The organism is Streptococcus sp. AM28-20 (genome assembly GCF_003603595.1).
Lineage (GTDB): Bacteria > Bacillota > Bacilli > Lactobacillales > Streptococcaceae > Streptococcus > Streptococcus ilei.
Genome location: NZ_QTNK01000002.1, coordinates 344890 through 402560, shown reverse-complemented (window position 1 = coordinate 402560; position 57671 = coordinate 344890). Strand labels below are relative to the sequence as shown.

At 42.9% G+C, this 57671-nt stretch carries 37 protein-coding genes (2 of these 37 only partly in view); all 37 read left to right on the top strand.

Annotated features, from left to right (window positions below):
- Positions 1 to 427: the 3' portion of a histidine phosphatase family protein gene (locus DW738_RS07020; RefSeq protein WP_123160675.1), read on the top strand. Its footprint begins 113 nt before the window's first position; 427 of the gene's 540 nt are visible here — the last part of the coding sequence; its start codon lies off the left edge, out of view; its stop codon occupies positions 425 to 427.
- A gap of 13 nt (positions 428 to 440) precedes the next feature.
- Positions 441 to 1802 (top strand): DNA repair protein RadA, encoded by a 1362-nt coding sequence (gene radA / locus DW738_RS07015; RefSeq protein WP_120701523.1) that lies wholly within the window; start codon positions 441 to 443, stop codon positions 1800 to 1802.
- Positions 1803 to 1884: 82 nt separating this feature from the next.
- A complete protein-coding gene (locus DW738_RS07010) occupies positions 1885 to 2580 on the top strand; it encodes a TIGR00266 family protein (RefSeq protein ID WP_023024583.1) in 696 nt (231 codons plus the stop codon).
- 288 nt (positions 2581 to 2868) lie between these two features.
- Complete coding sequence (locus DW738_RS07000; protein ID WP_023024580.1) at positions 2869 to 3366, top strand: carbonic anhydrase; 498 nt, start codon at positions 2869 to 2871, stop codon at positions 3364 to 3366.
- 176 nt (positions 3367 to 3542) lie between these two features.
- The gene (locus DW738_RS06995) at positions 3543 to 5558 is read left to right on the top strand and encodes a DUF2079 domain-containing protein (RefSeq protein WP_243634253.1); all 2016 of its coding nucleotides are present in this window, start codon (positions 3543 to 3545) and stop codon (positions 5556 to 5558) included.
- Between the two features lie 528 nt (positions 5559 to 6086).
- The gene (locus DW738_RS06985; RefSeq protein WP_123160674.1) at positions 6087 to 7553 is read left to right on the top strand and encodes an LPXTG cell wall anchor domain-containing protein; all 1467 of its coding nucleotides are present in this window, start codon (positions 6087 to 6089) and stop codon (positions 7551 to 7553) included.
- A 73-nt stretch (positions 7554 to 7626) separates the two neighbouring features.
- Positions 7627 to 8586, top strand: coding sequence for a glycosyltransferase family 2 protein (locus tag DW738_RS06980; protein ID WP_123160673.1), 960 nt, complete (start codon positions 7627 to 7629; stop codon positions 8584 to 8586).
- A 20-nt stretch (positions 8587 to 8606) separates the two neighbouring features.
- The gene (locus DW738_RS06975; RefSeq protein ID WP_123160672.1) at positions 8607 to 11531 is read left to right on the top strand and encodes a YfhO family protein; all 2925 of its coding nucleotides are present in this window, start codon (positions 8607 to 8609) and stop codon (positions 11529 to 11531) included.
- A 285-nt stretch (positions 11532 to 11816) separates the two neighbouring features.
- Positions 11817 to 21671: an SspB-related isopeptide-forming adhesin gene (locus DW738_RS06970; protein ID WP_123160671.1), complete on the top strand. Its 9855-nt coding sequence runs from the start codon at positions 11817 to 11819 to the stop codon at positions 21669 to 21671.
- 168 nt (positions 21672 to 21839) lie between these two features.
- A complete protein-coding gene (locus DW738_RS06965) occupies positions 21840 to 22706 on the top strand; it encodes an ABC transporter permease (protein WP_023024568.1) in 867 nt (288 codons plus the stop codon).
- On the top strand, positions 22703 to 23461 hold the full coding sequence (locus tag DW738_RS06960; protein ID WP_123160670.1) for an ABC transporter ATP-binding protein: 759 nt from the start codon (positions 22703 to 22705) through the stop codon (positions 23459 to 23461). Before DW738_RS06965 ends, DW738_RS06960 begins: the two co-directional genes overlap by 4 nt.
- 568 nt (positions 23462 to 24029) lie before the next feature.
- Positions 24030 to 24518, top strand: a complete 489-nt coding sequence (locus DW738_RS06955) for a hypothetical protein (protein ID WP_123160669.1) — start codon at positions 24030 to 24032, stop codon at positions 24516 to 24518.
- Positions 24519 to 24731: 213 nt separating this feature from the next.
- On the top strand, positions 24732 to 26393 hold the full coding sequence (locus tag DW738_RS06950; protein ID WP_023024562.1) for a ribonuclease J: 1662 nt from the start codon (positions 24732 to 24734) through the stop codon (positions 26391 to 26393).
- Positions 26394 to 26466: 73 nt separating this feature from the next.
- Complete coding sequence (locus DW738_RS06945; RefSeq protein WP_123160668.1) at positions 26467 to 27249, top strand: alpha/beta hydrolase family protein; 783 nt, start codon at positions 26467 to 26469, stop codon at positions 27247 to 27249.
- 98 nt (positions 27250 to 27347) lie between these two features.
- Entirely contained in the window at positions 27348 to 28808 is a 1461-nt protein-coding gene (gene gltX, locus DW738_RS06940) for a glutamate--tRNA ligase (RefSeq protein ID WP_120701531.1), read from the top strand.
- Between the two features lie 187 nt (positions 28809 to 28995).
- Complete coding sequence (locus tag DW738_RS06935) at positions 28996 to 32727, top strand: LPXTG cell wall anchor domain-containing protein (RefSeq protein WP_279387286.1); 3732 nt, start codon at positions 28996 to 28998, stop codon at positions 32725 to 32727.
- A gap of 239 nt (positions 32728 to 32966) precedes the next feature.
- Positions 32967 to 39158, top strand: coding sequence for an accessory Sec-dependent serine-rich glycoprotein adhesin (locus tag DW738_RS10320; protein WP_165852129.1), 6192 nt, complete (start codon positions 32967 to 32969; stop codon positions 39156 to 39158).
- A 304-nt stretch (positions 39159 to 39462) separates the two neighbouring features.
- A complete protein-coding gene (secY2, locus tag DW738_RS06890; protein ID WP_123160660.1) occupies positions 39463 to 40677 on the top strand; it encodes an accessory Sec system protein translocase subunit SecY2 in 1215 nt (404 codons plus the stop codon).
- 8 nt (positions 40678 to 40685) lie between these two features.
- A complete protein-coding gene (gene asp1, locus DW738_RS06885) occupies positions 40686 to 42263 on the top strand; it encodes an accessory Sec system protein Asp1 (protein WP_123160659.1) in 1578 nt (525 codons plus the stop codon).
- A gap of 1 nt (position 42264) precedes the next feature.
- Positions 42265 to 43809, top strand: a complete 1545-nt coding sequence (gene asp2, locus DW738_RS06880) for an accessory Sec system protein Asp2 (protein WP_123160658.1) — start codon at positions 42265 to 42267, stop codon at positions 43807 to 43809.
- A gap of 5 nt (positions 43810 to 43814) precedes the next feature.
- Positions 43815 to 44285 carry an accessory Sec system protein Asp3 gene (gene asp3, locus DW738_RS06875; RefSeq protein ID WP_243634251.1) on the top strand — a complete coding sequence of 157 codons (471 nt, stop codon included), beginning with the start codon at positions 43815 to 43817 and terminating at the stop codon, positions 44283 to 44285.
- Between the two features lie 21 nt (positions 44286 to 44306).
- The gene (gene secA2, locus DW738_RS06870) at positions 44307 to 46682 is read left to right on the top strand and encodes an accessory Sec system translocase SecA2 (RefSeq protein WP_123160656.1); all 2376 of its coding nucleotides are present in this window, start codon (positions 44307 to 44309) and stop codon (positions 46680 to 46682) included.
- Positions 46683 to 46692: 10 nt separating this feature from the next.
- Positions 46693 to 48198 (top strand): accessory Sec system glycosyltransferase GtfA, encoded by a 1506-nt coding sequence (gtfA, locus tag DW738_RS06865; protein WP_123160655.1) that lies wholly within the window; start codon positions 46693 to 46695, stop codon positions 48196 to 48198.
- Positions 48191 to 49546, top strand: coding sequence for an accessory Sec system glycosylation chaperone GtfB (gene gtfB, locus DW738_RS06860; protein ID WP_123160654.1), 1356 nt, complete (start codon positions 48191 to 48193; stop codon positions 49544 to 49546). The genes gtfA and gtfB overlap by 8 nt, the downstream gene beginning before the upstream one ends.
- A complete protein-coding gene (gene asp4, locus DW738_RS06855; protein ID WP_123160653.1) occupies positions 49539 to 49727 on the top strand; it encodes an accessory secretory system protein Asp4 in 189 nt (62 codons plus the stop codon). The genes gtfB and asp4 overlap by 8 nt, the downstream gene beginning before the upstream one ends.
- A gap of 1 nt (position 49728) precedes the next feature.
- Positions 49729 to 49953, top strand: a complete 225-nt coding sequence (locus DW738_RS06850; protein ID WP_023024536.1) for a preprotein translocase subunit SecG — start codon at positions 49729 to 49731, stop codon at positions 49951 to 49953.
- A gap of 196 nt (positions 49954 to 50149) precedes the next feature.
- Positions 50150 to 50698 carry a carboxymuconolactone decarboxylase family protein gene (locus DW738_RS06845; RefSeq protein ID WP_023024535.1) on the top strand — a complete coding sequence of 183 codons (549 nt, stop codon included), beginning with the start codon at positions 50150 to 50152 and terminating at the stop codon, positions 50696 to 50698.
- 144 nt (positions 50699 to 50842) lie between these two features.
- The gene (locus tag DW738_RS06840) at positions 50843 to 51736 is read left to right on the top strand and encodes a TDT family transporter (RefSeq protein WP_123160652.1); all 894 of its coding nucleotides are present in this window, start codon (positions 50843 to 50845) and stop codon (positions 51734 to 51736) included.
- 159 nt (positions 51737 to 51895) lie between these two features.
- Positions 51896 to 52591, top strand: coding sequence for a type II CAAX endopeptidase family protein (locus DW738_RS06835; protein ID WP_123160651.1), 696 nt, complete (start codon positions 51896 to 51898; stop codon positions 52589 to 52591).
- A 106-nt stretch (positions 52592 to 52697) separates the two neighbouring features.
- The gene (rnpA, locus tag DW738_RS06830) at positions 52698 to 53039 is read left to right on the top strand and encodes a ribonuclease P protein component (RefSeq protein WP_023024530.1); all 342 of its coding nucleotides are present in this window, start codon (positions 52698 to 52700) and stop codon (positions 53037 to 53039) included.
- Positions 53040 to 53043: 4 nt separating this feature from the next.
- A complete protein-coding gene (locus DW738_RS06825; protein WP_023027309.1) occupies positions 53044 to 53859 on the top strand; it encodes a YidC/Oxa1 family membrane protein insertase in 816 nt (271 codons plus the stop codon).
- A gap of 15 nt (positions 53860 to 53874) precedes the next feature.
- Complete coding sequence (gene jag / locus DW738_RS06820) at positions 53875 to 54819, top strand: RNA-binding cell elongation regulator Jag/EloR (protein ID WP_123159597.1); 945 nt, start codon at positions 53875 to 53877, stop codon at positions 54817 to 54819.
- 86 nt (positions 54820 to 54905) lie between these two features.
- Positions 54906 to 55550 (top strand): ribonuclease P, encoded by a 645-nt coding sequence (locus DW738_RS06815; RefSeq protein WP_123160650.1) that lies wholly within the window; start codon positions 54906 to 54908, stop codon positions 55548 to 55550.
- Between the two features lie 146 nt (positions 55551 to 55696).
- A complete protein-coding gene (gene rpmH, locus DW738_RS06810; RefSeq protein ID WP_003003086.1) occupies positions 55697 to 55831 on the top strand; it encodes a 50S ribosomal protein L34 in 135 nt (44 codons plus the stop codon).
- A 121-nt stretch (positions 55832 to 55952) separates the two neighbouring features.
- Positions 55953 to 56723, top strand: coding sequence for a TatD family hydrolase (locus tag DW738_RS06805; RefSeq protein WP_123160649.1), 771 nt, complete (start codon positions 55953 to 55955; stop codon positions 56721 to 56723).
- A complete protein-coding gene (gene rnmV, locus DW738_RS06800; RefSeq protein ID WP_207802007.1) occupies positions 56695 to 57285 on the top strand; it encodes a ribonuclease M5 in 591 nt (196 codons plus the stop codon). The genes DW738_RS06805 and rnmV overlap by 29 nt, the downstream gene beginning before the upstream one ends.
- A 15-nt stretch (positions 57286 to 57300) precedes the next feature.
- Positions 57301 to 57671, top strand: the 5' portion of a protein-coding gene (locus DW738_RS06795) for a DUF2185 domain-containing protein (protein ID WP_023024518.1). Its footprint extends 256 nt past the window's final position; 371 of the gene's 627 nt are visible here — the first part of the coding sequence; the start codon lies at positions 57301 to 57303; its stop codon lies beyond the right edge, outside the window.

The following is a 57671-nucleotide window of genomic DNA, read 5'->3' as shown; positions in this document are numbered from 1 at the left end:
AGGTCGCTGTCTGGCAAAAGAAGTTGCTAAAACTTCATGTTTTGGAAAGGCAGAGATTATTATTTCATCGTCTGTGACGAGGGCTTTAGAAACAGCACATTATATAGCAGTTGAAACAGGATTGGACTTATTTGTGGAGCCGTTTTTTCATGAGTGGCGTCCAGACTTAGATGGCACTAACTCTGATTTAACTAGTGTATTGGTAGCTCATGAATATTATCTAAAACATCAAGGAGGTTTACCTGAAGATTCACCTTGTCGCTATGAAACTGCTCTGGAGATGCGTCGTCGTTTTTTAAGAACTTTGGAAAAATATAAAAATTATAAAACTATTATCATTGTAACTCACGGAATGCTGATGCGCCAATTTGTGCTAAATGAGAAGATTGATTTTTGCCAAGTGATTGAGTGTGAGATAGAGATTTAGAAAGAGGTATCGTATCGCTAAGAAAAAAACGACATTTATTTGTCAAAATTGTGCTTATAACTCACCCAAGTATCTAGGGCGCTGTCCCAACTGTGGCTCTTGGTCTTCTTTTGTCGAGGAGGTCGAGGTCGCAGAGGTCAAGAATGCACGAGTGTCCTTGACGGGTGAAAAGACTAAACCCATGAAACTAGCGGATGTGACCTCCATCAATGTCCATCGGACTAAGACGGAGATGGAAGAATTCAACCGCGTCCTTGGAGGCGGTGTCGTCCCAGGAAGTCTGGTCCTCATCGGTGGAGATCCTGGAATTGGTAAATCGACTCTCCTCTTACAAGTATCGACCCAACTATCTCAAGTGGGAACGGTCCTCTACGTAAGTGGCGAGGAGTCAGCCCAGCAAATCAAACTTCGAGCAGAGCGCTTGGGGGATATTGACAGTGAGTTTTATCTCTATGCGGAGACCAATATGCAAAGCGTGCGAGCAGAAGTGGAGCGCCTCCAGCCTAACTTCCTTATCATTGACTCTATCCAGACTATTATGTCTCCTGAGATTTCAGGGGTGCAGGGATCAGTTTCTCAGGTGCGGGAAGTGACGGCAGAGCTCATGCAGCTGGCTAAGACCAATAATATCGCCATCTTCATCGTTGGCCATGTGACCAAGGAAGGAACCTTGGCAGGTCCTCGGATGTTGGAGCACATGGTGGATACAGTGCTCTACTTTGAAGGGGAGCGCCACCATACCTTCCGGATCCTGAGAGCGGTCAAGAACCGGTTTGGATCCACCAATGAAATTGGGATTTTCGAGATGCAATCAGGTGGGTTGGTCGAAGTCCTCAATCCTAGTCAGGTCTTTCTGGAAGAGCGTTTGGACGGGGCTACTGGTTCTGCCATTGTCGTTACCATGGAAGGAAGTAGACCAATCTTGGCGGAGGTCCAGGCCTTGGTGACCCCAACTGTTTTTGGAAATGCCAAGCGGACGACGACAGGTCTTGACTTTAATCGGGTCAGCCTCATCATGGCTGTTTTAGAGAAACGTTGCGGACTTCTTCTTCAAAATCAGGATGCCTATCTCAAGTCAGCTGGTGGTGTCAAACTGGACGAACCAGCCATTGACCTAGCCGTAGCGGTGGCCATTGCTTCCAGCTACAAGGAGCTTCCAACCAATCCTCAAGAGGCCTTTATCGGTGAGATTGGCTTGACTGGGGAGATTCGTCGAGTGACTCGGATTGAGCAACGGATCAACGAAGCGGCTAAACTTGGTTTCACTAAGATTTATGCGCCAAAAAATTCTCTCCAAGGCATCACAATCCCAGATGGTATTCAAGTGATAGCAGTCTCCACTGTAGGGGAAGTTTTGAAAAAAGTTTTTTCTTAACCAGAGTTTGAAATCGTTTGCGAAAAGATTTTTCCTGTGCTATACTTTGTCTATACTTACTTAAGGATAGGGGTTAATTATCATGCAATTTTTTACAGACAACAATGTGCAATTCCCATTGGTCGAGTTATCTCTCAATCAAGGTGAGACTGTCTATATTCAGCGGGGGAGTATGGTCTACCATACACCTAATGTGACCCTCAACACCAAATTAAATGCAAGTGGCTCTGGTGTGGGACGCTTTGTAAAAGCAGTTGGACGGTCAATGGTTTCGGGTGAAAGTACTTTTATCACCCAGGTTTTTGCCCAGTCTAATAATGCTTACCTAGCATTGGCACCTGACTCACCAGGTCAGGTTGTACCACTGTATTTGGGTGAAAAGCAGTATCGATTGAACGATGGTGCTTTTCTAGCCCTTGATGGCACGGCCTTCTATACAATGGAGTTCCAATCAATCGGTAAGGCTCTTTTTGGTGGTCAGGGAGGATTCTTCGTCATGACGACCCAAGGACAAGGGACTCTCTTGGTGAATGCATACGGCTCTATTAAAAAAATTGAGCTGAACAATCAAGAAATCACCATCGATAATGCCCATGTCGTTGCTTGGAGCCAGTCTTTGGATTATCGTATTCATTTGGAAAATGGTTTCTGGCAATCAATCGGAACAGGTGAGGGAGTAGTCAATACATTTAGAGGGACTGGTGAGATCTATGTTCAAAGTCTCAACCTTCAGACCTTTGCTGGCTTGCTGAATCGCTATTTACCAAGACGATCATAATGCATAAAAGAGGCTGGGACAAAAGTCCTAGCCTCTCAATTGTATTTGGATTATCGAGCAAGACGCAGTGGTTGAGTGGGCTCTACTACGCTGATTTCATCAGCTTTTACAGCCCTACTCAACTGTGCGGAGGTGGGACGACGAAATCGAATTCTAACGAATTACCGATTTCTGTCCCACTCTCTTTTTCATGTAGGCTGACAACTGACAATCTGGGAAAAAGATGGTAAGATAGAGAGTAAATAATTTGGTGTTCAAACTATTTTACCAACCAGAAAGGAAGTTCTTATGTCCTATTTTGAGAATTTTTTAAAAGCCAATCAAGCCTATGTTGAATTGCACGGAGACCTTCATCTCCCGATCAAACCGAAAACGCAAGTGGCCATTGTGACCTGTATGGACTCTCGTCTTCACGTCGCACCGGCACTAGGTCTTGCTCTGGGGGATGCCCATATTTTGCGGAATGCAGGGGGGCGCGTGACAGAGGACATGATTCGTTCCTTGGTCATCTCGCAGCAACAGATGGGGACTCGAGAAATCGTCGTCTTGCACCACACAGACTGTGGAGCGCAAACCTTTGAGAATGAAGGCTTCCGTCAGCATCTGAAGAAGGAACTGGGAGTTGATGTCGGAGACCAAGACTTCCTACCCTTTCAAGATATCTACGAGAGCGTCCGAGAAGATGTCGCTCTATTAAAAGCCTCACCGCTGATTCCAGACGATGTCATTATCTCAGGAGCTGTCTATGATGTCGATACAGGATTGATCACTGAGGTGACAGATTAACTTAAACCGTTAGCTTTTTGGTTAACGGTTTTTGTATGCAAAGACGACACTGTGAACCTTGATCGGACTGCTGATGAAAATCAAAGGTATCAAATGGTTGGATAGACTACAAAGATATTAGTCCAAACAAGGTTTGAAGTATAAAATTATGATAAAATATAAGTTGGAGGAATTTTATGATGAAAAAAGTTTTTAGCGATTTGTTTGTGAAAACGGATTATGCTATTATGTGCGGTATAAGTGCGTATTTGACAATGCTTACGGTAGACCTGTTGAGTGCGACCCCACAGGATCTGTTTTTGACACTCGCTCCCTTGTCCATATTAAAAGTGGGAATCTTTTTTATTGTGGGAGGTGTATTGATTTGTTTACATGACAAGTTGACAAACTCAGATATACGTAGTATCACGATGATTCTTTCTTGTGTGACTCTCCTCATAGCTATTTATAAGAGTATGTCCTTCTTTTTATCTCTAGGCTTAATTCTTTTGGCTCTGATTTTGTTTATAAGAGGGAGGGTTAATAAAGAAAAGTCCTCCTATTTGTATATATCGGTCATCTTGCTAGCCACACCGCGTTTACTAACCTTAGGAAGCTCGAATTTTCAAGATCAAGCACTTGGCTTTCATGCTATTGATCTTTCCAGCACCCGATTTCTTTCAATCATCTGGCCGGTTGCTATTGCCTCCATTATCTCAGTTGCGTTTATTATTCTTTATTTCAAATTTCCGATATATAACTACTTGGAGGGACATAAAAAAATCGTTCGAACAATCGTGTTTTCGCTTATTCTGGTCTACGTCCTTCACCTTTCTGTTGTAGTGGTTTACAAAGTGAAGACAAACGAGCTGTCATCGTTTGATATTGGGATCTTTTCTCAAATGTTTGAACGGATGAATCACGATTTGACTCCGACAACGACCATAGAAAGAGATAGAGTGCTCTCTCATTTTGCCGTCCATATTTCACCTATCTTTTATTTAATGTTGCCATTCTATAAGCTCTTCCCATATGTAGAGACCTTAGAAATTTTACAGTTACTCGTAGTCTTTTCAGGGATTATCCCATTGAGATTAATCCTTCGTAAATTAAAGTTTTCTAATCTCACAAATACCTTGGCCATCTTATGGTTTCTGTTGTTGCCAGTAATGACAACGGCAGGGGGATTCCATCTGCATGAAAATTGCTTTTTAGTTCCATTAGTGTTTTGGGTATTCTATTTCATTATTTCGGAACAAAAATGGAAGATTCTACTAGCTACCGTATTACTATTGTTCGTGAAAGAAGATGCTTTTATCTATGTACTGAGTATGGGCTTATTCTTCCTTTTCCAAAAACGATTTGATCTATCCAAGCAGACAAAAAGATGGCTTCTCTTTACGGAGATTGTCTTGCCGATAGCCTATTTTGTTTTTACCATGTATCTTCTGAGTGCCTATGGTGAGGGAGGAATGATTTCACGGTATGACGCATTCTTGCTCAATGGGGAAAGCGGGATGTTCATGGTGATTAAGAATCTATTCTTCCATCCAGGCTATGTCATTAGTACGCTACTGACTGCCAAAAGATTAGGGTATTTATTCTTAATGTTTGCTCCGGTATGTTTCTTAGGACTACTCCAACGGCGTTGGTCGACTTATTTTCTTGTGCTTCCACTGATAGTGATTAACTTATTGTCCAATTGGTCCTATCAGTATGATATTGGTTTCCAGTATAGTTATGGAAGTGGTGCTTTAGTTTTCATCATGGCTCTTCTAGCATTAGAGGATCTGAAAGAACATAACATCTTACAGGAAAAATTGACGGTAGCTATCGTGATAGTAGGAATTATTTTTTCTGGTAGTCTTCTACACCACTTTACTCATAATTGGTCCTTTAATATCGGCTATTACCGTCAAAATAAAGAAATGTTTGATGAAATCCAGAAGACTTTAGGAAGTTTGCCAAAGGATGCTTCAGTCTTAGCTGAAGGAGCCTATACGCCATCTCTTAGAAAACATAAAGAGCTTTTTGACATTTTCTATCACAATGATAAGAAGGCGGATCCGACAATTGATTATATTGTGCTTCCTCAATCTCAAAAGGATCAAAATAAAGAATACAATCAATTATTAGAGAGTTACGAAGCTTTAGGATACCGGGAGAGTCAGTATTCGTCTGCTCACGTTTATATTTTAGAGAAGGCAAAGTAAAAAAGCGGACACCTAGTCTGTTTGGTCAGTAGCAATAAACATATGCTCCCATATTAGACAATTAAAGATAGGCTGGGACAAAAGTCCTAGCCTATCAATTGTCTTTGGATTGTCGAGCAAGACGCAGCGGTTGAGTTGGTTCTACTACGCTGATTTCATCAGCTTTTACAGCCCTACTCAACTGTGCGGAGGTGGGACGACGAAATCGAATTCTAACGAATTACTGATTTCTGTCCCACTCTCTCTTTATATAGGTCGCTCTCTTTTGTTTCCAAAGTGGTTAAAAAAACATAGAAAAAACAGGGAAAGTATGTGAAAACTTAATGAAAAACATGGATATTAAGATGGTTTTCGCTGGGTATCGAATCGCTGGAGATGGCCTTCGTTGCAGTGCTTGAGAGGCTTTGGCTCTCCTATAAAATCGGATTGACAAAAAACTGAACAATTAGTGAAAAATAATTAAAAAATCTTGCATTTATAAACAGATATGTTACAATAATAATCAAATAATTTATAAAGGAGCATAATATGCAGACCACAAAAGCACGCGTGAAGCGAGTTTTAGCATTTATGAGTCTTTTAGTTTTATCCTTGACAGTTTTTACGACAGTCTTTGCGACTGAAGTAACCAGTTATACGATAAAAACTGAAATTAAGGTTGACAACCAACCGTTAACTGCCGACACGAAGATCACTACTGGTCAAGCGATGGAGGCAACCAACGAGATTAGTTTCCCTGACTCACAGCAGATCAATGCTGGTGACACATTGGTTCTAGATCTTCCAAAAGAACTAGGCCTGGTGACCAAGCTAGAGTTTCCAATTGTACACGAAGGCGGAGAAGTAATTGCAAATGCAGTGACAGATCCAAGCACACAAAAGGTGACCATTACCTTTACAGACTATTTCTCTGAGAATTACAAAGATAAGGTAATGACCTTGAAGTACAATGTCCGTCCAAATGCAGCAAACTTGCCAAAGACGGGAACTTACTACTTTACATTTGGTAGCACTAACTTCACATTGAACTACAACAAGGATGATGGTGAAGCTGGTGACTATGAAATGAAGTATGGTTACCAAGATCCAGAAAATCCTAATCGGATTAAATGGCGCATTGTTTTGAATGCGGTTCAAGACAAGTTGAACAATATGGTCATCAAGGATGACTTCAGTGATAGCGGGCAAGTCTTAGTAGAAGGTTCTCTACGTGCTGTTCGTTATGCAACTCAGCCAGAGAAGATTCCTAATGAAGCGGCTCTTCTAAAGTTGGAACCGATTGATAACTTCACCAAGAAAGCTGAGTTTACCAGAAATGCGGATGGTGGTATCACAGGTTTCACGATTAATTTTGGGGATAACTGGAACTGGGCGATGTACATCGAGTACACAACAGAGCTGAAGTCAGCACTTCCTGAAGGAAGTAAAGTGGCTAATGTCCTAGAATGGTCAGCTAGCAATTTTGACAAGTCTCGCTCAATCAACGCCTTGACACGTTTGGAAAGTGCTTCAGGTAGCGGTAGTGGGGATCGAACAACGACTACAACTACAACAACTACAACGACTACAACAACAACAAGCACAACCACGTCGACCACGACAACTGAGGAACCAACAACCACGTCGACTACAACGACTGAGGAACCAACAACTACGTCAACGACGACTGAGGAACCAACAACCACGTCGACCACAACGACTGAGGAACCAACAACTACGTCAACAACGACTACAACCTCGACGACAACTACGACTGGTGAAGGACGTCCAACAACCACCACGACGACAACAACTGGTGGTCCATCCACTACAACAACTCCTGGTGGCCCAACCACTGGTGACACTACTGAGTCAGCACCAGGCGGTGGTACTGGTGGAGGTCGTAAGAAACTTCTTCCAAGTACTGGTGAAGTCGTAGCAACTGGTCTCGTTATTTCGGGAGTTGTTGTTCTCATTGGTGCGATTGTCTTAAAACGCAAAATTTCTAATAAATAAACAAAGAGTTTCCGTATGATGGAGAGAGCGAAAGCTCTCTCTTTTTTGGGAGAATGATAGATGGAGAAAAGGGATGAAATTATCAATACTCATTACACTACTCAATGAGGAATTAGTACTAGCTCAGACTCATGCAGCTATTTCGGCCCAGCTGGAAGACATGCTTGGGAAAGATCTTTCGGATTATGAAATCCTTTATATTGATGATGGGAGCAACGATAAGACCTTTGAGCTAATCGAAGAGCTTGCCAGAGACAATGATCGGGTCAAATATATTCGCTTTAGTCGAAACTTCGGCCGGGAGAGTGGTATCTTAGCTGGTTTTAAGTATGCGACGGGAGATGCTGTCATGGTCATGGATGGAGATTTGCAACATCCGCCCTATCTCATCCCCCTCTTTTTAGAGGCTTACAAGGAAGGCTACGATGTCGTCAGTGGACAACGGACTCGTGACGGTGAATCCTTTGTGGGTAGCACCTTTGCTCGTCTATTTTACTTCCTATCCAACCGCTCCATGGATGTTCATTTGACGGATGGAAAATCCGAGCTCAGACTTCTCAGTCGGAAGGCTATTAACGCTTTTATTTCCATGCCAGAATACAATCGATTTAATAAGGGTCTGTACGAATGGATTGGCTTCAAGGAGAAAGTCATCCCCTATAAAAATGAACTTCGCAAGGCTGGAAAGAGCAAGTTTGGCTTTAAGAAATCTATGAACTATGCCATTCAAGGAATTATTTCCTTTAATGACCGCCCTCTTCGCGTGTGTATCCAGTTTGGGTTTATCTGTCTGGGATTGGCTATTCTCTACTTGTTTTTTGAGTTGATGAAGTATATCTTTTCTCAGGGGGATTATGTGAGTGGGTATTTTACCACCATTGCGGCCATCATTCTCTTTAGTGGGGTGCAGCTAATCTTTATCGGAATTCTTGGAGAATATATCGGGAAGATTTACTATGAAGTGAAACGTCGCCCTCATTTCATTATTGAAGATACCAATATTGAAAAGGCGAAAGAGGATAGCATTGGATAAGGAAGATAGGAGATAGAAGAATGTTTGTCTGGACCAAGCCTTGGCAAGAGCTTTGGAAGAGAAATCCGAAGAGCTTGTTGTATGCTTTTAGCGCCCTGCTCCCAATGGCCATCATGCTGGTCGTTTGGGCTTTTATGGGGACTTTTCCATTTGGAGACAAAAGCTTGATGGCTGTTGACTTTGGTCAACAATACATCAGCTTCTTTGGCTTGTTGAAACATGCCGTGCTCTCCGGAGATTTATCTAGTTTGAGCTATTCCTTTACCAAGTCTCTGGGGGGAGATATGATTGGGGTGCTCGGCTATTATTTGATGAGTCCTTTTAATATTATCTATATTTTGACGCCCCTCAAGTACTTTGGGTTTGCGGTCTTCTTGACCATTTGGCTCCGTTACGGGGCTATTGGAATGGCCTTTGCCTTCCTTTTGATCAAGCGGTATAAGGGCTTGGAATCCAGGAAATGGCTAGTGCCCCTCTTTGCGACAGCTTATGCCCTATCTGGGATGCTGGTGTCGTATCAGATGAATGTCATTTTTTACGATGCCATGATCATGCTTCCCATCGTCATTGTCTACCTAGAAGAGCTATTGGATGGGGGAGCTCCCTATCGCTATGCCTTTGCTTTAGGCTTGACGGTCTTGCTCCAATTTTATATGGGCTATATGATCTCCATTTTCATCGCCTTGTATACTTGCTACTATGTATCACCAAGGCTGCTGGTCGAAGGAGATTGGAAGAAGAAAATTAGAAATGTTAGTCTTCCCATCTTGCAGGCTGTGATCTATTCGATTATCGGGATCGCGCTAGCCTCTATCATCCTTTTGCCGGTCTTCTTCAACCTCATTGAAAGTAAGGGCCAGGTCGGAGGAGGGATGACCTTCTCATTGGCCTTTCAAATTAACCCCTTAGATATTTTTGCTAAGCTAGTTGTGGGTGGCTTTGATAACACCTCAGGCTGGTCTGCGGGACCAAACCTTCCCAATATCTATATTGGAGCCTTGGGCCTACTAGGCTTTGTATCCTATTTCTTGTCGAAAAAAGTCGTCACCGTCAAGAAGTGGGCTGCCGGTCTGGTCACCTTCGTCTTCTTTATTTCCTTTGTCAATGAATTTGTCAGCAAGATTTGGCATATGGGGCAAAATCCAGCTGGTTTCTTTTTCCGCTTCTCTTGGCTATTCTCTTTCTTTATGTTGGTCCTAGCCTACCAAGCGATGAAAGAAAAAATTGTGCTTTCACGCCTAGCCAACCTAGTGATTGGTCTGGTGTTAGCCTTGGCAGTCGTCTATGTCTATTCGCAGAACTATAGCTTTATTGCCAAGCTTCAACCGTCTGGTGTCTCCCGTTACATCAGCCGATTTACTGCCCTTCATTTGTTGGGGCTCCTGGTCGTTGTTTCCTATGGCTTTTACAGCTATTGGGACAGATCCAAGAAGAGCCGGAAAGAAAAGCTCATTCGGATTGGCTGGACTGCTGGCTTCCTTGTCCTTGCCCTCATCCTCTTGAAAGTAGGCTATTTGTTGTCCCAAGTTGGAATCACAGTTCTACTATATCTGCTTGTCCTTCTGGTCTTGAACAAAAAATGGACCCGCTTGTCAGTCGTGGTATTATCTGTCTTGACCTTCTTTGAGCTGGGCTACAATGCCTATCTCTCTCAGGTGACCTTGGGCTATGACAGTGTCTACAAATTTGCAGATGCTGCTGTTTCGGTCAAGCGTGTAACGGATAAAGTCCAGGCAGATGCAGATGAGAAGTTCTACCGGATTGCGACTGACTTCGCCTATTCTCGAACGGTTCCATCCTTGGTATCTTATCCAGGCTTGAGTACCTTCAGCTCGAGCTTAGAACGGTCGACCATGGACCTCTTTGCTTACATGGGAGATCTGGGGGTCAATGCAGCCACAGAGTATAGCAATGGGACGCCCCTGACGGATGCTTTGTACGGTGTTCGCTATTACATGCATGCCAAAGAGTTTGATCCAAAAGAGATGGAAGAGCATCCAGAAAAGATGTATTTCTATCGCTTTACCAACCGCTTTGACATGGGGCGTTACTACACAGAGACTGTCTACGAAGACAATCGATTTGTCGTCTATAAAAACCCTCATTCTTTCCCTTTGGCCTATGGGACTAATTCCCTCGTGAAGAACATTCAGTTTGGGGCCAACAATGCCTTTGCGAACCAAAACATTATCCTTAACTCTATGGAAGGCCATCAAAAGAATACAGGCGATTATGTAGACTATTTCAAACCCTTGGCTTTCACTGGGATTGAAACGGAGAATTTAATAGAAGAAAAGGTCAACAAGGAGACAGGAGAGGCCATCTATCGACGGGCAGATTCTTCTAAGGAAGGTATTATCCGCTATAAGGTCATTCCACGTTCCAACAATACCTATTACTTCTTTGTGCCAGCGTCCTTGATTCCTAAGCAAGATTATTCTGTCCTGGTCAACAATAAATGGTTGCCAAATAGTAAGACCTTTACCCAAAGGCAAATCTGGCAGCTGACGGACATGACCGAAAATCAAGAGTCGGTGATTGAGTTTCGCTTTAGAACAGATACCATTGACATGAGCCAGGCGGGTGTCTATCGGGCCGAGCTGGATCAGATCCAAGAAGTACTTGAGAAGCGCAAGCAGCAAGGTTTGAAGGTGACCAAGTTCAGCAATACTCATATCGAGGGGGAGGTCACTATTACAGATGATAGTGATGTCATGATGACCTCCATTCCATACAGTGCCGGCTGGCAGGTAAAAGTGGATGGTCTAGCTGTCACGACCGAAAGAGCCTGGAATAGCTTCCTATCTTTCCCAATCACCAAAGGGAAACATCAGGTCGAGTTTGTCTTCAAAACCAGAGGTAGCTTGATCGGTGCCCTATTGTCTATTGTCGCAGTCGTGAGTCTCGTCATCATTAGAAAAAGATGGAAAGAGGAGCATTCTTAAGCTTCCCCAGGGTGTAATAAATTTCTTAAAAAGTTGAGATTTCGGTCTCAACTTTTTTCTATATTATTAAGAACAAAAAGTGTCAAAAAACGAATGATAAAAAAATGGACTAAATGGGAAAAAAAGTAAAAAAATGTTAAAAAATAGAGGGAAACTTCATCTGAATATTCAGAAAGTTTTACGGTAAGTAACAACTTTGATATATTTAGTTGACGGTGATGAACAAGTTTGATAATATTTGTTATGTATCAAACAATAAAAATATGAAAAAGGAGATACAAATAAATGAAGGAAATGTTTAATAGACGTCAGCGCTTTTCTTTGCGAAAGTATAGCGTTGGCGTTTGTTCTGTATTACTAGGGACAGCGCTTTTTGCTGTCGGAGCTCCGACAGTAGCTGCGGAGGAAGCTAGTAAGTCTACTGACACAAGCCAGGAAACAGCAGCAAGCGTTCAACCTAAGCCGACTCAAGCGGCGCCAGATACTGCTACTGTAACGCCTGGTAAAACTTACGCTGAAGGAGCACCTGCACCTAAGGTAGATCTTTCAGACTCTGCTTTAGCAACTGAAGCAAAAGCGGCAACGGAAACTCCAGCTGCACCTGAAGTAAAACCAGCTGTAGAAGCAACTCCAAAAGCAGAAGTAGCTGCAAAACCAGCAACAGCTGAAGCAGGTGTTACTGCAGAAGAAGCTGCTAAACCAGCAACAGCTGAAGCAAAACCAGCTGTAGAAGCAACTCCAAAAGCAGAAGCAACTGCAAAACCAGCAACAGCTGAAGCAGGTGTTACTGCAGAAGAAACTGCCAAACCCGCAGAAAAAGCTGAAGAAGCAAAACCAGCTGCAGCTGAATCAAACAAGCCACGCGTACGTAGTCGTCGTGCTGCTACAGACCACAATAATGAGCCGGTTGCTGTAGCAACTTTCCTAAAAGACGGTGAAGTTGCTACACCTGATATGGCGGATCCTAATGGTGCAAGTGTTCGTTCACAAACAGTACCATCAGGATATGCTACTAAAGAAGGCGATGTCTATACTTATAGTATCGTAGACCTCACTCGCTTTAATGAACGTTACAATACAAACTACTACACACGTGCTTACAAGGGATTTAATGATTCTACTGATACTACTGTAGAATTAATTGATAAAAATACAGGTAATGTAGTAGAAACTAGAAAAATTACTGCATCTAGTGGTATTCAAAAATTCACTACTACTGCTACTGCATCTAGAGGAGAATTAACTTGGCAAGTTGATTACGATCCAGGTACAGGAACTGGTCCTGGTAAAACGGACCAACCATTTATTCAATATGGTTATGAAGTTGGGGCAAGTATCCAAGCTTTGGTAGCTCCTGGACATAACCTTACTACTGAAGAACAAAAATTATACGATGCTGTTTATGCAGCTCGTACATCAACAGATATTATCAACGTTGTAGAACCAGCTTATAACGGTCGTACAATTACAGATACCAATGCCAAGATTCCGCTATCAGTTAATAAAACAACTTACTATAAAGTAGTTGATAAAAACAACCCTACTTTCAACGCCAATAAAACGGATGTAACTGTTCAAGATTATAAAGAAAATGGCAATGAAGTAGACTTGGCTTCATACACTCTTAAAGCTATGGAAGGTCAAAACTTCACAGCATCTGGAGAACGTCAATTCGATGGTTACAAATTGTATCAAGCAGCTGATGCAAAGGATCAATCAGGTTATGTAAGTCGCCCTTACAAAGTTGGAACTAAATTCATGGACGCTGAGCGTGCAGGAATTAAACGGATTAAAGAAATCGTAGGTGAAGATGGAACAGTAGTTGTTCGCGTTTATCTTCTAGATCCAAAACAACAAAGCAAACGTTCTGATGGTACCTTAAGCACAGATGGCTATATGTTGCTAGCGGAAACGAAACCAATTAAACCAGGTGATTATAACAAACAAGAATTAGCTGTTAAAAAATCACCTCTTAATACCATTCCTTTCACAGATAGCAAAGGTGTAACCTATGCAAATGGTAAGGAAGTTCCATTCGACTTCCAAAAAGCTGCTGGATATACACCATATAAGACTGTCTTTGTGCCATTCTTAGGAGATAATATCGGTCACCTTTCTCCAAATGAACAATTGGTTCGTGGAGTAAATGGTATTGGTACTAACGTTGACTTGCTTAACTCTTTGACACCTTATAAACAACCTGTTTATTACTATGTCAAACAAGAACCTGTAACAGTTACTCCAGAAGTTGAAAAACAATTGGAAGGACGTGTGCTTGTTAATGGTGAATTCGGTTTCAAGATTAAAGAAGTCAATGAAAACAAATCACTTCCTTCATATGAAGAAAATGTTACAAACAAAAACGGTAAAGCGACATTTAGTAAATTAAGCTTCAATAAAGTTGGTACCTACAAATATACAATCTCTGAGATTGCAGGTTCAGATGCAAACGTTGATTACGATGCAATGACCGTTACGATGACAGTTACTGTTACAGAAAACTCTAAAGGTGATTTGCAAGCTTCAGTTAAATACAGTGGTGCTGGTGGTTTTGCTTCAAGCGCAGATGATAAGATCTTCAACAACTATGTTGTAGCACCAGTTAAGACTAAATTCGACTTTACTAAGAAATTAGCTGGACGTGAGCTTAAAGACGGCGAATTCAAATTCGTTCTTAAAGATGCAAACGGACAAGAAGTTGAAACAGTAACGAACAAAGCAGACGGAACTGTAACATTCACAGAATTATCATTCGATAACTCTAAAGTTGGTACTCACACTTATACTGTAGAAGAAGTGATCCCTGCAGCGAAAGAAGCTGGAATGGTGTATGATACTATGAAAGCTACGATTACTGTCAAAGTTGCTAAGAACGGTCATACACTTACTACGGTAACAAGTGTATCATCAACTGGTGGTGTAGATGATAATGGAGCATCAACTGATGGTACTGAAGATAAAGTATTCAACAACAAAATCACTCCTCCGGAAACTCCTGAGTTCCAACCAGAAAAATTCGTCCTTAAAAAAGAAAAATTTGACCTAACAGGTACAAAATTAATGGACGATGACGATGAGCTTCAGGATGAGTACACAGAAACAAATGCAAATCCGTATGCTGATCAAACCAAGAACAACGAAGCGGAAAACATCAATACGAAGACTGTTGAACGTGGTGATAAATTAGTTTACCAAGTATGGTTGGATACTAAGAACTTCACTGACAAGAACAACATCCAATCTGTAGGTATCTCTGATACATACGAAGCAAATAAATTGACTGTTAACGTTGCTGATATTAAAGCTTACGATAGCGTAACAGGAGCTGATGTAACATCTAAATTTGATATTACAGTAGCTAACGGAGTCATTACAGCTACATCTAAAGCTTCTATGAACAAATCTTTAGGTGATGCTGCTAACACTCAAGTTATCGATACAACTAAATTTGCATTTGGTCGCTACTACAAATTTGATATCCCAGCTACAGTTAAAGCTGATGTTCCTGGTGGGGTAGACATCGAAAACAAAGCCAACCAAATCGTTCACGTTTACAACCCAGTAAGCAAATCTGTCGAAACTCCAGAAAAACCAACTCAAAAACGTGTGAACTCTGTACCAATCACTGCAGAATTCAACTTCACAAAACGTTTGGAAGGTCGTAAACTTAAAGCTGGCGAATTTACATTCGAGTTGAAAGACAGCGACAATATTGTGATTGCGACTGCAACCAACGATGCGGATGGTAAGATCAAGTTTGCTCCAGTAGAATACACAAATAAAGCTGGTAAAAAAGTTACTGCCCTTAAATACACGAAGAATGAAGAAGGTACGTACACTTACTCTGTAACAGAAGTTAAAGGTGCAGACGCAACTGTTACTTACGATACAATGAAGGCAGAAGTAACTGTAACAGTATCTCACGACGGTACAGCTAAAGCATTGGTTGCTAACGTAACTGAACCAGCTGACAAAGAGTTCAACAACACAGTAACTCCTCCAACAGAACCTAAGTTCCAACCAGAGAAGTATGTGTTGAATACAGCGAAATACTCTATCACTGATAACAAACTTCTTGATGATGATGCTGAGTTGGCAGACAAGTACGCAGATACTAATACGAACCCATACGCAGACCAAACTAACAACAACGAAGCAGAAAACATCAATACTAAGACTGTTAACCGCGGAGATAAGATCTACTATCAAGTATGGTTAGATACAACTAAATTCTCAGCAACTAACAAAGAAAATGTTCAAACTGTAGGAATTACTGATGACTTTGATGAAACTAAAGTTGATGTAGATTCTTCAGCAATTAAAGCATATGACTCTGTAACAGGAGATGACGTAACAAACAAATTTGACATTAAAGTTGAAAATGGAGTAATGACAGCAACACTTAAAGCTGGATTCACTAAGTCTCTAGGAGATACTGAAAATACTCAAATCATTGACACAACTAAATTTGCATTTGGACGTTACTACAAATTTGATATTCCAGCAACAGTTAAAGCTGATGTTCCAGCTGGAGCAGATATCGAAAATACTGCAGCTCAAGTAGTAAACTACTACAACCCAGTAACTAAGAAAGTTGAAAAACCAAATAAACCAACTGAAAAACGTGTAAACAGCGTACCAGTACAAGTAGAGTTCAACTTCACTAAGAAATTAGAAGGTCGTGAACTTAAAGCTAACGAATTCAGCTTCGTACTTAAAGATTCAACAGGTAAAGTTGTTGAAACTGTAACTAACGATGCTGACGGAAAAGTTAAGTTCTCAGCTATCGAATTCAAGAAAGAACAAGAAGGAGTTCACAACTACACAGTTGAAGAGGTTGCAGGAACAGACGCTACTGTAACTTATGACACAATGAAAGCAAATGTAACTGTAACAGTATCTCACGACGGAACAGCTAAAGTTCTTGTAGCTACTGTAGGAGACATCGCTGACAAAGAGTTCAACAACACAGTAACTCCTCCAACAGAACCTAAGTTCCAACCAGAGAAGTATGTATTGAATACAGAGAAATACTCTATCACTGATAACAAGCTTCTTGATGATGATGCTGAGTTGGCAGATAAGTACGGAGATACAAATACTGATCCATATGTTGACAAAGACACCAACAATGAAGCAGAAAACATCAATACGAAGACTGTTAACCGCGGAGATAAATTAGTTTACCAAGTATGGTTAGATACAACTAAATTCTCAGCTGACAACAAAGAAAATATCCAATCTGTAGGAATCTCTGATAACTACGATGAGGCTAAATTAGAACTTGATGTTACTAAGATCAAAGCTTATGATTCAGTATCTGGTAATGATGTAACAGATAAATTTGATATCGTTGAAAACAACGGTGTGATTACTGCAACCCTTAAAGCTGGCTTCACTAAGTCATTGGGTGATACAGAAAATACTCAAATCATTGATACAACTAAATTCGAATTTGGACGTTACTACAAGTTTGATATCCCAACAACAGTTAAACAAACAGTTAAAGCTGGTGTAGATATCGAAAACACTGCTGCACAAGTAGTCAACTACTACAACCCAACAACTAAGAAAGTTGAAACTCCAGAAAAACCTACTCAAAAACGTGTGAACAACGTACCAGTACCAGTAGAGTTCAACTTCACTAAGAAATTAGAAGGTCGTGAACTTAAAGCGAACGAATTCAGCTTCACACTTAAAGATGCTGACGGTAAAGTTCTTGAAACAGTTAAGAACGACGCTGACGGAAAAGTTAAATTCTCAGCTATTGAGTTCAAGAAAGGTCAAGAAGGAACTTACAACTACACAGTTGAAGAGGTAGTAGGAAGCGATGCAACTGTAACATACGACCCAATGGTCGCTACTGTCAAAGTTGTGGTATCTCACGATGGAACAGCTAAAGCATTGGTTACAAACGTAACAGACGCTGAAGACAAAGAGTTCAACAACCGTGTAACTCCTCCAGAAGAACCTAAGTTCCAACCAGAGAAATACGTTCTTTCTGAAGAGAAATACGATATCACTGGCGACAAGCTCGTTGATGACGATAAAGAGTTGGCAGACAAGGTCGCAGACACAAATGCGAACCCATATGCGGACGATGCATCAAACAACGAAAAACAAAACTTGAACACTAAGACTGTTAAACATGGCGACAAGTTGGTTTACCAAGTATGGTTGGATACAACTAAATTCTCTGAAACTAACAAAGAAAACATCCAATCTGTAGGAATCTCAGATGACTACGATGAAGCGAAGTTGGATCTTGATTCTACTAAGATCAAGGCTTACGATTCAGTAACAGGTGCAGAAGTAACAGATAAATTCGATATCGCTGTGGACAACGGTGTGATCACTGCAACTCTTAAAGCTGGCTTCACTAAGTCACTTGGCGATGCAGAAAATACTCAAGTTATCGACACAACTAAATTCGCCTTCGGACGTTACTACAAGTTCGACATCCCAACAACAGTGAAAGCTGACGTTGCGGCTGGAGTAGACATTGAAAATACTGCGGCTCAAGTAGTCAACTACTACAACCCAACAACTAAGAAGGTTGAAACTCCAAACAAACCTACTCAAAAACGTGTAAACAGCGTACCGGTACCAGTAGAGTTCAACTTCACTAAACGCTTGGAAGGTCGTGAGTTGAAAGCTAACGAATTCAGCTTCGTACTTAAAGATTCAACAGGTAAAGTTGTTGAAACAGTGAGCAACGACGCATCTGGTAACGTTAAGTTCTCAGCTATCGAATTCAAGAAAGAACAAGCAGGCGTTCACAACTACACAGTAGAAGAAGTAGCTGGAACAGACGCAACTGTAACATACGATACAATGAAAGCGAATGTAACAGTAACTGTTTCTCACGACGGAACAGCTAAAGTTCTTGTGGCAACTGTTGGCGACATCGCTGATAAAGAGTTTAACAACCGTGTAACTCCTCCGGAAGAACCTAAGTTCCAACCAGAGAAATACGTTGTTTCTGAAGAGAAATACGATATCACAGGTGACAAGCTCGTTGATGATGACAAAGAACTGGCAGACAAGTACGCAGATACAAATGCGAACCCATATGCGGACGATGCATCTAACAACGAAAAACAAAACTTGAACACCAAGACTGTGAAACGTGGCGACAAGTTGGTTTACCAAGTCTGGTTGGATACAACTAAATTCTCTGAAACTAACAAAGAAAACATCCAATCAGTAGGAATCTCAGATGACTACGATGAAGCGAAGTTGGATCTTGATTCTACTAAGATCAAAGCTTACGACTCAGTAACAGGCGCAGAAGTAACAGATAAATTCGACATCACAGTTGAAGGTGGAGTGATCTCTGCAACTCTTAAAGCTGGCTTTACGAAGTCACTTGGAGACGCAGAAGATACTCAAATCATCGATACAACTAAGTTTGCATTTGGACGTTACTACAAGTTCGACATCCCAACAACAGTGAAAGCTGATGTTCCTGGTGGTGTAGACATCGAAAACACTGCGGCTCAAGTAGTGAACTACTACAACCCAACAACCAAGAAAGTTGAAAAACCAAGCAAACCAACTGAAAAACGTGTAAACAACGTACCAGTACAAGTAGAATTCAACTTCACTAAACGCTTGGAAGGCCGTGAGTTGAAAGCTAACGAATTCAGTTTCGTACTTAAGAATTCAGCAGGAGAAGTTGTTGAAACAGTAAGCAACGATGCATCTGGTAACGTTAAGTTTTCTAAACTTGAATTCAAGAAAGAACAAGCAGGAGTTCACAACTACACAGTTGAAGAAGTGAAAGGAACTGACGCAACCGTTACATACGATGCGATGAAAGCGAATGTAACAGTCACAGTGAAACACGATGGAACAGCTAAAGTTCTTATCGCGACTGTTGGCGACATTGCGGATAAAGAATTTAACAACCGTGTAACACCACCTGAAACTCCAGAATTCAACCCAGAGAAATACGTTCTAAACAAAAAAGAATTTGATTTAACTGGAACTTCATTATTGGATGATGATAAAGAGTTGGCAGATAAGGTCGCAGATACAAATGCGAACCCATATGCGGACGATGCATCTAACAACGAAGCTGCGAATATCAATACTAAGACTGTTAAACCAAAAGATAAATTGGTTTACCAAGTATGGTTGGATACAACTAAATTTGATGCAGCTAACAAGAACAACATCCAATCAGTAGGAATCACAGATGACTACGATGAGACTAAAGTTGATGTTGAAGCTACAACTATTAAAGCCTACGACGGTAAGACTGGTGCTGATGTAACAGATAAGTTCGATATCGTTGTGAACAATGGTGTGATTACTGCAACCCTTAAAGATGGCTTCACTAAGTCACTTGGCGACGCAGACAACACTCAAATCATTGACACAACTAAATTCGAATTCGGACGTTACTACAAGTTTGAGATCCCAGCAACTGTTAAAGCTGATGTTGCAGGTGGAGTAGACATCGAAAATACTGCGGCTCAAGTAGTGAACTACTACAACCCAACTACTAAGAAGGTTGAAAAACCAAGCAAACCAACTGAAAAACGTGTCAACAGCGTACCAGTACAAGTAGAATTCAACTTCACTAAACGTCTAGAAGGACGTGAATTGAAAGCTAACGAATTCAGCTTCGTACTGAAAGATTCAACAGGTAAAGTTGTTGAAACTGTAAGCAACGATAAAGATGGTAACGTTAAGTTCTCTAAACTTGAATTCAAGAAAGAACAAGCAGGAGTTCACAACTTCACAGTTGAAGAAGTGAAAGGTACTGACGGAACTGTTACTTATGATAAGATGAAAGCAGTAGTAACTGTAGAAGTTAAACATGACGGAACAGCGAAAGCTCTCATCACTAACGTAACAGATCCAGCAGACAAAGAGTTCAACAACAAGGTGACTCCACCAGAAACTCCAGAATTCAACCCAGAGAAGTATATCCTGAATGAATCTAAATTCGATATTACAGGTGACAAACTTGTTGACGATGATAAAGAGTTGGCAGACAAGGTAGCGGATACTAATAAAGATCCATATGCCGATAAGGTTGATAACAACGAAGCTCAAAATATCAATACGAAGACACTTAAGAAGGGTGATAAAGTATACTACCAAGTATGGTTGGATACAACTAAGTTCACTGAAGCGCACAATATTCAATCTGTAGGTGTAACAGATAAATATGACAGCGAAAACTTAGACGTCAACGTAGCAGAAATTAAAGCATACGACTCTGTAACTGGAGAAGATGTGACAGCTAAATTTGATATCAAGGTTGAAAATGGTGTGATTACTGCAACTTCTAAGACAGACTTGACTAAGTCACTTGGAGACGCAGAAAACACTCCAGTAATCGACACTGCTAAATTGGCATTCGGACGTTACTACAAGTTTGAGATCCCTGCAACTATCAAAGCAACAGCTAAAGATGGTGTAGATATCGAAAACACTGCTTCACAAACTGTTCACCAATACGATCCAACTAAGAAATCTGTTGAGAAACCAGAAAAACCAACAGAAAAACGTGTCGTTAACATCCCAACTAAAGTTGAATTTAACTTCACTAAGAAACTTGAAGGACGTGAGCTAAAAGAAGGTGAATTTAGCTTCGTACTTAAAGATAAAGATGGAAAAGTTATTGAAACAGTTAAGAACGATGCATCAGGAAACATCAAGTTCTCTGCATTAGAGTTCAAACGTGGAGAAGAAGGAACTCACACTTACACAGTGGAAGAGGTTAAAGGTACTGACGCAGGAGTTGAATACGATAAGATGGTAGCTACAGTAACAGTAACAGTTACTAAAGAAGGCAAAGTCTTAACAACAACTTCTCAATTACCGGAAGATACTGAGTTCAACAACAAGGTAATTCCACCGAAACCACCAGTAACACCACCAACACCACCGGTAACACCACCAACACCACCGGTAACACCGCCAACACCACCGGTAACACCGCCAACACCACCGGTGACACCACCAACACCACCGGTGACACCACCAACACCACCGGTAACACCGCCAGCACCAGAACTTCCTTCTACTGGTGAAGAACAATCAGCTTCTGCTGCATTGTTAGGCGCTGCTCTTGGTTTGGTTGGACTGGCTGGTCTTGCAAGACGCAAGAAAAACGAAGACTAAACAAGTGGTAGAAACCAACGATTCACACTAGGATCGTAAATGGTTTAGTTTTCCACAAGGAGGCCTCGCTCTAAGGAGTGGGGCCTTTTTGTTATTTCTTGAAAACATTGAAATCACGTCTGGCAATATGATACAATAGAGGATATTTACAATAGTTAGGACAAAGGTATGCTTATTTCGATTATTTCACAAGGCTTGATCTGGGCTATTTTAGGGCTAGGAATCTTTATGACCTTCCGTATTTTGGATTTCCCAGATATGACCACAGAGGGCTCCTTTCCACTAGGGGGAGCAGTCGCAGTAACCTTGATCACCAAAGGGGTTCATCCTTTATTAGCCACTCTAGTGGCCGTAGGCGCGGGGTGTTTGGCTGGATTGGCTACAGGTCTACTTTATACCAAAGGGAAGATTCCGACGCTCTTATCGGGGATTTTGGTGATGACTTCCTGTAACTCAGTCATTCTCTTTGTGATGCAACGGGCCAACCTAGGCTTATTAGGATACTCAAAAATCCAAGATATGATTCCTATCGCCAGTGGCGTAAACGAGATTATCATTGGGATCATCTTTGTGACCTTAGTGATTGCTGCTATGCTTTTCTTTTTAGATACTAAACTGGGGCAGGCCTATATTGCGACAGGGGATAATCCTGAGATGGCTAAGAGCTTTGGGATCCATACCAGCCGGATGGAGTTGATGGGGTTAGTGGTTTCTAATGGGATTATTGCCTTGTCAGGTGCCTTGATGGCCCAGCAAGAAGGCTATGCAGATGCTTCTCGAGGGATCGGGGTTATCGTCGTTGGCTTGGCTAGCTTGATTATCGGAGAGGTCCTTTTCTCAAAACTGACCTTAGCAGAACGTTTGCTCAGTATCGTTATTGGATCGATCATTTATCAATTCTTGATTTGGGCAGTGATTGCTATTGGGGTCAATACTAGCTACATCCGTATCTTTAGTGCTATCATCTTGGCTATCTGTCTCATGATTCCAACCTTTAAAGAGAAACTGCTGAAAGGAGTCAAACTCAGCAAATGACCGCAATTATAGAATTAAAAAATGCCACCATAGTGGTGAATAATGGCTTGAATGAAGAAAAAGTCATTTTGGATAATGTCTCTTTGGAGATTCATGAGCATGACTTTATCACCATTCTTGGGGGCAATGGTGCTGGGAAGTCAACTCTCTTCAATACCTTGGCTGGGACCCTTCCGCTGACGAGTGGTCAAGTCTTGATCAAGGGAGAAGATGTGACAAACTATGGTCCAGAAAAACGGGCAAAATACCTATCCCGTGTCTTCCAAGATCCAAAGATGGGGACAGCGCCTCGTATGACAGTGGCTGAAAATCTCCTGATTGCAAAATTCCGAGGAGAAAAGCGGGGTTTGGTTCCTCGTCGCCTTGCCCACTACAAAGACGAATTTAAAGAGGTTTTGAGCCAGATTGGCAATGGTTTAGAGAGGCATGTCGATACGGCGGTAGAATTCTTATCTGGCGGGCAACGGCAAGCTCTGAGCCTTTTGATGGCTACCCTGAAACGACCTGAACTCTTACTCTTGGACGAACATACAGCTGCGCTCGATCCCAAGACGAGTCAAGCCTTGATGGAGCTGACGGATCGTTTTGTCAAAACAGATCGACTGACTGCCTTGATGATTACCCACCATATGGAGGATGCGCTCAAGTACGGAAATCGCTTGATTGTTATGCAGGATGGAAAGATTATCCAGGACTTGAATCAAGAGGAAAAGGCTAAGATGGCCTTGTCTGATTACTACCGTTTCTTTGAGTAAATTTAGAAACTAGTTTCAGTGTGTAATCGCTTGCAATACCGATATTAAAGGAGTATACTATAGGTGAAGATAAGGGAGAAGGGGTTGATACCAATGCCTTATAGATTCATACATTAGGTTACTTCGCTTTAGGTCTGTCTTCGCTGACACTTGATTGTGCTTTTTATAAAAAAGCTAGAACGTCGGAAATGTTAAATCGGTTGAGCCGTCAAGTAAGTCTGCTTAACTTACTAAATGACATTGAAATACGTGGAAATAGTAGTGGAAGCTTTAGATGGTTTTCGAACTTCGGTATGCTCAACTGAGTGCTTTGTAACAAAACTGAAAGAGAAATTGCAAAGAAAACCACTGGTATGTAAAAACGTACCATGAATAGAAATGAAAATCATAACTGTTGTTTTCGTTAGCCTAAATGGTTAATCGCCTCTTGTCAGTGAAGCAGACCAGACCTCTAGTCCCGTAAGACTGGAGGTCTTTTTGTCTGTCATGGTAGAAAGTCGAGGTGAGGGCAGTGGGATTGCCGTATGCACATGAATATAGCTGTCGAGCTCACTTTAAAGAAAGAGCAATGGAACGATTTGGAGTCGATGAAGATCGGTTGAGACGCTGGGTCAATCAACACGTGCCCTCGCTTCATCATTTTGATAGCAGTTTTGATCAACGGCCCGATACGGAAGCCTATGTAGCAGAGGACGGTGTCGTCTTTGTGTGTGATCTGAAGAATCGGGAATTTATTACCTGCTTCCAAGCTGTCAATTTGACGGTGGATGAAGAGCAGAAGGAGGCCTGTCAAGATATTCATCGTGAGAATGTGCTAGCCTATAAACATAGTCAAAGCAAGCTCCTGAATCGCTATCGCTTGAAAGAAGCCAAAGAGTTACTAGCCAATATTGAAGAGCATCTGGATCGATTTTATAGCTTGTCTCAAACCCTTAAGAAGGGGGCTCTCAGCGATCGGAATTACCAGCATTTGGAAGAACTGCTAAATGAGTTTCACGTGATCAAGGCGGCGATACGGGTGATTGAGAATAAGAAAAATGATTATCATACGGACTAGTGTTTCTTTACCAAGCTGACAATCTAGGCTCTTGATCTTCGTCTTAATAAAGGGTCCTCTATCAGATGATGGAGGGCTTTTGTTTGATCTGATTTTTGAAAAAATCGTGAAAAAATAGTATAATGTTCTAGATATGCAAGAAATTTGCAAAACTGTAATTCGACTTGGTGAGCCAAGGACCGTAAGTATGAACCATCACATAAAGGAGAAAACATGAGTAACATTAAGTTGATTACTTTAGGTGGAGTCCGTGAAAACGGGAAAAACCTCTACATAGCTGAAGTAAATGACTCTATTTTTGTTTTGGATGCTGGACTCAAGTATCCAGAAAATGAGCAACTAGGGGTCGATGTTGTTATTCCCAACATGGACTACCTCTTTGAGAATAGCGATCGTATCGCAGGAGTCTTTTTAACGCACGGGCATGCGGATGCCATCGGAGCTCTTCCCTATCTTTTAGCGGAAGCTAAAGTTCCCGTATTTGGGTCGGAGTTGACCGTCGAGTTGGCCAAGCTCTTTGTCAAGAGCAATGACAGTGTCAAGAAGTTCAATGACTTCCATGTGATCGATGCCAATTCAGAAATTGATTTTGGAGGAACCGTTGTTTCCTTCTTCCAGACCACCCACTCCATTCCAGAAAGTTTAGGAATTGTCATCAAGACTCCTGAGGGAAATATCGTCTATACAGGAGACTTCAAGTTTGACCAAACAGCGAGTGAGTCTTATGCGACAGATTTTGGTCGTTTAGCAGAGATTGGTCGTGAAGGGGTGTTGGCGCTCCTGAGTGATTCTGCCAATGCAGATAGCAAGATTCAAGTTGCTAGTGAGCAAGAAGTTGGAGATGAAATCCTAGATACCATTGGGGACTGGGATGGCCGTGTCATTGTTGCTGCTGTTGCTAGTAACCTATCACGGATCCAGCAGGTCTTTGACGCAGCTGCAGAGACAGGGCGTCGGGTTGTTTTGACTGGATTTGACGTAGAAAATATCGTCCGGACAGGGATTCGTTTAAATAAGCTTTCTTTGGCCAACGAAAAATTGTTGATCAAGCCAAAAGAAATGTCTCGTTTTGAGGATCATGAATTGATTATTCTTGAAACTGGACGTATGGGTGAGCCGATCAACGGACTTCGTAAGATGTCCATTGGCCGTCACCGTTATGTCGAAATCAAGGATGGTGACTTGGTCTATATCGTAACGACTCCATCTATCGCCAAAGAAGCGGTTATGGCACGTGTAGAAAACATGGTCTACCAAGCAGGCGGAGTAGTGAAACAAATTACTCAAAGCTTGCGTGTATCAGGACATGGAAATGCGCGTGATTTACAGTTGATGATCAACCTCCTTCGTCCCAACTATCTGTTCCCAATCCAAGGGGAATACCGCGAATTGGATGCCCATGCACGGCTTGCTATGGAAGTGGGGATTTTGCCTGAAAATATCTTCATTCCGAAGAAAGGCACCATCATGGAATATGACAATGATGACTTCGTTCCTGCCGGTAGTGTCTCTGCTGGAGATGTCCTCATCGATGGGAATGCCATTGGAGATGTTGGGAATGTCGTTCTCCGTGACCGGAAAGTCCTTTCAGAAGATGGGATCTTTATTGTGGCTATTACGGTTAACCGTCGTGAGAAACGCATCATCTCGAAGGCAAAAGTTCATACCCGTGGCTTTATCTATGTGAAGAAGAGTCGCGATATCTTGCGCGAAAGTGCAGAGATTGTCAACCAAAGTGTGGAAGAATACTTAGCTCAGGACAGCTTCGACTGGGGTGAGCTCAAGGGTGCTGTTCGTGATAGTTTGGCTAAGTACCTCTTTGACCAGACCAAACGTCGACCAGCTATCTTGCCAGTAATCATGGAAGTACGCTAGGATGAACATAAGAGGAAAAGTCGATCGTCGGCTTTTTCTTGTCAAGGAAGAAAGAAATGGTGAGGAAAGATAGATGGCAGTAATGCAGATTGAATACTATTCAGAAGCGCTCGCAATGGAGTGGGGGATCAACGTCCTCTATCCAGATGCGTCTCGAGTGAAAAATCCGGATGATCAAGATATCCCGGTCCTCTATCTCCTTCATGGGATGAATGGCAATCAGTACTCCTGGTTGAAACGGACCAATGTGGAACGAATCCTACGTTCGACCAATTTGATTGTCGTCTTGCCTAATACCAATAATGGTTGGTACACGGATACTCAGTATGGTTATCCCTACTACACAGCCATTGCAGAGGAATTGCCTAAGACCTTGGCGCGTTTCTTCCCCAATATGACCAAGAAACGGGAGAAGACCTTTATCGCTGGTCTATCGATGGGGGGCTATGGATCTTTCAAACTGGCCCTTCAAACCAATCGCTTCTCCCATGCCGCTAGCTTTTCTGGTGCTCTTAGCTTTGAGGGGCGTCAACTGGCAGACACCGACCTTGGAAGTGCAGCTTACTGGAAAGGGGTCTTTGGAGAGCTAGAAGATTGGACGACGAGTCCTTACTCCTTGGAAAGTATTGCGGACAAGTATTCAGATAAAAAGACGGTCTTATGGGCTTGGTGTGGAGAGCAAGATGCTCTGTATGAGGCCAACAATACAGCTGTGGATCATCTGAAGGACCTCGGATTTGATATCACCTATAGCCATGGGCCAGGAAAACATGAATGGTTTTATTGGGAGCGGCAGTTGGAGCATTTCTTAGCAACCTTGCCGATCGATTTTGAACTAGAAGAACGACTCGATTAGGAAGCTACTCCTTCGGAGATATGCTATAATAGAGTGAAAAGTGCCTGGGCCAGTTAGATGAGAAGCCCAGAATCAATGAACAATTAGGAGAAATATACGTGACTAAAGATATTCGTGTGCGTTATGCACCAAGTCCAACTGGACTACTACACATCGGTAATGCCCGTACTGCATTGTTTAACTACTTATATGCGCGCCACCATGGTGGAACCTTTATCATCCGCATCGAAGATACGGACCGTAAACGCCATGTGGAAGACGGCGAACGTTCCCAACTTGAAAACCTTCGTTGGTTGGGCATGGACTGGGATGAAAGTCCTGAGACGCATGAGAACTACCGCCAGTCTGAGCGTTTGGAACTCTATCAAAAATACATCGACCAACTCTTGGCTGAAGGAAAAGCCTACAAGTCTTATGTAACAGAAGAAGAGTTGGCAGCGGAACGTGAACGTCAAGAAGCTGCAGGTGAAACACCTCGTTACATCAACGAATACCTTGGTATGAGCGAAGAAGAAAAAGCAGCTTATATCGCTGAACGTGAAGCGGCGGGTATTGTTCCTACAGTTCGTTTAGCTGTTAATGAGTCAGGTATCTACAAGTGGCATGATATGGTCAAAGGCGATATCGAGTTTGAAGGTGGCAATATTGGTGGTGACTGGGTTATCCAAAAGAAAGATGGCTACCCAACTTACAACTTTGCCGTTGTCATCGATGACCACGATATGCAAATCTCTCACGTTATCCGTGGAGATGACCACATTGCCAATACACCAAAACAGCTCATGGTTTATGAAGCGCTTGGATGGGAAGCACCTGAGTTTGGTCACATGACTTTGATCATCAACTCTGAAACGGGTAAGAAGTTGTCTAAACGTGACACCAATACCCTTCAATTTATCGAAGATTACCGTAAGAAAGGTTACCTTCCAGAAGCAGTCTTTAATTTTATTGCTCTTCTTGGTTGGAACCCTGGTGGAGAGGACGAGATTTTCTCTCGCGAAGAACTGATCAAACTCTTTGATGAAAATCGCCTTAGCAAGTCTCCAGCAGCCTTCGACCAGAAGAAACTAGACTGGATGAGCAACGACTACATTAAGAGAGCTGACTTGGCAACTATCTTTGAAATGGCCAAACCATTCCTTGAAGAAGCAGGTCGTTTGACAGACAAGGCTGAGAAATTGGTGGAACTCTACAAACCACAAATGAAGTCGGTGGACGAAATCGTTCCATTGACAGACCTTTTCTTCTCAGACTTCCCAGAATTGACAGCAGCTGAGCGAGAAGTCATGGCTGGTGAAACGGTTCCGACTGTACTTGAAGCCTTCAAAGCAAAACTCGAAGCCATGTCAGACGATGAGTTTGTGGTAGAAAATATCTTCCCACAAATCAAAGCGGTTCAAAAGGAAACAGGTATCAAAGGGAAAAATCTCTTCATGCCGATCCGTATCGCTGTTTCAGGGGAGATGCATGGACCAGAACTACCAGATACCATTTACTTACTTGGTCGTGAAAAATCTATCCAGCACATTGAAAAAATGTTGGAAGAAATTGCAAAATAGGATTCAACTTTTGAAAATATGCTGTTCATTTCTAAAAAGTCATCAATTCGATGGCTTTTTTTGCTGAGATAGAGCATAGATATAGCCAAAATGATTGAAAATAGGATTCAATCATGTATAATCAAGAGAGAATAATTTTTGAGGAGAGAGGGGCACCCTTACCTTGCTAAAAAAAACATGGAATAGAGTGACGAGATTTAAATTAGTGAAATCGGGAAAACATTGGATTCGAGTAGCCTGTTCGAATGCTTCTTTTTTGCGCTCTAAAAAAGGAAGAGATGTTTCCAATCATTCTAGTATGGATGCGCCAAGATCTATAGCCTTAAAAGGTTTGATTGCTACTGGTTCTATTATGGGTGCTACGTCAATCGTGCATCCGACGGATGCTGATGAGCTAGCAGGTCCAACTTTACAGTCAGAAATAGCTTCGGAAGTGGGAGTAGTAGGTAAAGATAGCTTAGTGCTGAGCAGTGTGGGACAGTCGTCAACGACGAGTCTGTCTACGAGCGAGTGGTCTCCATTAGACTCACAGAGTGGCTCTCTTTCTACTACTTTGTCCATGACGCATTCAGAAGTACGCTCTACTTCAATGACGGAAGCTAGCGTCCTTTCAAATGGGAATCAAAAGGCTGTAGCCGTCTCAGATCCTGCTCGGGAAAAACAGCTTCAAAGTATTGCCCGGGATCTTTATTCGTATATAGAGCAAGCGAAAGAATTGAAGGATGGAGAAGGACTTGTGTTGGAAGCGGAAGGAGCTCTAGAGACGATCCGTAACCAATTAGCCGATCCGAATCAAGATGGAAAGGTGACTCTTCTTCAGGCGAAATCTGCTCGGAATCGCTTGGTCAATGCTGTGTTAAGAGAGCAATCAGGGAAGAGAGATCCGCGTACAGGTAGTGCCTTAGAAGAGGACAGTGCATTTCGTACTCCATTTGTCATGAGTGGTCCGGCAAATAATCATCTGATTACAGCTTATAATTCTGATCCGATTAAGTTGCAATATATTGTGAGAGAGCAGAATGGTGGCGTTATTCTCACCTATATGGGCTATGCTCCCAACAGTGAACGGGTTGATGGGGTTCTCGTTCCCAACGCAACCTTGAAATCGCCTTTTGCTCCCATGTTGATCGAAGGGAAAGTCGGAGGTACAGAGGTTGTCGAACCTGGGAAAACTTATACAATCACGGTTCGTTTTACCAATTCTAGAAATCAGTTCCTCGACCGTTCTTTCCGCATTAAAGTCTTACCTCAAAATGATGGCATCCGAAATCCGATTGCTCCGGTGACTTCTAATACTCAAGTGACCGATTTGACCAATCTGACAGAGTCTGAAAAAGCGCAGGTTTGGGAAAAGTTCAAGGAGGCAAATCCACGTCTCTTGGCGTCTAAAGATTTTAAGAGCTATTCAGTCTCTGCAACTGGAGAAATTACGGTTGTCTTCAAGGATAATACGTCTAATACTGTGAAAGTACCTTTGACAGAGGATCCTCGAACGCAGTCGCTCTCGGTGAGTTATTCACAGAGCGTATCTGAAGCGCAAAGTACTTCTCAAATGCGGTCACAATCGGCTAAGCTATCAGAGTCTTTGTCTGAGAACTATTCAGAATCGGAGAGTGCTTCAACATCAATCGTCGCTTCTCAAAGCACCTCGCTTTCTACAAGTCTCTCGGTATCAAAAGCAGCATCTCAATCTTTGAGTGTTTTAGAATCAGAAAGACTTTCAGAATCTGCTGTGGCCTCAGAGAGTGAGTCTACATCAGTCAGTGTGGTGGTATCTGAGAGTCAGTCAACATCTGTAAGTGGTTCAAAATCTTTGAGTACCTCTGTTTCCACGAGTGCTTCAGTTTCGACCTCAGAATCCGAGTCGATCAGTCAGTCTGTGTCGGCAAGTGTTTCAGACTCAGTCTCGAAATCCATGAGTACCTCGATTTCTTTCAGTGAGTCAGTTTCGACCTCTGAGTCAGAGTCAATCAGTCAGTCTGCGTCGGCAAGTGTTTCCGAGTCAGTCTCAGACTCGTTGAGCACTTCGGTTTCTGCCAGTGAGTCAGTTTCGACTTCTGAGTCAGCGTCGATCAGCCAGTCTGCCTCGGCAAGTGTCTCAGAGTCAGTCTCCGAATCCTTGAGTACCTCGGTTTCCTCCAGTGAGTCGGTTTCGACCTCTAAGTCAGCGTCGCTCAGTCAGTCGGTATCGGCAAGTGTCTCAGAGTCAGTCTCAGGATCGTTAAGCACTTCGGTTTCCTCCAGTGAGTCATTTTCGACCTCTGAGTCAGCGTCAGTCAGTCAGTCGGCATCGGCAAGTATTTCGGAGTCGGTTTCAGACTCGTTGAGCACTTCGGTTTCCTCCAGTGAGTCAGTTTCGACCTCTGAGTCAGCGTCGATCAGTCAGTCTGCCTCGGCAAGTATTTCGGAGTCGGTTTCAGACTCGTTGAGTACTTCGGTTTCCTCCAGTGAGTCAGTTTCGACCTCTAAGTCAGAGTCGGTCAGTCAGTCTGTATCGGCAAGTGTTTCGGAGTCGGTTTCAGACTCGTTGAGCACTTCGGTTTCCTCCAGTGAGTCAGTTTCGACCTCTCAATCAGAGTTGTTCAGCCAGTCGGTATCATTAAGTATCTCCGAATCAGTTTCAGGATCGTTGAGCACTTCGGTTTCCACAAGTGAGTCAGTTTCGATTTCTGAGTCAGAGTCGGTCAGTCAGTCGGTGTCATTAGGTATCTCCGAATCAGTCTCAGGATCGTTGAGCACTTCGGTTTCCACAAGTGAGTCAGTTTCGATTTCTGAGTCAGCGTCGATCAGTCAGTCTGCCTCGGAAAGTATTTCGGAGTCGGTTTCAGACTCGTTAAGCACCTCGGTTTCCACAAGTGAGTCAATTTCGACCTCAGAATCCGAGTTGATTAGGCAGTCAGCGTCGGTAAGTGTTTCAAAGTCAGTCTCCGAATCCTTGAGTACCTCGGTTTCCACAAGTGAGTCAGTTTCGATTTCTGAGTCAGAGTCGGTCAGTCAGTCTGCCTCGAAAAGTATTTCGGAGTTGGTTTCAGACTCGTTGAGTACTTCGGTTTCCGCCAGTGAGTCATTTTCGATTTCTGAGTCAGCGTCGATCAGCCAGTCGGTGTCAGTAAGTATCTCCGAATCAGTCTCAGGATCGTTAAGCACTTCGGTTTCCGGCAGTGAGTCAGTTTCGACCTTTGAGTCAGCGTCGATCAGTCAGTCTGCCTCGGAAAGTATTTCGGAGTCGGTTTCAGAATCGTTGAGTACCTCGTTTTCCGCAAGCAATTCAGTTTCGACCTCTCAATCAGAGTCGATCAGCCAGTCTGTATCGGCAAGTGTTTCAGCATCAGTCTCCGAATCCTTGCGTACCTCGTTTTCCGCCAGTGAGTCGGTTTCAACTTCCCAGTCCGAGTCGACAAGCCAGCTAACATCAGCCGTGTTATCAGAGTCAGTCTCCAAATTAATGAGTACCTCAATTTCTGCAAGTGAATCTATGTCGGCTTTCCAATCTGAGTTGGCAAGGAGTTCAGATTCTATCTCGAGTTCCTTGAGTCAATCTGCTCCAATAAGCGGGTCTGTCTCAACATCGGAGTCTAGGTCTGAATCAGTCAGTCTAACCGAGTCGTCATCGGAATCCTTGAGCGGTTCAATCTCAACTAGTGAAACCCTTTCAGAATCCTCATTTGACTCACATAGACACTTAGAGTCAATCAGTCATTCTCAGTCTCTTTCAAGGTTGAATTCAACAAGTGAGGCTCAATCTGATGGGGCTCCGGGATTACTCATCCAGTCCCTATCCAACAAAGAAAGCTCTTCGAAAACCGTTCTTCCGGCAACTGGTGAAAAGAGATCTACAGCATCAACCTTATTTGCTACTCTTGCATCTTTCATTGGACTAGCTCTATTGGGGCGCCGTAAAAAAGAAGAGGAAGAATAATGATATTTCTCTGTGAGGAAACCCCCGTCTAGTATTCAAAGTGTCTGCAAAAGAATCTCATTTTGAGGTTCTTTTTTTGTTTTTTACCCTACTAAATTTTACGGATTTTATTAAAAGAAAACGGAATTGCTTTTGGGGAGGAAATTTTTTGAAATTTAAATTGTTATCTACCTCAAATTACTTGAATATGTATAGTAATGATGTATAATATTAATGACTATAATGTTGAGGGGATATTCATGTTTTTGAAAAGTTTGAATGGAAAAGTTAGGGAGATGGATCGAACGACTCGTTTCAAGTTAATCAAGTCTGGGAAGCATTGGGTTCGATCTGAAAATTCTACTTTAGGTTTATTTAAAATTGTTCGTGGAGAAGTAGAAACAACAGTTGTAATAAAGTCAGATAAGGAGCGGGATGGGATCCGTTCTACAAGTCAATTCGTACTGAAAGGATTATTGGCGACAGGAGCAACTGTTGGTGCCACCGCTATTATCAATACGGCCTATGCGGATGAAGCAGGTGTTGATGTGGTGACAACCTCTGAATTACAGAAAGAAACCTTAGCAGAAGCTAATAGCTTAGTGATTGGTTCAGTATCTGATGCAAGATCACTGTCAGAAGAAAGTCTAGAATCGACAAGTGCTTCGGCTTCTTTAAGTGAGCAAGGTTCTGAGAATCTTGCTGTGACTCTGAGCGAATCTACCTCAGAAGCTGCGACGACATCAGAGTCAAGCGTGGAAACGACAGAAACGGTTCTAGGAGCAACGGATAAAGTTGGTCTGGAACAGAATCTGTCAGAGGCGACCTTATTGACCCAGATGGCCGAAAACTATGCTTCAAACCTTACAGATGCGAATCAGAAAGCAGCTCTCTCGGTTGCGATCGCTAAGGTGCAAACAGAATTGTCAACTAGTACTCAGTTGCTTCATGAAAATGTGGCAACGCAAGCATTTGTGGATCAGCGTCAACGGTTAAATAAGTCTGTTGACGAGATGATGCTTGCTTTGAAAGCGACAGGTTTTGTGGGGAATAGCAGTGTAAACGGTAAACCTGCTATTGTAGCTCAGTTAGCCCCAATTTATGAAACAGTAAGAGATTCTAATGAGTTATCAGAAATTACCCCTGATTTGGAAGACCGAAACGGAGCTAACATCGAAGATGTTGCTTTGAAATTTGCAGGAGTAGAAAAGGATCCGCATTTAGATAAATCTGTTACAAATCTTGATCCTGAGGCTCTCAAATCTCTTTCTGAGACTCATGATGTGACGCGCTATACTTTTGCTATTTGGGATTTCGTTAATCGAGTGAAGCCGGATCCTCTGGATTATTATGCAACCTTATCCGTCGATCGTAGCTCGATTGGTTCAACTACTCCTAAAGGTCTCGATGTATACTTCCGTCTGGTTAAAAAGTCTAGTGGTACGGAGGTTTATGCTCAAACAGTTAAAGCAAATAGTGTGGTTGAGTTTGATTTACCAAAGGAATTAGTTGGTTCAGATACAAACCGCCAATATAGGGTTTCTTACTCAATTTATGATGATGGGAAACCTGGAGTTATACGGATGCAAAGTGTGGATTACCAGACTCCTAAGTTTATGATCCATCAGCTTTATGATGTGGTAGAACCTAAGAATGTAGGTATTTATGCACCATCGACCGTAGCATCAATTGTCCCATCACGAAGTGCTGAACACGTCACTTATTACAAGCTCGTTAACGACAAGGGAGAATTCCGGAAAGGAGCTTACGTTCCGAATGGTAGGGAAACTGTTTTGGCCTCTTATGCCCAGGTTGGTATTGAAGGTCAGGAGTACACAGCTTCAGCTGCTCGACAATTGGACGGATTTGTGCAAGTTCCACTGGTAGACTATCATCAGAATAAGATGTCTGGTGTCTTTGATCTTAGTGAAGTCGGGAAACAGACTGTCGAAACCTATCGAGGGGGGGCAAGAGACCACTATATTAAGCTTGTCCGAGAAGTAACGAGTCCAAATGGTGATTATACCTTAAAATACTATGTCTTGGATCCTTCTAAACTATGGAATTACCGCAAAGGAGATAACGGTACAGTATTTGATCTTGCAAATTATACCTTAGTGTATGAAAAGGCCTTTAGAAACGATCATTGGAATGAAACCTTTGAACATCTTGAGACGCGAGAGGTAAAAAGCAAGAAAGAAGATTATTCTCTTACAGTTACTCCTGATTTTTCAGATGGAAAAAACTTTAAGTTAAAAATCTCAGGTTGGTTCTCCTTGACAGAGAAGGTAAGCTATACGGATGAAAAAACGGGTAAGGAATATTCTTTTCGTAAACCATATACTTCCGCTCCAGAAAAGCAGGCACAGCTGAGTGGTAGCCATATTGTGGGTGATGATGCATCACTGCAAGGCGCTGACGGATTTTCTAAGTTTTATCATACAGTTTCGACCGGGGTGAGTTACTCGCCATCGAAGAGTGTGAATTACTATTACCGAAGAATGACTCCTTCTGAATTGCGATCTCAATCACTCAGTTATTCAGCTTCTCATTCGATGTCAGCACAAGATAGTCTTTCCTACTCAGAAAGCAGCTCACAAGTAGTTGCTTCAGAGTCTCAATCTCTATCTGCAGCTGTTTCTCTGTCGGCTCGTCAATCAACCTCCTTATCTGAGTCGCTGTCAAGTAGTGACTCAGTATCAGATAGTCTATCCATTTCAAAGGTACTTGAATCTCAATCGCTATCTTCTTCTCAGTCTGATTTGCAGAATGATTCAGAGGTCTCTGCCTCAGCATCGGTAAGTAGCTCCTTGTCAGCCTCAGAGAAATTAGTTTCTGAATCAGAGAGTGGATCGTTGTCTGTATCGGAGTCCATCACTTCAGCATCGGCAAGTGCTTCTCTATCAGCATCAGAGGTAGCCGTTTCTGAATCATTAAGTAGCTCTCTATCAGCCTCAGAGAAGTCAGCTTCTGAATCATTAAGTGGTTCCTTATCTGTATCAGAGTCAATCGCTTCAGCATCGGCAAGTAGCTCTTTATCAGCTTCAGAGAAAACCGCTTCTGAATCAGTGAGTAGCTCCCTGTCTGTATCGGAATCAGTTGCATCAGCCTCAACGAGTACTTCGATGTCAGCTTCAGAGAAGTCTGCATCCGAATCAGAGAGCGGATCGCTGTCTGTATCGGAGTCGATCTCTTCAGCATCGACAAGCGCTTCGGTATCAGCCTCAGAGGCAACCGTTTCGGAATCAGTAAGCAGCTCTCTATCAACTTCAGAGAAAACCGTTTCTGAATCATTAAGTGGATCTGTGTCTGTATCGGAGTCGATCTCTTCAGCATCAACAAGTGCTTCGGTATCGGCATCAGAGGTCTCTGTATCGGAATCGGTAAGTAGCTCTTTATCAGCTTCAGAGAAGTCCGCTTCTGAATCAGTGAGTGGATCCATGTCTGTATCGGAGTCGATCTCTTCAGCATCGACAAGCGCTTCGGTATCAGCATCAGAGGTAGCCATCTCGGAATCATTAAGTAGCTCTTTATCAGCTTCAGAGAAATTCGCTTCTGAATCAGAGAGTGGATCGCTGTCTGTATTGGAGTCAATCACTTCAGCGTCATCAAGTAGCTCTCTATCAGCTTCGGAGAAAACCACTTCTGAGTCATTAAGTAGTTCCCTGTCTGTGTCAGAGTCAATTACTTCAGCATCGACAAGTGCTTCGGTATCAGCATCAGAGGCAACCGTTTCGGAATCAGTAAGCAGCTCTCTATCAACTTCAGAGAAAACCGCTTCTGAGTCATTAAGTAGTTCCCTGTCTGTGTCAGAATCGATTGCATCAGTCTCAACAAGTACTTCAGAATCTGTAGCTCAAATGGAATCTTCTGAACTTCAATCAGCCTCAGTCTCTGAGTTGACTTCGGTATCAACCAGCGTTTCCGTTTCAGCATCAACAAGTGCGTCGATTTCAGCAAGTGCATCTGATTCAGTCTTGAATTCCGAGTCTGTTTCAATCAGTACATCAGAATCAACCTCACGCAAGCAAGCATCTAAGTTGGCGTCGGCTTCAGCCTCAGAGTCAGTCTCAACAAGTACTTCAGCATCTGTAGCTCAAATGGAATCTTCTGAACTTCAATCAGCCTCAGTTTCTGAGTTGACTTCGAAATCAACCAGCGTTTCCGTTTCAGCATCAACAAGTGCGTCGATTTCGGCAAGTGCATCTAATTCAGTCTTGAGTTCCGAGTCTGTTTCAATCAGTAGTTCTGAATCAACTTCATACAAGCAAGCATCTGAGTTGACGTCCGCTTCAGCCTCGGAGTCAGTGTCAACCAGTGAGTCTGAATCGGTAAGTAGCTCAGAGTCTGTTTTGAATTCTACATCGGTTTCAGCAAGCGCCTCAGAATCAACCTCACGCAAACAAGCTTCAGAGTTTGAATCTATTTCAGCATCTGATTCAGTTTCAACCAGCACATCAGCATCTGTAGCTCAAGTGGAGTCGTCTGAACTTCAGTCTGCCTCAGTATCTGGGTTGACTTCAGAATCCACTAGCGTGTCAACTTCAGCATCGATAAGTGTGTCAGAAGCAAGTGCGTCGATTTCAGCAAGTGCCTCAGAATCAGTCTTGAGTTCAGAGTCTGTTTCAATCAGTAGCTCTGAATCCACTTCACGCACGCAAGCCTCTGAATTGGCTTCGGCATCAACCAGCGTTTCCATTTCAGCGTCAACAAGTGTATCAGAAGCAAGTGCGTCGATTTCAGCAAGCGCATCTGAATCAGTATTGAATTCCGAGTCTATTTCAATCAGTGTATCTGAATCTGATTCAATCAAGCAAGCTTCTGAGTTAGAGTCAACATCAACATCTGATTCAGTGTCCACTAGTGAGTCTGTATCGGAATCGATTGCATCAGTCTCAACAAGTACTTCAGCATCTGTAGCTCAAATGGAATCTTCTGAACTACAATCAGCCTCAGTCTCTGAATTGCTTTCTGAATCCATTAGCGTGTCAACTTCTGTATCGACAAGTGCGTCAGAAGCAAGTGAATCAATTTCAGTAAGCGCATCTGAATCTGCCCTAGATTCTGCATCTGTATCTGAGTTGACCTCGGCATCAACCAGTGTTTCCGTTTCAGCATCAACAAGTGTATCAGAAGCAAATGCGTCGATTTCAGCAAGCGCATCTGAATCAGTCTTGAGTTCAGAGTCTGTTTCAATCAGTAGCTCTGAATCCACTTCACGCAAGCAAGCATCTGAGTTGGCGTCAGCTTCGGCATCTGCTTCAGTGTCCACTATTGAGTCATTATCAGTAAGTAGCTCCGAGTCTGTTTTGAATTCTACATCAGTTTCAGCAAGCGCATCCGAATCAATCTTGAGTTCAGAATCTGTTTCGACCAGTACCTCTGAATCAACCTCAAGCAAACAAAGCTCAGAATTGGAATCTGTTTCAGCCTCAGAGTCAGCCTCAACAAGTAGCTATGAATCTGTCTTGAATTCTGAATCAGTTTCAGCAAGTGGCTCAGAATCTACCTCAAGTAAGCAAACATCAGAGTTGACTTCGAAATCACTAAGCGATTCTGTTTCAGCGTCAACAAGTGCTTCAGAATCTAGAGAGTCAATTTCAGCAAGTGCCTCAGAATCAGTCTTGAGTTCAGAGTCTGTTTCAATCAGTAGCTCTGAATCAACTTCACGCAAGCAAGCATCTGAGTTGGCGTCGGCTTCGGCATCTGCTTCAGTGTCCACTATTGAGTCATTATCAGTAAGTAGCTCCGAGTCTGTTTTGAATTCTACATCGGTTTCAGCAAGTGCCTCAGAATCTGCCTCAACTAAGCAAGTCTCTGAATTGACTTCGGCATCCACTAGCGTGTCAACTTCAGCATCAACAAGTGCGTCGATTTCGGCAAGCGTCTCAGAATCTATCTTGAATTCCGAGTTGGTTTCAGTAAGTGCATCAGAGTCAACTTCAAGTAACCAAGCTTCTGCCTTAGAGTCAGCCTCAACATCTGGGTCTATCTCAACATTGGCATCAGCATCGCTCCAAGTGAGTGCATCCAACCAGCCTTCGACAGATAGATCGACTTCGTCTAGTCATTCGATGTCACTGACATCAAGTTGGTCATCCGTTTCCGCCTTGGCTTCAAACGCGGTAAACGAATCTACAGTGGTGTACGAGTCTGCTTCGGCGAGCCCTCAGGAACCAAGGAGCACACTTGTTTCATCAAAAGCAAGCCAGCTCTTATCGGAATCGACTTCTCTTTCAACGAGTCGGTCTACTTCTAGCTCGGCAAGCCAATCTCATTCAGAAAGTCAAGCGACTCCTCAGATGAGCTCCTCTGGAGAGAAATCGGCTGCTTCTGTATCCGAAGCAAAATCGACGTCGGACTCTCTCGGAGTGACTTCACGTGAGCTGTTCATCACGCTTGTAGTAGCTTTCTTTGCAGGCTTGGTCTCATTTTTCCATCGTAAAAAGTAAATACAATTATCTTTCTTAAAATTGAAAATTTGCTTATTTCGATTCCTCTGATATACCGGCAGATCCATGAGAGGATTTGTCGGTTTTCTTTGAGAATGTCGGGGTGAAAAGCCTCGTGAAATATGGTATAATGACTGGAGAAAAGCTAGATGAATAGTGGTTCTTCAGATCATCTTCTGAAGAACTTTTTTCTCTTATAGATAAGAGATTGTTTAGGTGAAATGGTTCAGTCTTATGCGAGTGTTTAATGAGCGGATTTAGGTAGGATAACCATTTGAGAGAAGGGGGAGTAGAAGAGTAGGATATGATGAAACAATCTGGAGTTAGGAATCGATTATGTTGGACGATCCTATTCGTCTTTGTTTATGTTTTAGGAAGTAAAATCACCTTACCCTTTGTGGACCTAGCGAAGGTTTTAAATGTGAACGAAGGTACTGCAAGGGGTCTGGAGTTGACGAGTGCTATCATGGGTGGAAACCTTCGTGGCTTGTCCATTTTTGCCCTCGGGCTTTCGCCTTGGATGTCTTCAATGATCTTGTGGCGGTTGTTTACAGTATCTAAACGTCATAATCTGGAGAAAACCAGTTCGGACCTTGTGGAGCGACGGAAGATGTATCTGACACTTGCTCTGGCTCTTGTGCAATCTTTGGCGGTTTCCCTCTATCTCCCGTTAGAAACAGACCTGAGCCCTCTTCTAGTGGTCTCGCTTAATGCCTTGATTATGATAGCAGGTACTTTTTTCTTAGTCTGGTTAGCTGATTTAAATACCGCACTAGGCTTGGGGAATTCTATTGTGATCATGATGGCGGGGATGCTTCTGTACTTACCAGAGGATGTCCTTGGGACCTTATCAAAGAGTGGGCTTCCAGCATACAGCCTTCTGTTTCTATTTCTCCTCTTGTTAGCATTTATGTATATGGTCGTATGCATCGAGTATGCTCGCTATCGGATCCCTGTGAATAAGCTGGGGATTCACAACAGTTTGAAAGCTCACACGTTTTTAGATGTGAAGCTCAATCCAGCTGGAGGCATGCCCTTTATGTATGCCATGACCTTGGTTTCGATCCCGCAATACATATTTTTGCTGGTCCAAGCCATTAATCCCCATGCTTCATGGGCTGGCACTATTGCTAAGGAGTTGGTCATAGGAGAGCCAGCCTGGATATTTCTCTACGGTCTGATGATGGTCCTTCTGTCCTTTGCTTTTGCCTTTGTAACGGTCAATGGGGAAGAAATTGCAGACAAAATGATGAAAAACTCAGAGTATATTGATTTCGTTTATCCTGGAGAAGAGACGCGTAGGTACATCAATCGAATTGTCTTTCGTTTAACGGTTTTTGGGACGCTGTATTTAATCCTGTTTACCGTGTTGCCCTTCCTTCTTCTGCTTTGGGATAGAGGGCTCTTGCGTTTGGTCATGATTCCAGGAAGTTTTCTCATGTTTGTGGGGATGATCTCGACGATCCGGGAGGAAGTTCGAGCTCTTCGCGTGAACCAACGCTACACAAGATTGTTTTAGGAGTTGCTATGTATTACTTTATCCCAGCCTGGTATGGCAGCGAGCGTATTTGGCACAGTACGACGACGCCTTGGTATTGGTCGAAAGATATGATTGAATTTGATGAGACCATTCATCAAATTCGCGTCTTCCAGGAAGCGGGAGTGGAGCGGAGATTAGTGCTTCCACACTATTGCCCACAACTGCGTTACTACCTCCATCGGCAAGATTTATTGGAAACAGACTATCTGTCGATTTTTGATCACATTCAGGGGATTTCCCCTCGCCAAGAGATGATGCCGATCCAGGTCGAGGATTTGGAATGGCCAGCTCAAACAAGCTTTGCCTATACTCCTTTTCAAATAGTGGCTTTCTGTCGCGGTCAGGTCATCGCTAGTATCGATTTGGGAGTAGATGGGAATCTTCTTTCAGTTAATCGGCTAAAGGATAAAGAAACGGTTTATGTGCAGTATCTGGATGACCGAGGTTTTATTTCCAGTGTCTTATACTACAAAGAGGGAAGTCCGTATTTCCAAGACTATCTAACCCCCGAAGGGAACTGGGTTTTGAGAGAGTTATTGACAGATGCTAGCCACATGGTCTTTGTTAATGAAGCCTTTCAGAAGCAGTTTAAACGAGAAACTTACTCGGACATGGGAGAAGTGGTTGCTGAAAAAATGAAAGCCATACTAGAAGACCTAGTTCCCGGTCACGATCGTATGGTGATTGCGGCCCATCCAGCTAACCTACCCTTTATCCAACAAGTGGAGCGGGGCATTTCAAAGGTTCTCTCTTTTTATGGGCAACGCCAGCCACTATCACAAGAAGATTCCTTGCTTCATTTTTCTTTAAAAGAGGTTGACTTGGTGCTAACTGATAGTGAAAAAACGAAACAAGATTTGCTTCGTCTTGCTCCAAGTATTGCTTCTAAGGTCCATCGCCTGACGTCCTTTGATTCGCGGCTGAGATTGGGAAGCAGTCAAGAGAGGAAAGAGTCGAAAATCTTTTTCTATCTGGATGAAAAGAACCTCCCCTCTCAATCCGCTTTAGAGAAAGTGTTCGAAATCTTAGCGAAAAACCCTTTATTTGAAGTCGTTTTCGCAATCTACAATGCTTCTGATGAAGCAGTAGCGACACTGGATCGGCAGTTAGAAGACTTAGCTGGCGAGATGGGGATGGCTGCTAGAGGTGTTCAGGTTGATTCTCGCGAGCTGGGAGAAAACCACATCCTCGAAGATGCTTCTCTCTTTGAAAAGAAGCTAGATCGTTATAAGGTTCAAAATTTCTTTCATGAGAACGACATCATCAAAGAATTAGAACAGACTCGCTTAATAGTAGATATGAGTGAGGAACCCAATCTGTATACACAGATTGCAGGCATTTCGGCAGGGATTCCTCAGATCAATCGCACCCAAACAGAGTATGTAGACCATTTAAAAAATGGATATGTCCTGGGGGAGCTGGAGGAAGAGCTAGAAAAAGCGATGGACTATTTCCTTAGAGATCTTAAACCATGGAATGAATCGCTGATTTATTCCGTCGAAAAGATTCAAGAATACACAGGCCAGCGCTTGATCGCCAAATGGGAAGGATGGATGGAAAACTAGGATGGACAGAAAGTTGGAAACAGGCCATATTCTTCAAATTGGACCTACAAATTGGCAGGGAGAAGTGACGATCCCAGAAGGTCTGAACTGGCATTATTTTTCTATCCAAACACCTCTACAGATAGAGGATTACATGGCGGAGCAAGGCATCAAGCAGTTTAAGGCCTTGGTACTGGATCATCCTGAAAGGCTATTGAACTTCAAAGAAGAACTGGCTCTATTTCAGCCCTACACTGTTTTCTATGATCAAACATATGACCAAGAGTCATTTACAGAAGAACTGGCTCGTTTGATGCAACTGGTTCAGGCTAAGGCTTGGGATTTTTCTGATAAGGCTCACTTTCTCTATCAACTTCATCGTTTCCTTTATGACGGTCAGTACGGAGATGCTTTTAGCGTCAGAGATTTACGAATTAGAGCAGACTTTGAAGGGATGCAAACGGTCAGAGGGAAACACTTTTTGGAGTTAGACGGTTCATATGGAGAGGAGTTTACTCCCATAGCCCAGTGGGTTAACACCTATTCTTATAATGGGACCATTCCTACGGATCTATGGTTAGAGTACGAGAAAACGGCAGGTTGTCACATCCGTTTGCGGGTCCAATTTTTCCAGAGTGGTAGTCTGGGATCGTTAGAGAAGGAACTCGTCTATTCGGAAGAAGACTTGGAAAGACCGGTTCTGATTGACGAGCCTGGTTCTTATTACCTATCCTTTTCACTGGAAGCAAGGGGGCAGGGACAACTGATTATCGGTGCTTTGCACAAGCGCTTCTCTCACGGTCCCTTTGGAGAAATTTCTCTTGGGTCCCAGGTTCTCAGAGACAGCAAGCGTCAGGAAATTTTTGCTTATTTCCATCCAGGAGACCTGAAGCCACCGCTGAATATCTATTTCTCTGGCTATCGTCCTGCGGAGGGTTTTGAAGGCTTTTCCATGATGAAAAATATGGGAGCTCCCTTCATTCTCTTTTCGGATCCGCGTCTAGAGGGAGGATGCTTCTACCTAGGCTCTCCAGAGTTAGAAAAGAAGATTCAGGATTTTATCGATTACCATCTCCAATCCTTAGGATTTGGTCCAAAAGAATTGAACTTTTCAGGTCTATCAATGGGCACTTATGGAGCCCTCTACTATGGAGCTTCATATTCACCCCATGCAATCTTGGTTGGAAAACCTATTGTCAATCTTGGGGATGTAGTGGCCAATCTGAAGTTTAAACGGCCAGATGAATTTGGGACATCACTCGATATGATGCAGTTGCTAGTCGGTCAAGTGGCGAGTGAAGGGATTGAGGCCTTGAACAAGCGTTTTTGGGATCGATTTGGTCAAGCAGCGTTAAAGGATACTCTATTAGCCTTGGCTTACATGAGAGATGATGACTACGACCAGAAGGCTTATTCGGATATTTTAGAAGCTCTTTATCACCAACCTGTTCGGATCATTAGTTCGAGTCGGCCGGGTCGCCACAATGATGCAACGGAATCCATCATCGAGTGGTTCTTGACCCAATACAAAGAAATCATGGAAAGAGATTTTGGTAGAAGCGGATGATTAGGATGAGAAAACAAAAAGGTCGCCAGATTTATTGGGGGTCAACCTCTTCGGCAGACTATTTATGGGGGTCTGTTATTCAGAGATTGGCAGTCGATCAGATTCGGTTTACGAATCCTTTAATGCCTTCTGGCCAAGTCTTAAAAACCTGGAAATCCCTCACAAGCTATGTGGAGGACCGAATGGCACCCACTCTACCGCTTTTACAGAGAGGCCAGACATATGTGCTTGAAGCTCAGATGACTTCTAGGCCTGCTCATACGGTAATGTTGGAGATTGTTTGCCAAGACCGTTTTGGTAAGATGGTGGACCGGCAGGTCAGTACAGAGGGGCAGGTCAGGTTTGTTTATCCAGAGCAAGCTTATTCTTATCAAGTGCGTCTCCTCAGTGCTGGGATGCAAGAGTTTACCTTTCACCATATCACGATTTCTCCGATTTCGTCTGAACAAGGAGCTATTCTGATACAGACTAAATAGATTGCAGTAAATGAGGACCTAGTGGATTTTAGTCAATTGAAAAAAATAAAAAAGATTTTAAAAGAGGTTAATGGCTGGAAAGATAGAATGTCTCAATTGACAGACCAGCAGTTACAAGAAAAGACAGAGGAATTTCGCCGTCGTTTCCGAAAAGGGGAGTCACTGGACGATTTGCTAGCAGAAGCTTATGCAGTCGTGAGAGAAGTCTCTCAGCGAGTCTTGGGGATGTTTCCTTACGATGTTCAAGTCATGGGAGCTATCGTTCTCCACCAAGGAAATATTGCAGAGATGGAAACTGGGGAAGGAAAGACCCTAACGGCAACCATGCCAGCTTACCTGAATGCTATAGAAGGGAAGGGGGTTATGGTGATTACCCCCAATACTTATCTGGCAACTCGTGATGCGGAAGAAATGGGTAAGATTTATCGTTTCCTAGGTTTAACGGTCGGGGTTCCACTCCAAGATAGGGAGGGCGAACTCTCCCCAGCTAGGAAGCGGACGCTCTACCAAGCTGACATTGTCTACACTACTAATAGTAGCTTGGGCTTCGACTATCTTTCAGAAAATTTAACAGCCTCTGTCGAAGGTCAATTCCTAGCAAAGTTTAACTATGCTATTGTGGATGAAATTGATTCTATCTTGTTGGATAGTGCTCAGACGCCCTTGATTATCTCAGGTTCTCCGCGAGTTCAATCCAATCTATATGGGATTGTAGATACCTTGGTCCGAAACTTTCAAAAAGGAGAAGAATACAAGATTGACGGAGACAAGAAACAAGTTTGGTTGACCCCTAAAGGGGTGAAGGCAGCCGAGGCTTTTTTATCCATTCAACATTTGTATAATCCTCAACATCGTGATCTTGTCCGCCATATCAATTTGGCATTACAAGCGCATCAAAACTATACAAAAGATAAGGATTATGTCGTCCGTGTTAATGAAAAAGGGGAGAAGGAGATTGTCCTTCTAGATCAGGCAACGGGGCGTCTCATGGAATTGACTCGCCTTCAAGGGGGACTTCATCAGGCACTTGAAGCCAAAGAAGGACTTCCTTTGACACCAGAGACACGGGCCATGGCTTCGATCACTTATCAAAACTTGTTCAAGATGTTTCGGAAACTCGGCGGTATGACGGGAACCGGGAAGGTTGCAGAAGCTGAATTTCTGGAGACCTATGCCATGTCAGTGGTTCAGATCCCAACCAATCGAAAACGCATTCGCCAGGATCTTCCAGATGAGATATACCAGACCTTGCCAGAAAAAGTCTATGCCTCTATGGCCTACATCAAAGAAGTCCATGCAAAGGGAAATCCGATTTTGATTTTTGCTGGATCGGTTGAGATGTCTATCTTGTACTCAAACCTTCTGCTTCGTGAAGGAATTCCCCATAATCTCTTGAATGCCAACAAGGCTTCTCGTGAAGCACAGATTATTGCTGAATCTGGTCAAAAAGGAGCGGTAACAGTTGCCACCTCGATGGCAGGTCGGGGGACAGATATTAAATTAGGGAACGGTGTAGCTGCCTTAGGCGGATTAGTGGTCATCGGGACGGAGAGGATGATGAATCGCAGGATAGATCTCCAAATTCGAGGACGATCAGGACGTCAAGGAGATCCTGGAAAAACCAAGTTCTTTGTCTCTCTGGAGGATGACTTGATCAAAAACTGGGGTCCAAATTGGATCCAGGATAGGTATCAAGATTATGACGTAGAGGATCGACTTCAAGAAGCCAAACCTCTATCTCGGAGAAAATACCAACGTATAATCGCTCAAGCTCAGGATGCGAGTGAAAGTGCTGCGCAAGCTAGTCGTCGCTTGACCTTAGAGTTTGCAGAGAGTATGAATATTCAACGTGATTTAGTTTATAAGGAACGGGATCGTTTAATCAGGTTAGGTAGACGTTTGGACGGACTAATCGAGAAAATTGCCCGAGAAGTTTTTGCCCAGGTAGCCAAAAACAAGAAGTATCAAGACCCGATTGCCTTCTATCACTATATTCTAGATCATATCAGTTATCAGGTTGTTCCTGCCCAGATCCCTCAAGCCTTTCCTTCCAAACAGGCAAAAGAGGATTTTCTCTGGGAGCTAGCCCGCTCTGAGTTACTTGCTAAATATCAAACGCTTGAATCCGATGAGGTGATTGCTCAATTTCAACGGATGGTACTTTTAAAGGCTATTGATGAAAATTGGGTGGAACAAGTGGATTATTTGCAACAATTACGTGTGGCCTTATCTGGCCAGTACATCAGCCAAAAGAATCCGCTGGTCGAATTTTACCAAGAAGCTTACTTGTCTTTCGATCGGATGAAGGCTATGGCAAAAGAGCAGATGGTTCGCAATCTTTTACTCAGTCGAGTAGAAATCAATACAAAAGGGGAAATTGTCCTGTATTTCCCATAAAAGAGGATTTATGACAGTATACAATATCAATCTTGGGATTGGATGGGCCAGTAGTGGCGTCGAGTATGCACAAGCCTATCGTGCCAAGTTGCTACGACAGATCCAAGAACCTGCAAAATTTATTTTTATGGATATGATATTAGCAGACAATATTCAACACTTAACAGAGAATATTGGCTTTAAAGACCATGAAATCATATGGCTCTACACCCATTTTACAGATATAAAAATTGCGCCTACGACTTACACGGTGGAGCAAGTCCTGGCTGGGTTCGCTGGGAGCCCAACGCGAGAAGAGACCACAGGGAAGGTGAAACGCTATTTCTACGAAGACCAAGACAGTTTTTTGACCTGCTATCTTCGGGACGAAAAGAGTCCCTATGTAGAGCGTTGTGAGTATGTTTCCGGAGGGATCCTAGTCAGAAAGGATTATTTTTCCTATACTCGCTACTGTACAGAGTACTTTATCCCAAAAAATAATCAAGCCAATTTGATTGAACGACGTTTCTACAATGAGGACGGAAGTGTGGCCTATCGGATGCAGGTGGCAGATGGTCAGGAGATTTACCGTTTCCCGGATCGTTATCTCCTGGGCCGGCAGGAATTGATTCGCTACTTCATGCAAACCCTCAACTTGACCAAACAAGATCTGGTGATTTTGGATCGGGAGACGGACATCGGCCAACCCATTTTTGAAGAGGCCCAAAAAGCTCGTCTAGGAGTCGTGGTCCATGCGGAGCACTATAGTGTCAACAGTACTGATAATCAATATATTTTGTGGAACAATTATTACGATTACCAATTTACTAATGCGGATAAGGTGGACTTCTTTATTGTCGCGACAGATCGCCAAAAGGAAGTTTTGGCAGCGCAATTTGAAAAATATACCCAGCATTCTCCTGCTATTTATACCATTCCGGTAGGAAGTCTTGAAAGTCTACCGCAAAAGGACTCTCGTAAACCTTTTTCTTTGATAACTGCTTCGCGTCTGGCGACAGAAAAACACATCGACTGGTTAATTCGAGCAGTTGTCGAAGCAAAAAAAGAGCTACCTGCTCTCTCTTTTGATATTTATGGAAAAGGCGGAGAGGAAGAGAAACTGCGGTCTCTAATTGAAGAGTTAGGAGCGATGGACTATATCCAGCTCAAAGGGCATATGGATTTGACCGCTATTTACAAAGATTATGAAGTCTACCTATCGGCTTCAACCAGTGAAGGCTTTGGTCTCACCTTGATGGAGGCAATTGGTTCTGGTCTTCCAATCATTGGCTTTGATGTACCCTACGGCAATCAGAACTTTGTTAGAGATGGGGAGAATGGCTACTTGCTTCCGACTGAACCAGACCAGATTGTGGACAGGATAGCGAGGTCCTTCGCTGAAAAGATCCACTTGCTATACCAGAGTCAAAAGGTGGCATCCATGCGTCAAGCATCTTATGCGCGTGCAGAAGATTTTCTAACCAGTAAGGTTGAAAAAGCTTGGTCTCAATTGATTGAGGAGGTGACCCATGCTTAATGTGTTTGATCGGTTTTCGCGCGAAAGCCAAGATCTGCTCTATTCTTTACAAAGAGCAGGTTACACGCATCCAACTATCGTCTTGGAAGCAAATGGTTTTTTACCCGATGGAGTGGAGTCGCCTTTTCTTTACTTTTTAGGTCGACCGACAGGTGAAAAACGGGGGCGCTTCTTTAACGAAATTTTAGTTCCTGATTTTTGGGAAATTACTGGAGATGCGTCTGGCGGCCGGATTTCCTATTACGGCCAAGAAAAAGCGCGTATCTATTACCAAGGAGCGACTCATAAGCGAATTGTTGAGCGGGTAGAGTGGTTCAATCAAGAGGGACAAGTAAGGACAGTGGATCGCTATGATCAGTATGGTCGCAAAATAGCGGTAACCAGTTGTGATGGTCAGGGCAATCCTTTGTTAACCACCTACTTTGAAGAAGAAATTGAACGCCTGACAGAAAATCATCAAACAGGTGATCTGCTCTTGACACTGGATCATGAGCCTATGCGTATCTTCAAAAATCGACTAGATTTCTGCGTCTTTTATGTCCAATACCGAGGATTTGCTTTAGATCAGGTGCTTTTCAATACGCTGGCTCAGTCTTTTGCTTTGAGTTTGCAACTCGGCAAAATGGGGCTGGTAGGCCGGGATGTCTTGGTTTGGCAAGAGCCACTACGGGATAGTCTGCCAGGCAATATGCAACTCATCCTAAACAGTCCAGAGATACGGACGAAGAAGATCTTCATCCCTCAAAGGGAGACTTATCTCCGTGCTCTACAGTTGGTATCACCAGAGCAGCAGGGCTTTTTTGCCCCTCTTGGCTATATCTATGATTTTGTAATCAAAGACGATGTTCGTAAGGATGCTTTTGTATTAACAAATTCAGATCAAATTGAAGCCTTACCTTATTTGTTAGAGCAATTACCGGATGTGACCTTCCGAGTTGCTGCAGTGACAGAAATGTCTCCAGAGCTCATGTCTCTAGTCCGCTACCCCAATTTGGTCCTGTATCAGAATATTAGCCAGGAGCGGATCAAGGAGCTCCTCCACCAATCTAGTATCTATCTAGACATCAATCATTTTGGGGAGGTACAAGGGATTGTTCGCAAGGCCTTTGAGCACCAACAGCTAATCCTTGGCTTTGAACAGACCTTACATGACCCGCCTTATCTTGCTCAAGAAAATGTCTTTAGGCAAGGAGAAAAAGACAAACTCGTAGCACGTATTAAAGAAATTTATCAATCAATAGAGAACTATCGACACGCAGTTTCAAATCAAATTGCACAGTCTAATGCGATCGAACAGGAAGTATTCCGTTCGAGATTCCAAGAAGGGATAGGTGATAGAAATGCCTGATCAGAAGAAGGACTTGTTCTATAAAGAAGTAGAAGGACGAATGAATGCTCTGAAGCGCCGATCCGAGGAAAAAGAAAAAGCAACCCGCTCGGAAAAAGTCAACCTGACTTTAAATGTTGTTATCGGTCTCGTTATCTTGTTGGGGGTACTGCTCACCCTTTTCCGAGTTTTTGGAGGATAAGATGGAAATGCTATTTGTTGTGCTGATGTTCCTTCTATCGATCAGTTTAATTTTGTTGGTGATGTTTCAACCTCGTCAACAACAATCGCTGTCAACAGATGCGACCAGTAACTTAGGGAAGCCAAATTATTGGCTAGCCCGTCGAGGGATGAAGCTAGCGACCTTGATCGTTAGTGTCCTCTTTTTCTTAGTCTTGTTAATCTATCTGCTACTTGCTCGGGCTTAGAAGGATAGGAAAATAAGAAGAAGGACCTTTCTCTTGAAACAGCTACTTTAAACGGGAGCAGAAGTGGGGTCGATACGTCTGAATCTTTTCTTCTTGGTGATAACTATTTTTTATGGAAGGTATATGAAATATATATTTTTCAAGCTTTCTATTCTATGATAGACTAAGTGTCACCAAGAGAAAAAGAGGTAGATTTATGACAACATTTCAGATTCATACAGTTGAGACAGCGCCAGAAGAGGTAAAAGAGGTTCTTGAAACTGTTCAAAAAGATAATAACGGCTATATTCCAAATCTCATCGGTCTTTTAGCAAATGCGCCGACAGCTCTAGAAGCCTATCGTACAGTCGGTGCGATTAACCGTCGCAACAGTTTGACACCAGTTGAACGTGAAGTTGTCCAAATCACTGCTGCGGTGACCAACGGTTGTGCCTTCTGTGTGGCAGGGCATACAGCTTTTTCGATCAAACAGATCCAAATGAATGACGACCTTCTTCAAGCTCTGCGCAATCGTACTCCGATTGAAACAGATCCGAAATTGGATACCTTGGCTAAATTCACCCTAGCAGTGATCAATACCAAGGGACGCGTTGGAGATGAGGCCTTAGCTGAATTTTTAGAAGCAGGTTATAGTCACCAAAATGCTTTGGATGTGGTCCTAGGTGTGAGTTTGGCTAGTCTCTGTAACTATGCCAATAACTTGGCCAATACACCTATCAATCCAGAATTGCAGCCCTACGCGTAAAAGAACCAAGCTTGTGCATGAAATGATGGAGCTAAGCTTAAAAATAAGAAAATGAGAAGGAGATTTTATATCTACTTCTTTTTTTGATGATGCCTTCTGGTATTTTATGTTATACTGAAAGCGATAAAATAATTGGAGATCAAGATGAAAAAGATTCCTTTAGCATTTTCAGGTTGTCTATTAGGTTTAGCAGGAGCGGGAAACCTTCTGTCTGATACCTTCCCAGTTCTGGCCCATTTTTTCAGTTTGACGGGTTTGATTCTATGGGTTTTCTTTTTGTTTCACCATCTGATCTACTGGCAAGAAACGAAGATTGAACTTCAAGAACCAGCCCTTCTATCTGGAATGGCGACCTTTCCCATGGCTGGGATGATTCTATCGACTTATCTCCTACGACTGTTTCCTACATTTGGAGGACTTGCCCAGACAGTTTGGTGGTCTGCTTTCCTTTTAGATTGTAGCTTAATTTTCTACTTTACCAAGACCCATATTTTTGCAAAACCAAGAGCCAATGCCACCCCTAGTTGGACCGTCCTTTATGTAGGGATTGCTGTGGCAGCCTTGACCTATCCAGTGGTAGGGTTGGTTGAGTTGGCCTATCTGACTCTCGGGTTTGGCTTTGTCTTAACCTTGATTCTTTACCCGCTAATCTATCAGGGATTGAAAACTACCCCTTTACCGAGCCACTTATTGGGGCAAGAAGGCATTTATTGTGCGCCCTTTTCTCTTCTGTTAGCGGCCCTCGTTCGTCTTGGTGGAGCTAGTCTGCCGGTTTGGCTCTTATATATCATGATCGGTCTCTCTCAAGGTTTTTATTTCTTCGTTTTAACGCGTCTGCCCAGAATGATAAAAGAAGGGTTTCAACCAGCCTTTTCAGCCTTAACCTTTCCCACGGTCATCACAGCTACTTCCCTGAAAATGGCCCAAGACTTATTACAAAGTCCTCTTTTAAGGCCCCTTGTCTGGCTAGAAACCATTCTTTGCCTAGCCATTCTTGTGTCTGTGCTAGTGGGCTTTACGACTTACAGAAAAGGGTAGAAGAAAGCTTGATAATCGCTACAATAAGCTGGTATTCCAATAGAAACTAGAGGTTAGAGACGGCTGTCTCGACCTCTTTTTTATCCACTTTCTAATTGAATCCTAGGAATGATTATGGTAAGATGCAATAAATCATTTTTAATCCCTTGAAAGGAATGTATGAAATTTTTAAAAACAAAGGCCAAGCTCTTTTATCCACTTTTATTGCTGGTCTTTTACATCTTGGTGCGGCCGCAATTCCGCGAGTTAGCCCAGCTAGTCAGCAACCAAGTCGGCCAAGCCCTTAGCTATTTTTGGACCCTTCTCTTTTTAGAAGCAGGTTATCTGATGCTTGTTTTTTCATTTGTGAAGAAGTACAGTCCACGTACCGTTTTTCAGTGGGCGAAGAAGAAACAATTCCTCCCCGCTATCTACGCTACTATATTCACTAGTTGTGCTATCTATTGGCTGGACTACTTTCTCAGTGGTTTTACCAAAGGACGTCTAGCTATTTATCACTCCTTTCCGGTGACCTTGGAAGCCTTAGGATCTCTCATCCTCTTTATCCTAGTGGTCATCATTCGACCGATGACAGTAGAATTGGTCTTCCGTGGAGCGCTTGTCCAAGCCTATTTTAAAAAATGGCCCTTCTATGCGAGTGTATGGGCGCCTGCCCTCATCTATAGCGGATTTCAATTCCTCCAGCATCCCTTTACTGTCTTGAGTTTTTTGATCTATACAATCCCTTCTCTTCTGTTTGGATTACTGAATGAAAAGACAGGCTCCTTGTATTATCCTATCCTTGCTCATATCGGACTGAACTTCATTTATAGCCTACCCATCATCTTGTCAACTATCCAGCATCTCTTCTCCTAGTCGTTTTAACAGTACTGGAGGAAGCTTCAAACCAAGGGCCAGAAGGTCGTTGGTTTTTTTTGAAATTATGGTATAATAGAATAAATTTAAAAGAGGGAGTGGGAGTTTGAGAAAAAGCTATCGTGTCAAGCGAGAAAAAGATTTCAATGCCATTTTTAAAAGTGGTATGAATTGTGCGAATAGAAAATTTGTGATCTACCGTTTGCCACAAGAGCAGCCCCATTTCCGTGTCGGCTTATCTGTTAGTAAAAAACTAGGAAATGCTGTGACACGCAACCGAATCAAGCGCTTGATTCGTCATGTTTTGATGAAGCATCAGGATCATCTTGTAGCAGATGATTTTGTTGTGATTGCTCGAAAGGGTGTTGAAGAGCTGGATTTTGACCAAGTTGAAAAAAATCTAGTCCATGTATTAAAATTAGCGCAAGTCTATCGTCAGGAAAGGTAATTACGTGAAAAAGAAATTAAAAGTAGCTAGCTTATTAGGAGGGGCCCTCCTTTTATTAACAGCCTGTGGAACGTCTGAAGTGACTTCCCAATCATCAGGCGTTTGGGAAAAATTCGTTTACTTCTTTGCAGAAGTCATCCGTTTTCTTTCTATCGGAGGAAATACCGGAGTTGGGATTATCCTCTTCACTCTCTTGATTCGGACAATTCTTTTGCCAGTTTTCCAATACCAAATGACCTCCTCGCGCAAAATGCAGGAGATTCAGCCACTAGTGAAAGAAATCCAGGCCAAGTATCCTGGGAAGGATTTGGAAAGCCGCACTCGTATGTCAGAAGAAATGCGGGCCCTCTATAAAGAAAAAGGAGTTAAGACTTCCTCGGCCTTCTTGCCATTGTTTATTCAAATGCCAGTCTTGATGGCCTTGTTCCAAGCTTTGAGTCGGGTAGAATTCCTAAAAGTCGGTCATTTCCTTTGGTTGGATATGAGCGCAACAGACCCAACCTTTATTTTGCCAGTTTTGGCAGCTGTCTTCACCTTCTTTAGTACCTGGTTGAGCAACAAAGCCATGCCAGAAAAAAATGGTGGAATGACAGCCATGATGTATGCAATGCCAGTCATGATTTTCTTCTTCGCCATGTACTCAGCCAGCGGGGTTGCTCTCTACTGGGTAGTTTCCAATGCCTACCAAGTTGGGCAAACTTACCTGTTGAACAATCCATTTAAGATCATTGCGGCGCGTGAAGCAGAGCAACAGGCAATCAAAGATATAGAAAAACAAAAACGACGTGCATTTAATAAAGCACAGAAAAAGAAAAACTAAGAAGGAGTTTGACAGATGGTCCAATATACAGGAGTCAATGTTGAAGAAGCCATTCAAAATGGTTTGAAAGAATTAGATATCCCGCGCATGAAAGCACATATTACTGTCGTTTCTCGTGAAAAGAAAGGGTTCCTCGGTCTCTTTGGTAAGAAGCCAGCTGTGGTAGACATCGAACCGATTGCAGAAACTACGGTTACAAAAGCTAATCAACAAGCTGTTAAGGGAGTTCCTGAGGAAATAAATGTTCAAAACGAACCTGTCAAGAGTGTCAGTGAAGAGACTGTTGATTTGGGTCGTGTGGTGGCTGCGATTAAAAAAGTTGAAGAAGAAGGCCAAGAAGTTTCGGAAGAGGTGAAGGCTGAGATTCTTAAACATGAGAAGGCTCCTGAAACCATTCTTGAAGAACAAGGTCATGGGGAGATTCTCGATTCAAGTCCTAAAGAAACTGAGTCACGCCAAACGTCTGATTTTGCTGATTTGGGCATTGAAGTAGAAGAAAGCTATGACATTGAAAAGGTTGTTTCTGATGTCACTTCCTATGTTCAAACAGTAATTGATGAAATGGATGTAGAAGCTAGCATTTCAAGTAGCTACAACCGTCGAACCATCAACATGCAGATTGACACCAATGAGCCAGGCCGTGTGATTGGCTACCACGGGAAAGTTCTCAAAGCCCTTCAATTGTTGGCGCAGAACTATCTTTACAATCAGTATTCTAAGAATTTCTACATTGCTATCAACGTCAATGATTATGTTGAACACCGTGCAGAAGTCCTTCAAAGCTATGCGCAAAAATTGGCAAGTCGTGCTCTAGAAGAAGGTCAAGCACAACATACAGATCCAATGTCTAATAGCGAACGCAAGATCATCCACCGTATCGTATCGAAAATGGATGGAGTAACGAGCTATTCAGAAGGGGAAGAACCAAATCGTTACGTTGTCGTCGATATTGAAGGTTAATCTACCGTCTAAAAAAGAGGATTTCAAAAGGGAGAGAGGAGTGTAAGCTTGGTCTCTCCTTTTATTTTTGAGAAGGGAATAGCAGTATGTTTGTTAAGATTAAAGACTTTTTGAATTGTCAGGGGATCAAGTACCTAGCCCCTGCTAAAGCAGGTGAGGATGCGGAGCGAATGTTGGCCTATCGAGAGTTAGGACAAGAAGCTCGCAAGGAGTTCACTCATCTGGTCAGTGATTTTCAGAAGATTTTTCCGCATTTAAAACAAGAGCGGACCAGTCAATGGATGAATCAAGCCCAAATTCTTCGCCCTCATTTTTGGGCCTATCTCCAAGGAGAGGGAGAAATAGCGGATCCGATGTTCGCCTTGCGACTTTATGGGGATGCGAAGGACTTTGGTGTATCCTTGGAAGTGAGTTTTATCGAACGCAAGAAGGATGAGGAGAGTCTACAAAAGCAGAACCGAGTTTTAACTCTTCCGGTTTCTTCGCCAGTCTATTATTTCGCCCAAATAGAAGGTGTCAGCCAACGATTTCAAGGGACAGAAGCCAATCGTCTGAGACTTCTCAAAGGTGTGGAAGCTGGCCAAGTCCGAAAGGTCTTGGTTAAAGTCGATGTAAATCTATCACAAGCGACTAGCCGAGATGCCATTCTTGAGGAATTAAAAAAAGGAATGGCCTGCTTGCTTCCATACTATGAAGCAACTCGTCAAAGGATAGAAGGAGATGCCCAATAAAAGCGGTATCATTGAACCTGATCCAACAAATTTTTCATAGCTATTGACAAACAGCCTTGAATCAGATAGAATAGTAAAGTATGTTTAGTAACTGATCACATTATAGCCGGCTAAACGAATACAAAATCTATGAGGAGGTATTCATCGTGAAACGTACTTATCAACCAAGTAAACTTCGTCGTGCGCGCAAACATGGTTTCCGTCACCGTATGGCAACTAAAAACGGTCGTCGCGTATTGGCAGCTCGTCGTCGTAAAGGACGCAAAGTTTTGGCTGCGTAATTCAGATAAAAACCTAAAAACCAGTAGAAACTCGAGACTACTGGTTTTTGTTTTGCCAAAAGTGTATTCAGCTATGCTTTCTGTTATAATAGAGTGAGAAAAATCGTAGAAAAGGATCCATATGCAGATTTTTGATACCCATACTCACCTCAACGTTGAAGAGTTTGCAGGGAGAGAACAAGAGGAATTAGAGCTAGCAAAAGAGCTGGGAGTCATTGCCCATAATGTTGTTGGTTTTGACAAACCAACCATCGAACGAGCAATAGAATTGGCAGACCAGCACCCAGAAGTTTATCTCACCCTTGGTTGGCATCCTACTGAGGCAGGCGATTATAGTCCTGAGGTAGAGGCTTATCTACTGGAACGGCTGAAACATCCTAAAGTCGTCGCCTTAGGGGAAATCGGTCTGGACTACCACTGGATGACAGCACCTAAGGAAGTTCAAGAGAAGGTCTTTTGCCGTCAGATTCAGCTATCTAAGGAACTAGACTTACCATTTGTAGTGCATACGCGTGATGCTCTCGAAGATACCTATGCCATTATCAAGAGTGAAGGAGTTGGCCCACGCGGTGGGATCATGCATTCTTTCTCAGGAAGTCTGGAAGATGCCAAACGCTTCATGGATTTAGGCATGATGATCTCTTTCTCGGGAGTGGTGACCTTCAAAAAAGCGACAGACATTCAGGAGGCAGCCAAAGAATTACCTTTGGACAAAATCTTGGTTGAAACAGATGCACCCTATCTGGCACCAGTTCCTAAGCGTGGCCGAGAAAATAAAACAGCCTATACCCGTTATGTAGTAGACTTTATTGCAGAACTACGTGGCTTAACGACAGAAGAGGTGGCACAAGCGACCTATGACAATGCGAGAAAGGTATTTGGCCTTGACTGAGAAAAGAAAAATACCAGAAGTGATTGTTGTTGAAGGCAAGGACGATACGGCCAATCTGAAACGCTATTATGAGGTGGATACCTATGAGACACGTGGCTCTGCTATTAATCAGGATGATTTAGAACGAATTGCTACATTGCAAGAGTTGCGTGGAGTCATTGTCTTTACTGATCCAGATTACAATGGGGAGCGGATTCGTAAAATCATCATGCAAGAAATTCCGCAGGCCAAGCATGCCTTTTTAAATCGTGGCGAAGCAGTACCCAAATCCAAGACCAAGGGGCGTTCCTTGGGAGTAGAGCATGCCAGCTATGAAGACTTAGAAAAGGCCTTATCTGGACTGGTTGGCTCCTATGAAGATGAGCATTTCTTTGATATTACCAAGTCAGACCTGATGCGTCTCGGTCTCTTGATGGGCAGTGACAGTCGCAAACGACGGGAATACTTGGGAGAAGAGCTCCGCATCGGCTACTGTAATGGCAAACAACTGCTCAAACGTTTGGAGTTGTTTGGGGTTTGTCTGTCTCAAGTAGAAGAGGCCTTGGCTTCTTATAAAAAATAGCGATGGAGGTAGCAGATGGGATTGTTCGACTTGTTTACAGATAAGAAAAAAGGGATAGGATATTCTTTAGAGGATGTTCAAGCAAAACATCAAAAGAATCCACGGCACTTTTTGATTCCCAGTCAAGAAGAAATCAACCAATTGAAGATGGGGGACCAGGTTCGCCTCATCTTTGTGCTGGATACAGTCTTGGAGAATGGGTGTCGTGCAGAGCGTATGTGGGTCGAACTCACTGAAATCCGCGATGGGAAGTTCAAAGGACGTTTAACCAATCAACCCGCTTATATTACCTCCATCCAGCTTGGAGATGAGCTGGATTTTGCGCGGGAACATATTGCAAGCTTGATGCTCCCCCAGTTGAATCTTGATACACAAAAAGGGGCAAT

What these genes read in the sequence shown, in the direction of transcription:
- DW738_RS07010 (WP_023024583.1), top strand. Translation starts at nt 1,885, where the DNA reads ATGCAATTTTTTACAGACAACAATGTGCAATTCCCATTGGTCGAGTTA.
- DW738_RS07000 (WP_023024580.1), top strand. Translation starts at nt 2,869, where the DNA reads ATGTCCTATTTTGAGAATTTTTTAAAAGCCAATCAAGCCTATGTTGAA.
- DW738_RS06995 (WP_243634253.1), top strand. Translation starts at nt 3,543, where the DNA reads ATGATGAAAAAAGTTTTTAGCGATTTGTTTGTGAAAACGGATTATGCT.
- DW738_RS06985 (WP_123160674.1), top strand. Translation starts at nt 6,087, where the DNA reads ATGCAGACCACAAAAGCACGCGTGAAGCGAGTTTTAGCATTTATGAGT.
- DW738_RS06980 (WP_123160673.1), top strand. Translation starts at nt 7,627, where the DNA reads ATGAAATTATCAATACTCATTACACTACTCAATGAGGAATTAGTACTA.
- DW738_RS06975 (WP_123160672.1), top strand. Translation starts at nt 8,607, where the DNA reads ATGTTTGTCTGGACCAAGCCTTGGCAAGAGCTTTGGAAGAGAAATCCG.
- DW738_RS06970 (WP_123160671.1), top strand. Translation starts at nt 11,817, where the DNA reads ATGAAGGAAATGTTTAATAGACGTCAGCGCTTTTCTTTGCGAAAGTAT.
- DW738_RS06965 (WP_023024568.1), top strand. Translation starts at nt 21,840, where the DNA reads ATGCTTATTTCGATTATTTCACAAGGCTTGATCTGGGCTATTTTAGGG.
- DW738_RS06960 (WP_123160670.1), top strand. Translation starts at nt 22,703, where the DNA reads ATGACCGCAATTATAGAATTAAAAAATGCCACCATAGTGGTGAATAAT.
- DW738_RS06955 (WP_123160669.1), top strand. Translation starts at nt 24,030, where the DNA reads ATGGAACGATTTGGAGTCGATGAAGATCGGTTGAGACGCTGGGTCAAT.
- DW738_RS06950 (WP_023024562.1), top strand. Translation starts at nt 24,732, where the DNA reads ATGAGTAACATTAAGTTGATTACTTTAGGTGGAGTCCGTGAAAACGGG.
- DW738_RS06945 (WP_123160668.1), top strand. Translation starts at nt 26,467, where the DNA reads ATGGCAGTAATGCAGATTGAATACTATTCAGAAGCGCTCGCAATGGAG.
- DW738_RS10320 (WP_165852129.1), top strand. Translation starts at nt 32,967, where the DNA reads ATGTTTTTGAAAAGTTTGAATGGAAAAGTTAGGGAGATGGATCGAACG.
- secY2 (WP_123160660.1), top strand. Translation starts at nt 39,463, where the DNA reads ATGATGAAACAATCTGGAGTTAGGAATCGATTATGTTGGACGATCCTA.
- asp1 (WP_123160659.1), top strand. Translation starts at nt 40,686, where the DNA reads ATGTATTACTTTATCCCAGCCTGGTATGGCAGCGAGCGTATTTGGCAC.
- asp2 (WP_123160658.1), top strand. Translation starts at nt 42,265, where the DNA reads ATGGACAGAAAGTTGGAAACAGGCCATATTCTTCAAATTGGACCTACA.
- asp3 (WP_243634251.1), top strand. Translation starts at nt 43,815, where the DNA reads ATGAGAAAACAAAAAGGTCGCCAGATTTATTGGGGGTCAACCTCTTCG.
- gtfA (WP_123160655.1), top strand. Translation starts at nt 46,693, where the DNA reads ATGACAGTATACAATATCAATCTTGGGATTGGATGGGCCAGTAGTGGC.
- gtfB (WP_123160654.1), top strand. Translation starts at nt 48,191, where the DNA reads ATGCTTAATGTGTTTGATCGGTTTTCGCGCGAAAGCCAAGATCTGCTC.
- asp4 (WP_123160653.1), top strand. Translation starts at nt 49,539, where the DNA reads ATGCCTGATCAGAAGAAGGACTTGTTCTATAAAGAAGTAGAAGGACGA.
- DW738_RS06850 (WP_023024536.1), top strand. Translation starts at nt 49,729, where the DNA reads ATGGAAATGCTATTTGTTGTGCTGATGTTCCTTCTATCGATCAGTTTA.
- DW738_RS06845 (WP_023024535.1), top strand. Translation starts at nt 50,150, where the DNA reads ATGACAACATTTCAGATTCATACAGTTGAGACAGCGCCAGAAGAGGTA.
- DW738_RS06840 (WP_123160652.1), top strand. Translation starts at nt 50,843, where the DNA reads ATGAAAAAGATTCCTTTAGCATTTTCAGGTTGTCTATTAGGTTTAGCA.
- DW738_RS06835 (WP_123160651.1), top strand. Translation starts at nt 51,896, where the DNA reads ATGAAATTTTTAAAAACAAAGGCCAAGCTCTTTTATCCACTTTTATTG.
- jag (WP_123159597.1), top strand. Translation starts at nt 53,875, where the DNA reads ATGGTCCAATATACAGGAGTCAATGTTGAAGAAGCCATTCAAAATGGT.
- DW738_RS06815 (WP_123160650.1), top strand. Translation starts at nt 54,906, where the DNA reads ATGTTTGTTAAGATTAAAGACTTTTTGAATTGTCAGGGGATCAAGTAC.
- DW738_RS06805 (WP_123160649.1), top strand. Translation starts at nt 55,953, where the DNA reads ATGCAGATTTTTGATACCCATACTCACCTCAACGTTGAAGAGTTTGCA.
- rnmV (WP_207802007.1), top strand. Translation starts at nt 56,695, where the DNA reads ATGCGAGAAAGGTATTTGGCCTTGACTGAGAAAAGAAAAATACCAGAA.